The sequence below is a fragment of the Clostridium sp. E02 genome, assembly GCF_003833015.1.
GTDB lineage: Bacteria > Bacillota > Clostridia > Lachnospirales > Lachnospiraceae > Lacrimispora.
Genome location: NZ_RJLQ01000026.1, coordinates 1 through 57,671, shown reverse-complemented (window position 1 = coordinate 57,671; position 57,671 = coordinate 1). Strand labels below are relative to the sequence as shown.

The following is a 57,671-nucleotide window of genomic DNA, read 5'->3' as shown; positions in this document are numbered from 1 at the left end:
AAAAGGGTCTGGACCCAAATAATGCGGAAGATGCCATTAATCGTGCCTGTCAGCTAATTGAAGAATTAGGAGCAGGAGAAGTTGTAGGTGGTATGATTGATGTTTATCCAGAAAAAAGAGAAGCAAAGAGGATCCCGTTTGAACCAGAGAAAATGAATCGTCTGCTGGGAACAAACATTCAACCAGAGACTATGCTTGAATATTATAAAAAGCTGGATTTAAGCTATGATCCAGAGAAAAAAGAGGTGGTAATCCCCACATTCCGACAAGATTTGGCCTGTATGGCAGATATGGCAGAAGAAGTTGCCAGATTCTTTGGATATGATAAGATTCCAGTTACACTTCCAACTGGGGAAGCGACTACGGGTAAAATATCTTATAAATTAAGAATTGAGGAACTGGCTGGAGAAGTAGCAGAATTCTGTGGATTTTCGCAAGGAATGACCTATTCCTTTGAAAGCCCCAAAGTATTTGACCGACTGTTAATTCCAGCTGACAGCCCTCTTCGTAAGACAGTCAATATTTTGAATCCGCTTGGGGAAGATTTCAGTATTATGAGGACATTACCCCTTCACGGGATGTTAAATTCCTTATCTACGAACTACAACCGGAGGAATAAGAATGTACGCCTTTATGAACTCGCAAACATTTATCTTCCCAAGGCGCTTCCGATGACTGAACTTCCAGATGAAAGAATGCAATTTACTCTAGGATTTTATGGGGATGGAGATTTCTTTGACATGAAGGGAGTTGTTGAAGAATTTTTTGAAAAAGCCGGAATGCGAAAGAAACATCATTATGATCCCAATGGGGGAAAACCGTTTCTTCATCCAGGAAGACAGTCCAATATCATTTATGAAGGAACTACGGTAGGATATTTGGGTGAGGTTCATCCGGATGTGGCGGATCAATATAAAATAGGGGAACGTGCCTATATTGCCGTAATTGATATGCCGTCTGTAATTCCTTATACCGGGTTTGACCGCAAATATACGGAAATTGCCAAGTATCCGGCGGTAACAAGGGATATAAGCATGGTAGTACCCAAGGAGATCCTAGTTGGCCAGATCGAAGAAATCATTGAGCAACGTGGTGGAAAGATTTTAGAAGATTACCAGTTGTTTGATCTTTACGAAGGCTCACAAATCAAAAAGGGATTTAAATCAGTTGCTTATACTATAAGCTTCCGGTCGGCTGATCATACATTGGAAGAACAGGAAATTGTTACAGTTATGAATAAGATTCTCAATGGGCTGCAGGGTCTAGACATTGAATTGAGAGCATAACTAGTATTTTATATCGTGTATTTGATGTCAGGAGTGAAATGGACTCCTGGCATCTTTTTTTGAAATTCTGAATGGAACGTAACATTCTCGTCAATCCTTTTATAAGATAATGTAACAAGGGAGGCTTTTTAATGTTAGGAGATCTTGATATTATAGAAGTGTATGGGCGGTTGGTTTATGATTCCTGTGCCAATCTGGCGGTAGAAGCGGAAGTGATTTTGGAAAATGGAGCCCATGGAAGAGCTTCGGTTTCGTTATGGGGAGCAAAACAGCCGGAAAAATCAGCTGAATTAATTAATAACTGGTATTCAGAAGCTGTTTTACTAGAGGATGCTGCGGATCAAAATGCCGTGGATAGAATGCTTATAAAAGCCAAAAAGATATTAAACGATCCGACTGGTGATTTTGGGATTTCGGCACTTTCTATGGCAATTGCCAGAGCAGCAGGAGCCGGACTTTTTCTCCCGCTTTATCGTTATCTAGGAGGAACCTCAACACCCGTGATGCCAGTCCCTATGATGAGTTTGTTGTGTGGAGAAAACATAGAAAAAGGAATTGGATTTTGTGAGATATTAGTCGTTCCAGAAAACAATAAAAGCTTTTCCCAGGGGTTATTAATGGGAACGGAAATTTATCAAACATTAAAACGTTTGCTTACGCTACATGGATATGAAACGGCTGTTGGAAGAAACGGCGGCTTTACAACGGACATGAAAAATATAAAGGAAGTACTTCACTGCACCATAGATGCTTTTTCATTGACGGGTTATAAGCTAGGGGTGGATGCAAGGATTGCCATTGATGCAGATGCAGAGGAACTATATGTAGATGCAGAGAAACTATATGCAGATGGGATGTATCTTTTTTCAAAAGAATTTGGCACATCCAAAGCTATGGTGATTGAGTTAGAGCGTGCTGAAACGGTTTCTAATGCACTAGAAATGGTCCGGAAAGCGAAAAAATCAGGTTGTAAAGTGATCTTTTCAAATGGGATTGCGGCAACAGAAGAAACGTTCCTAAGTGATATTGCAGCTGCATCAGGAGCGGATTATATCAGAGGTGGTGCTCCGTGCAGAGGGGAATGTACCGCAAAATACAATCAACTGATTCGAATTGAGGAACATTTCAATCAGGTTAAGTAGAAAATGGAAAAAAACATTGTATTTTAGTGAAAAACATGATATGATAAGTGTTGTTTGACTATAGGAGGTGGAAACATGATCAGGATTATATTATCAATCATATTTGTTATTATATGCATTGCTTTATCAGCGATTATTCTTTTGCAAGAAGGAAAGAGTCAGGGACTTGGTGCAATCGGTGGTATGGCAGATACTTACTGGGGCAAGAATAAAGGGCGTTCCATGGAAGGAAAACTGGAGAGATTTACAAAGTACGGAGCTATCCTGTTTTTTGTTCTAGCGTTGGTATTGAATCTGAATATACTGTAACGAAAAAACACTCTTGTGGAATCGGAACAAGGGTGTTTTTTCAATTTTTAAAAATATTGTAATACAGTACTGTAAAATGCAGATAATAGAAACAAAGATACCTATGAATAAATTGAAAGAAAAATAGAAAAAGTTAAGAGAGGAAAACGATGACACAAGAACAATTAAAACAGCGAAAAGTTATGTTCCTGGAACTGTTCGGCGATCCGACTTATGTTCCCATGAAATTAAAGGAGCTGGCGATTCTTTTTAATATTCCAAAAAGTGAGAGAGAGGAATTAAAAGAAGTACTGGATTCGCTTTTGGCAGAAGGAAAGATAGGGATTACACAGAAGGGCAAATATGGAAAACCTGATTTGGGGTCCATAGCAGGCTCGTTTTTTGGACATCCCAAAGGTTTTGGTTTTGTTGCGGTGGAAGGCATGGATCAGGATGTTTTTATCCCGGAAGATAAGACAAAAGGTGCATTGCACGGAGATATGGTTCTTATCTCTGTAGATGCGGCGCAATCAAAAGGGAAAAGGCAGGAAGGGCAAGTACAAAAAATAATTCAGCATGCCAATGAACATATAATTGGCTTTTATCAGAAAAATAAAAATTTTGGATTTGTTATTCCAGATAATCAAAAGATATCAAAAGATGTTTTTGTACCACAGGGCAAAGATATGGGAGCGGTTACGGGCCATAAGGTAGTGGTGAAGGTAACCGATTTTGGTGGAGCAGATAAAAAACCAGAAGGAGCAATCACAGAAATCATAGGACATGTAAATGATCCTGGCACGGACATTTTATCAATTGTACGTGCCTATGGTCTCCCGGAAGAGTTTCCGGATGGGGTGATGAAACAGGTGTCTGAGATGCCGGATACTGTAACAGGAAAAGATATCAACGGGCGTTTGGATTTGAGGGACAGCTTAACTGTCACTATAGATGGAGAAGATGCCAAAGATCTTGATGATGCCATTACCATTACTAAAAAAGATGGAATTTACACATTGGGAGTTCATATTGCAGATGTAACAAATTACGTGACAGAGCATAGTCCTTTAGATGAGGAAGCGTTAAAGAGAGGAACCAGTGTTTATCTGGTGGATCGGGTAATTCCCATGCTTCCTCATAAACTATCAAATGGGATCTGCTCGTTAAATCAAGGAGAAGACCGTCTTGCACTGAGCTGTATCATGGATATTGATGAAACCGGTTCGGTTCAGGGGCACAGGATAGCGGAAACTGTAATCAATGTAAATCGTAGAATGACTTACACCGCAGTGAATGCAATCGTAACAGATCGGGACGAATCCGTGATGAAAGAATATGAAGAATTAGTCTTAATGTTTGATCAGATGAAAGAACTTGCGGATATTCTTAGGGAAAAGAGAAAAATTCGAGGATCCATTGATTTTGATTTCCCAGAAACAAAAGTGATTCTTGATGAACGGGGAAAACCTCTGGAAATCAAGCCTTATGATCGAAATGCTGCCACTAAGATTATAGAAGATTTTATGTTACTAGCCAATGAAACAGTGGCTGAGGATTATTTCTGGCAGGAAATCCCCTTTCTTTATCGAACCCATGACAATCCGGACCCAGAAAAGATGAAAAGTCTAGCGATGTTAATTAATAATTTTGGATATTCCATTCGATTTCATCATGGAGAAGTTTATCCCAAGGAAGTTCAAAAGCTACTTGTTAGTGTGGAGGATAAACCGGAAGAGGCATTAATCAGCCGTCTGGCACTCCGATCCATGAAACGGGCAAAATATACAGTTGAAAATACAGGGCATTTTGGTCTGGCTGCCAAGTACTATTCCCATTTTACCTCTCCAATCCGCCGTTACCCAGATCTCCAGATCCATCGGATCATTAAGGAAAACCTACGGTCTGGTCTGAATGATAAAAGAATCAGTCATTACGATAAGATTTTGATGCAAGTTTCGGTTCAGTCATCGGCAACGGAACGGAGAGCGGATGAGGCGGAGCGAGAGACCATTAAATTAAAAAAATGTGAATATATGAGCGGATTTATTGGAAGTGAATTTGAGGGTGTTATTTCCGGAGTAACCAACTGGGGGCTGTATGTAGAGCTTCCCAATACGGTGGAAGGGTTGATTCGTGTCAGCGATCTTCAAGATGATTATTATTCCTTTGATGAAGAACATTATGAATTAGTCGGTGAAATGTCGAAAAAAACTTATAAGCTAGGCCAGCCAATTAAAGTGATTGTGTCAGGGACGGACAAACTGCTTCGTACCATTGACTTTATACCGGCAAAAGACTCTATAGAGGAATAAAAACCAGGGATTTGGTCTTTTTTCGAAGGATCAGATCCCTTTTATTAATTGTAAGAAAATTCCTTTACTTAGAATTAACATTGTAGTATCATAATTGAAAACCATAGTGGGAGGTTTATAAAATTGGGAGAGACGAAAAGACTGATCGCCAACAATAAAAAGGCGTATCATGAATATTTTATTGATGAAAAATATGAGGCAGGCATCGCACTTGCTGGTACTGAAGTTAAATCCATTCGCATGGGTAAATGCAGCATAAAAGAATCGTTTGTTAAAATTGAAAAAGGTGAGATTTATGTATATGGAATGAATATCAATCCATATGAAAAGGGAAATATATTTAATAAGGATCCATTGCGTGTTAGAAAGCTGCTTTTGCATAAGTCTGAGATTGAAAAGCTAGATGAGAAAATAGCACAAAAAGGTTATACTTTGGTGCCTCTTCAAGTATATTTGAAAGGCAGTCTGGTAAAAGCAGAGATTGGACTGGCAAGGGGAAAGAAATTATACGATAAGAGGCAAGAGTTAGCGAAGAAAGATCAGAAACGAGAAATAGATCGAGCGTTCAAGGTGAAAAATCTATAAGTTAAAGAAGAGGAAGGAGGTCACTGATGGCACTATATGATTATGTGGGGGCTTTAAGAAAAGGAAGAAGGCAGTATCAGTCTTCCGTATCCAAGGGGGAGTATCCATACCTCCCAGTTCTTGATGATATATTGTCTTACTCTGATATTGTATCTGAGGTGAATTTGGGGATTATGGATATTCCTTTGGAAAAGGTAATTGGTACCAAGACAGAAGGACGTACCAATGCCTTTGCCAACAACTTTATGCCTTTATTATCCGAAAAATCAGAATTCGGTGCAAAGTGGGCATATTTGTACGATCATCAAATTCAGGAGGGGATTCATGATCCCATCGTTGTTTACGAATTTATGAATCAATATTATGTACAGGAAGGGAATAAAAGAGTCAGTGTATTAAAGTATGTGGATGCGTTTAGTATTGCTTCTTCTGTGACTCGTCTGATCCCCAAACGGACTGATGATTTAAATAACAAACTCTATTATGAATTCCTGGATTTTTATCAGGTGTCTTTTAACTGCGATATATGGTTTAGCAAAGAAGGCAGCTATGAAAAATTAATTAAAGTCTTGAACAAAACCCCAGGAGAGCCATGGAGTGAAGAAGACAGGGTCATATTCAAATCTGCTTATGATCGTTTTTCCAAGTCATTTCATTCATTTGGTGGGGATGACTATGATATGACCTGTTCCGATGCCTTTCTTATCTATGTGGAACTATTTGGCTATTCCGTAGTCAAGGACCGAGTAGATAAACAGATTAAGAAGGATTTGATCAAGATAAAAGATGAATTATTGCTTGCGTCTAGAGGCAATAAGATCGCTTTGGTAGAACAGCCAGAGGATGTAGAGGAAACTTCTGAAAACAAGCCACTTAAATTGATTAACTGGCTGATTCCCTTCCAGTTTGTAGAACCACAGATGCTAAAGATTGCTTTTATCCATGCAAAGACGGAAGAGACCTCTAGTTGGACTTATGGGCATGAACTGGGTAGAATGTATCTGGAAGAGGCGTTTGACGATACCATAGAAACAGTGGCTTATTTTAATGCAGATTCCGAAGATAAGACGGCAAAGGCATTTGAACAGGCGATAGAAGCTGGTTGCAATATGATCTTCACTACTTCCTCCCAGATGATTAATCAAAGCGTGAAGACTGCCTTAGATCATCCGGAGGTGAAGGTATTTAACTGTTCCGTGAATATGTCCTATTCATCCGTTTGTACCTATTATGGAAGGATGTACGAATCTAAATTTTTAATGGGTGCTCTGGCCGCTTCTATGTCAAGGGATGACAAACTAGGCTACATTGCAGAATATCCGATTTATGGCACGATTGCAAATATCAATGCTTTTGCTTTGGGGGCAAAAATGATCAATCCTTATGCGAAAGTACATTTGGAATGGTCTAAATTAAAGAACCGAGATGCCCATTTGGAATTAGAAAAAGAAGGAATCACTTTTATTTCTGGAGATGATATGATCACTCCTCAGACACCAACCAGGGAGTATGGGCTGTATGAGAAAAAATCAGAAGGACGTCTTAAAAACTTGGCAACTCCAATCTGGCATTGGGGTAAATTCTATGAGAAGATCATTAATATTACGTGCCATGGTGCGGCAGAACGCAAAGAGATGAGAGGAAAAGAAGCCGTGAATTATTGGTGGGGGATGTCGGCCGATGTAATAGATGTGATTTGTTCCCAAAACCTACCCAATGGTACCAACCGGCTAATTACGTTTTTAAAACATTCCATCCGGGCTGGCAGCTTTCAGCCATTTGTGGGAACCATATTTTCCCAGGATGGAACCATACAGTGTGAGGAGGGACATAGCCTAACACCGGAAGAGATTACGACAATGAACTGGCTGACAGAGAATGTAGTGGGACAGATCCCTACATTTGAAGAACTGACGAATGAGGCGAAATCTCTGGTTCGATTACAGGGAAGAGCAATTTACGAGAACATAAAGATGGAGGAGTTATAGTGTGAAGATTCTGGTACTGGCAGATCATGAGTCAAAGTCACTCTATGAATATTATACGCCAGAAAAATTAAATGACATTGACTTAATTATTTCCTGTGGAGATCTTCGGGCAAATTATCTTTCGTTTTTTGCTACCTGTTCTCACGCACCCGTTTATTATGTTCGGGGAAACCACGACAATAAATACAAAAACAGCCCGCCTGAGGGTTGTACCTGTATTGAAGATGACATTGTAACATTCCATGGAATCCGAATTCTTGGACTGGGTGGGTCTATGGAATATATTCCAGGATCTCCCGATCAGTATACAGAAAACAAGATGGATCACAGGATCAAAAAGCTTTGGTGGAAATTAAGGAAGCATAAAGGGTTTGATATCTTGGTGACTCATGCACCTGCCTATCAGCTAAATGATTTACCCGACTTGCCACATAGGGGGTTTTTCTGTTTCAAAACTTTAATGGAAAAGTATTCTCCAAAGTATTTTTTTCATGGTCATATTCATGCCAATTATGGAGAAGTATTTAAAAGAGAAGATACTTATGGGAAAACAACTGTGATCAATGCCTATGAATATTATATTTTAGAATATCCAGTCAGTTTGTAACATATAGGTAATAACGTTACATAGTATACGTTAAGCCCGATCGGTTTTATCTTTAAAAGAGGATTAACAGTCCGGCTCTATTTTGCATTATGCATATTTTTGCGCTGCATACTCGTCTACAGTACAAACTGAACAGGCGATAGCTTTTAGCTATAGGGCCGGGTCGTCAAGTGCGACAGCGGATGATAACTGCATCTGCGGGACAGTGAGTTGTTTGTATGTTCCGCAGGTGCAGTTTCTTTATAATCGCGGAGGTGTTAAGTATGGAACAACCGAATCAAATCGCAATGCGGGTATCTGTGGTCAGCATTGGAATTAATCTTCTTTTATCGTTATTTAAACTGACAGCTGGGATCTTTGGACATTCTGGTGCTATGATTTCTGACGCAGTGCATTCCGCTTCGGATGTTTTTAGTTCATTTGTTGTAATTATCGGTGTACGGGTTGCCGGAAAAACCTCCGACAAAGAGCATCCTTATGGTCATGACCGTATGGAATGTGTGGCGTCCATCATTCTTGCAGTAACTTTAATGGCAACTGGGGTGCTCATTGGTATAACTGGAATAAAGAAAATTGTCTTAGGTAACATAAATACGGAACTTCTCCCCAATGGGTTTGCTTTTTTTGCGGCAGTACTTTCTATCGGTGTGAAGGAATGGATGTACTGGTATACAAAAGCTGCGGCAAAGAAGATTCATTCTGGAGCACTTTTGGCAGATGCCTGGCATCATCGGTCGGATGCGCTTTCATCGGTAGGGGCAATGGTTGGGATTGCTGGGGCAAGATTGGGGATTCCGGTATTGGATTCAATTGCAAGTCTGGTTATCTGCGGGTTCGTAGTAAAAGCAGCCGTAGATATATTTTTAGATGCCACAGATAAAATGGTAGATAAATCTTGTGATGACGAAACCGTAAAGAAAATGCAGAATTTGGTTATATCCATTATGGGAGTGAAACGAATTGATGATATAAGAACCCGGATGTTTGGAACGAAAATCTATGTTGATATCGAAATTTCTGCGGAAGGCAATCTAGAACTGATAAAATCCCATGAGATTGCAGAAAATGTCCATCTTTCTATAGAACAGATGTTTCCAGCGGTAAAGCATTGCATGGTTCATGTAAATCCGCTTTTAGAAACGTTAGAAAAGGAAGAAATGTACTTGTAGGATTTTCTCACTGTGCTATAATAAAGGAAATGGATCGGTTCCATAACCACAAGTTATGATACACATTCCTTTTATTTAGTTGACAAATAGAAGGGAGATTGTTATCATTTAAATATTATAAAAAAAGGCGGGGATAAGGATGGAGAGAATCGTATTATCATTGTTGGTTGACAACACTTCTGGCGTGTTAAGCCGTATAGCCGGACTATTTAGCCGCCGGGGCTATAACATCGAAAGCCTAACGGTTGGAGTCACTGCAGATGAGAGGTATTCCAGAATGACAGTGGTATCTGTTGGGGAACAAGAGATTCTAGATCAGATTGAAAAGCAGTTGCGGAAACTTGAGGATGTTAGGGATATTAAAGAATTAAAGCCGGGATCTTCCGTATACCGGGAACTGATATTGATTAAAGTCCGTGCCAATGCAAGTGAGAGGCAGGCGGTCAGTGCCATTTCCGATATATTTAGAGCAACCATTGTTGATGTGGGAAAAGATTCTTTAACCGTTATGCTCACAGGAGATCAGTTGAAGCTTGATGCACTGATAAACCTGTTAGAAGATTATGAGATCCTGGAACTTGCCAGAACTGGTTTGACAGGACTTTCCAGAGGGTCTAAGGATATCCGGTATCTGCCTTAGGCAGTCGTAAGCTAGCTAGAGGTATTGCCAAAGGCGGACAGTGAGTCGTCGGCATGGTTCCTTTAACAATAATATATCATGATTTTATATATGAGGAGGAAATGAAAGATGGCAAAGATTTACTATCAGGAAGACTGTAATTTATCCCTATTAGAGGATAAAACCATTGCGGTTATTGGATACGGAAGCCAGGGACATGCCCATGCGCTTAATTTAAAGGAGTCAGGCTGCAACGTAATCGTTGGACTTTATGAGGGAAGCAGTTCTTGGGCAAAAGCTGAAGCACAGGGATTGGCGGTATATACCGCAGCAGAAGCAGCAAAGAAAGCCAATGTCATTATGATCCTTATTAATGATGAAAAGCAGGCTGCTCTTTACAAGGAATCGGTGGAGCCTAATTTGAATGAAGGTGACATGCTGATGTTCGCACATGGATTTGCCATTCATTTTGGACAAATCCTTCCTCCTAAGAATGTGGATGTTACGATGATCGCACCAAAAGCACCAGGCCATACGGTTCGCAATGAATATAAAGTGGGCAGAGGAACACCTTGTTTGGTGGCTGTGCATCAAGATTACACAGGAAAGGCAAAGGAAAAAGCACTGGCTTATGCGCTGGCATTAGGCGGAGCTAGAGCGGGCGTTTTAGAAACAACCTTTAAAGATGAAACAGAGACAGATCTTTTTGGAGAACAGGCTGTTTTATGCGGCGGAGTTTGTGCACTTATGAAGGCTGGGTTTGAAACTTTGGTTGAAGCCGGATACGCACCAGAGAATGCATATTTTGAATGCATTCATGAATTGAAGCTGATTGTAGATCTGATTTTCGAGAGTGGATTTGCAGGCATGAGATATTCTATTTCCAATACAGCAGAGTATGGTGATTACATTACAGGTCCAAAGATTATTACAGATGAGACGAAAAAAGCGATGAAACAAGTTCTTACAGACATTCAAGATGGAACGTTTGCAAAAGACTGGCTTCTTGAGAATCAGGTAGGTGGAACTCATTTCAAAGCAATAAGAAACAAAGAAGCTTCTCACCAATTAGAAAAGGTTGGAGCAGAGCTTCGTAAACTTTACAGTTGGAACGATGGCGGAAAATTAATCGATAATTAATCCATATATATAGAAGGAAGGGGCTGTCCCGCGAATTTTTTCGTGCGACAGCCCCTTCTTTTTACGAATTTCTTCGTTAAAAATGTCAAAAGTTACATACAAACGGTTATTATGTACATGATTGACACTTTTGTACCATTATGATGTATAATAAGTCAGTACAAATAAAAATGGAGGATAGTGAAATGGAAAAACACAAATGGAATCAAAGGAAAAGGAAATTAATCACGATATGTCTGACACTTGGAATGGTGATAAGTTCTATGCTCACCCCAGTTACTGCTTTTGCAAGTGATGCTGCAACGCAGCTTGATGGGAAATTGAGCACCTTTCATCAAGGGAGTGCCGGTGATTGTGGTGCTGTTTCTGCAATACAGGCTTTGGATAATAGTTCTTATGGTAAATATTTATTAAGTGTATTGATTCAAAAAAACAATTATGGATATACGCTTCGTTTTGGTGCTGGGGAACAAACGGTATCTCAAAGAGATGTTGCGAATGCGTATATTACAGGTGACCTTGATGCACGGGTAATAGAAGCTGGTTTGCAAAAGGCCATGAATGTTTATAACGGTTGTTTTGCCTGTGATGTGTTTACTACAATGACTGGATACAAACAACAAACCTATCGAGGGACTTACGCTAAAAATAATATTATGAATACGCTAAAAACAAAATGCGATGCACAGGAAGGCATTACAGCTGCCTGTGATTTTAATATTGCAGATCCAAGCAAAGGGATTATTGGAGACGGTGGACATTCTTACTCGATCAGATGGGTAACAGATGATACGGTGATTGTAATTAATCCTTGGGATACTTCTAAATTAATCTATATGCCAAGAAGTCAATTCGAAAGATCCATCCGGTATATGACCTATGTTGACTGGTCCAAAAACAAAGTTTCAGTATACTGGGAATAATATTTTGTGCAGGAATGGGAGCCATTTATGGGTGTCCCATTCCTGCGTCTTTCATAGCAGAAAAGAAACTTTGCATTGCGGTTGATACCCCCCCTGGATTAAACGCAAATCCAATGGTTCGTTTCTTAATCGTAGATTGCATCGGGATCTCAATCAAAGTGCCGCGGTCCAGTTCAACTTGTACAAACTCTTTTATGACGCAGCCGATGCCCATACCGATTTTTGCAAATTCAATGAGCAAATCCATGGTAGTGACTTCCAAAAGCTGCTTCGGTACAATCTGATTTTGAGTTAAATACTCGTCAATGTATTTTCTTGTCATATTATTTTGATCTAAAAGAAGAATATTACCAGCTTGGAAAATATCAATATTTCGACCTTCTCTTAAGTGTAAATTGTCCAGATAAGATTTCGTGGCAACAAAAGTATCCTGAATTTCCATAATAGGAGTAAAGGAAAGAGGACGACGATTGGAGGGGGCTGCAATCAATCCCAAATCAAGGTTTTGTTGTTCTAGCATATGAACCGTATGAGAGGTAGATTGACTTTCAATTGTTACTTTAATATGAGGGTACTTCTCAATGAAACCTTTAAGATAAGGAAGTAGAACATATTTGCAAAGTGTGTTACTGACACCGATTCTTAGGTATCCGATGTTAAACTCTTTTACTCTTTTTAATTCTTGCTCTCCTCGGTTGATTGCCTCAAAAGCTTCTCTTGTATGTTGAAACAATAATTTACCTTCTTCTGTCATCTGAACGCCTCTGGAATTTCTGGTAAACAATGCAACGTTTAAATTATCTTCGAGTTTACGAATGGATTTGCTGATGGCAGGTTGACTGATAAAAAGTTCCTTGGCTGCCTTAGAGATATTCCCCGCTTTTGCAACCTCGTAAAAAATCTTATATTGGGATAGATTTAGATCCATATTAATATTCCTCTCGTTCTATAACTTGTTTTTATATTAAACATTCGTATTATGTATTTCAATTATACCAACAAGTATGCTAAAATGTAAAGCAGTAAAGTAGAAACGCTTCATATATTGAATCATTAGGAGGGTGCGGACGATGGGAATGACAATGACTCAGAAGATATTAGCTGCTCATGCGGATCTTTTAGAGGTAAAAGCAGGACAGCTCATTGAGGCAGATCTTGATATGGTGCTTGGGAATGACATCACATCTCCAGTAGCAATCAAGGAGATGGAAAAATTCAACAAGGATACGATTTTTAATAAGGATAAGATTGCATTAGTCATGGATCATTTTATCCCAAATAAGGATATTAAATCAGCTGAGAATTGTAAGTGCTGCCGTGATTTTGCTGGGAAACACGAAATATCCAATTATTTTGATGTGGGGCAGATGGGAATTGAACATGCTCTTCTTCCAGAAAAAGGATTGGTGGTTGCTGGAAATGTGGTGATTGGTGCAGATTCTCATACTTGTACATACGGAGCACTAGGAGCATTTTCCACAGGTGTGGGAAGTACGGATATGGCAGCCGGTATGGTTACCGGAAAAGCTTGGTTTAAAGTTCCGTCTGCAATTAAATTTGAATTGACTGGTAAACCCTCCCAGTGGGTCAGTGGTAAGGATGTGATTCTGCATATTATAGGTGAAATCGGTGTAGACGGAGCGCTATATCAGTCGATGGAGTTTTGTGGGGATGGAATTCAGTATTTAACAATGGATGACCGCTTTACGATTTGTAATATGGCCATAGAAGCAGGTGGAAAGAATGGAATTTTTCCGGTCGATGACCTTGCAATACAATATATAAAAGAACATTCCAAACGAGAATATAAAGTTTATGAAGCGGATGCAGATGCAGAATATACAGCCGTTTATTCCATTGATTTATCTCAATTAAAACCTACGATATCATTCCCTCATCTTCCAGAGAATACGAGAACGATTGGGACTTTTGATGAAATTAAGATCGATCAGGCAGTAATCGGGTCTTGTACCAACGGGAGATTGGAAGATATGCGAATTGCGGCATCTGTGATGGAAGGGAAGAAAGTTGCAAAGAATGTCCGTTGTATTGTAATACCTGCTACCCAGGAGATTTATCTGCAGTCTATGAAAGAAGGCCTTTTGGAAATTTTTATTAAAGCAGGTGCAGTTGTAAGTACTCCTACCTGTGGTCCATGTCTGGGAGGTTACATGGGGATACTTGCGGCAGGTGAGCGATGCATCTCTACTACAAACCGTAATTTTGTAGGAAGAATGGGGCACGTGGAGTCGGAAGTATATCTTGCAAACCCTGCAATTGCTGCAGCGAGTGCCATTACTGGAAAAATTTCTTCACCGGAAGAAATTCTTTGATAGGAGGGAGCCCAATGAAGGCAAAAGGATCTGTTTTTAAATATGGAGATAATGTAGATACGGATGTAATTATACCAGCAAGGTATTTAAACATTACCGATGGAGATGAGCTGGCAAAGCACTGCATGGAAGACTTGGATAAGAATTTTGTCAGAGAAGTGAAAAAAGGGGACATTATCGTAGCTGATAAAAATTTTGGCTGTGGTTCTTCCAGAGAGCATGCACCTCTGGTGATCAAATGTGCTGGGATCAGTTGCGTCATAGCAGAAACGTTTGCAAGAATTTTTTATCGGAATGCGATTAACATCGGACTTCCTATTATAGAGTGTCCGGAAGCGGCCAGAAGAATTAAAGCTGGTGACGAGGTGGAAGTTGATTTTGATACAGGGAATATAACGAATCATACCACTGGTGAGTGTTTTACTGGGCAGGCATTTCCTCCCTTTATGCAAGAAATAATTTCAGCGGGGGGCTTGTTTCCTTATATAAATAAGAAAAAGTAACCGTTATATTTTCCTAGAAAATGATCCGTGATTGTCAGATATTGTATCTGGAAATCACGGATATTTTGTTTCCTATTGTTGTTAACTGGAGAAAATCGTATAATAGGAAGAAAAAAGGAGTAGATGATATGGTAAAGACAAATGCAATGCGTATTCTTGATAAGGCAGGAATTTCATATGTCACAAAAGAGTATGAGGTGGATGAAAAAGACTTATCAGGCAGCCATGCTGCTGATGCCATGGGGGTTGACCATGGCAGTGTTTTCAAGACACTTGTCTTAAAAGGAGAAAAAATAGGATATCTTGTCTGCTGCGTTCCAGTGGATGAAGAATTAGATTTAAAAAGAACAGCAAAGGCTGCTGGCGATAAAAAAGTCGAAATGATACCAATGAAAGATTTACAACGCATAACTGGTTATATCCGAGGTGGGTGTTCCCCAATTGGCATGAAGAAGCAGTTTCCAACCTTAATTGAGGAATCTGCACACCTATTTTCACAAATAACAATCAGTGGTGGATTAAGAGGACACCAAATTATTCTTGATCCAGATGCTTTGGTTGGGTTCGTTCAAGGGGATTTTGCCTCTATTATCCAAGAATAGTTTACATAACTATTAAAATAGGGATTGTTAAAATTTTGAGAAAAAGAATAGTTAACAGAAATGTAACATTATTGTAAAATGTGAATATATAAATAGCATAAAAAAAGAAAGAATAAACCCCGAATAATAGTGCATACTACACATAAAAATGAGAGGAAGTAAAAAATAAAAAGATAAAATATCACAAAAATGTTAAATTGGCATTGACTTTTTTAACAGGATTCTTCTATAATTACGGTCGACACATGGAAACGGTTGTAGAAGATTCACAACCAAGGCAATTGAGTGAATAGAAAGAGGAGTATTTATGCTTACACTACGCTCTATCCTTCAGCGGATTAGTCAATTCTTCAGAGGGATGACCATTAAGGTCACGAAGCGAATGTATCGTTCATCTGCAATTTTTATGGTAGGTGCAGCGGTAATTACAGTTATCGCATTTACGTCTGCGGGTTTTGGAAGCAGCGGAAAGAATGCTTTAACGGCGTTTGCAGAAACAAGGTCGTCTCATGATGTTACGGAAGAGGATGCAGTTCTTGAAGAAGATGCAGTTGCTCAAGCAAAAGTACAAGATAATCTTACCGATACCACGATGCAGGCACAGCTATTAGCCGGTAACCTTTTAGAAAAAGAAGTAAAACAAAAACAACAACTAGAAGAAGAGGTTATTCTCCAGACACAGCGAATCAATGCACAGATTGCTTCTGAGGAAGAAGCAAAAAGACTGGAAGAAGAGGCAGCGAAAAAAGCAGAGGAAGAAGCGAAAGAAGCGGCGAAAAAAGCAGCGGAAGAAATGTCTGCTCATGCCATGTCCGTATCGCAGGAAGATTATAACGTATTGTTGCATATCGTACAGGCAGAAGCAGGGATCTGTGATGAAACAGGCAAAATTTTAGTAGCAAATGTTATTTTAAACCGCGTCAGAAGTGGTCAATTTCCAAGCTCAGTGAGAGGCGTTGTTTATGAGCCCTCCCAATTTTCACCAGTATCTAACGGAAGTATACATTCCGCGAAGGTAACGAGCGATACAATACAGTGTGTAAATCGTGCACTTTCTGGTGAAGATTATTCCAATGGAGCCTTGTATTTTATGTATCGGAGAGGTTCAAAGAGGGGAGCGGTAAGCTGGTTCGACTCCCATTTGACTTATTTATTCCAACACGGAAACCATGAATTTTTTAAATAAAAACTGTTCTTTATTCTACTTTCAGTGTATACTATATTTGTCTGGCAGTGAAACGAATCTGCTGTAATTATATTTTATACATAAAAGGAGAACACGATTATGATTTTTGACTCATTAAAAAACCTTGATTTTTACAAAAGCCTTGGAGTAGAAGGAAGATATGCAAAGGCAGTGGATTTTCTTAAAAATACAGATTTAGAGAACCTGGAACCAGGTAAATATGAGATTGATGGCAAAAATGTATTTGCTAATGTAGTAGAATATACAACCATACCATGGGAAGAGGCGAAATTCGAAGCCCACCATAATTATTCAGATATCCAATATGTTATTTCTGGATCAGAGACTATGACCTATGCCAGATTGGATGAGCTGGTAGAGAAAGTACCATATAACGAAGAAAAAGATGTTGTATTTTACAACAATGAAAATCCAGGCTTAAAGGTAGTGGTAAAGGCTGGGGAATATATGATTTTCAATCCATGGGATGGTCACAAGCCTAAAGCGGTTAATATAAAACCGGAACCCATCAAAAAAGTAATCGTTAAAATCAAAGAAAATTAATTGGTAAACGGGATTCGTTTCTTAGTCATTAAGAACAGAGTCCCGTTTTTTGTTAAGATAGACCAATCAGAGGCGCACTTATGGAGCCCAGTTATCCTGGCCGGATAAGACGGCTTCTTTTGAGTAAGAGGTAAGATCGCTTTCTTCCAGCTTATGTATCCAGTCTGGACGATGTTCCATTCCACTTCCTGGGCCGTAACTACCATACTCTCCATAAAAGGTATGTATATGGGCGGCTTCTTTGTTCCAGTCATGCCATCCCTCTTTGCAGATATGCGAATCCATAAAGCAGTTGATTAAAACCGTTTTTGCATACTCTCTCCAAGGACGGCCAAGGTATGCATTCTCTGCCGGGCAGTTGCTTTCAAAGCGGCAGTTCACCATAACATAACCGTAATCCTGGCCTTCTGGAGTTGAGGCGGCAGACACATAACTACTAATTTCTTTACCTGTATATTTGGAGTAAAAGGTACAACCTTCAAAGTACGCAGTGGCACTTCCGAAAATAAAGTCTACATCACCTTCTAAATAACAGTTTTTATAGTAATGCCTTCCGTTTATGCGTGGGGCATTTTGTTTCGGTCCGATAAAACCGTTAGGTTCGATCTCTTTTGGTGGGAGAGGACCGGTAAATAGAGTATCCTGATTCCCTAAGAAACGACAGTTTTCAAATGACAAGCGGTCTCCGTCTGCATAAACGGCCAGCGCCTGTCCAACGTCAATCCCTTTTCCCGAACTGTTTTCAAATGTAATATTCCTAGCTGTAAAATCATAGGTATCTATTAGACAAGAATAGGTTCGAAAGGTTCCCCGCTTCATGCCGTCGTCCATTGACATGTGGGCATAAAGACCGAATGAGAGAATTGTATGGTCGACATCTTCTCCGACAAAGGTGACATGAGGGATTGCAATTGTAATTTGTTCCTCGTAAATTCCTTTGTGGATAAATAGGACTTGCTCAGAAGCATTGTCCTTTGGCAATGAATGAAGAGCTTCCATAATACTTCTGAAATCTCCAGATCCGTCTTTTGAAATGTGAATCATATTGAGCCTTCTTTCTGTTTTGTATACAAGATGCAAATAACATACTTAATATACCTAATTTTTGTAGAAATTGCAATAGAGATTATTGACTTTTTCACAAAACGGTGAGATAATAACGGTAAATTTGGATTTTATAAGGAGGATTTTATATGTCAACTAAAGCTTATTACCCAATTCATGAAATTGGAAAAGGTAAACCTGGATTTGCAACAACACGTTCCATTATTGAAGCACCGTTTTATGGCAACAACGTTATTAAAATCAATACGCTACGTGAAGCATATGAATTAGCAAAAAATTCACCTGGAACGATCGTAACGGATATGCCAGTATATAGAGGCGAAGAATTTGGTTTGGAAAAGGATGCAAAAGTACTTTTATTCAATGATGGTGCAATCATTGGCCGATATGCTACGGCTAGAAGGATTGCTGGAGAACCTGGAGTAGATTGCAAGGCTCTTGATAAAGTTGTTATGGATGCTGTTTATGAGACACGATGGAAGACCATGTACCACGCAGAAGTATTTGTAGGTCTGGATCCGGAGTATATGGTGAAAGCGCATCTTCTCATTCCTGAGGGAGAAGAGAATGTTTTATATAACTGGATGTTGAATTTCCAGTATATGTCAGATCAGTATATCAAAATGTATAAGGCTTCCAAACCAGTAGGGGATGGAAAAGAGCCTGACATCTATATTTTCTCAGATCCTCAGTGGAACGGTTCAGACCGGCCAGGTGTTGATTTGTCTTGTTTAAACGATCCTAAATGTTTGTGTTATTTTAATACAGAGCAAAATTGTGCAGCAATCCTTGGTATGAGATACTTCGGGGAGCATAAAAAAGGTACTCTTACGATGGCATGGGCACTTGCCAGCCGGAATGGTTATGCCAGCTGTCATGGAGGTCAGAAAGAATATACATTATCAGATGGTTCCAAGTATGTTGCATCTGTATTTGGTTTATCTGGATCAGGTAAATCAACCATTACCCATGCGAAACACGGAGGCAAATACGGTGTTACGGTTCTTCACGATGATGCCTTTATTATCAATACCGACACCTGTTCTTCTGTCGCACTGGAGCCTACATATTTTGATAAAACTCAGGATTATCCCACTGGCTGTGATGACAACAAATATTTGTTGACTGCACAAAACTGTTCCTGTACCTTTGATGAGGATGGAAAAATTCAGTTGGTGACAGAAGATATCAGAAACGGCAATGGACGTGCAATTAAATCAAAGCTGTGGTCCCCGAACCGTGTTGATAAGATTGATTCACCAGTAAATGCTATTTTCTGGATTATGAAGGATCCTACCATTCCCCCGGTAGTTAAATTAAAAGGTGCGTCTCTGGCATCCGTAATGGGTGCAACTTTGGCAACCAAGAGATCTTCCGCAGAAAGACTTGCACCAGGTGCAGATCCCAATGCACTGGTAGTTGTACCATATGCCAACCCATTCCGTACGTATCCTTTGGCAACGGATTATGAGAAATTTAAAATATTGGTAGAAAAGAAGAACGTTGATTGCTATATTATTAACACGGGTGATTTTATGGGCAAAAAGGTTCAACCAAAAGATACACTTGGTATTTTGGAAGCAATCGTTGATAAGAAAGCACAGTTTAAACAGTGGGGTCCATTTAGTGACATTGAAATCTTTGAGTGGGAGGGATTCGTTCCAGATCTCAATGATTCTGATTATGTAGATCAGTTAAAAGCACGTATGAAGGATCGTGTTAAATTCGTTGCAGATACTGCAGTGCTGAAAGAGGGCTATGATAAATTGCCTGATGATGCGCTAGAAGCCATTCAGAAAGTGGTTGATGCATTGAAATGATTTGATAGAGGCGAGAGGGGATTTCCTTTTCGTCTCTGTTTTTGTATCGGCCTCTATTTTTTATTTGCAGAATTTGTCATCGTGTGCTATACTATGGCTTTAACAGGAGAGAGTCCTTTTGATATCGGGAAATGAAAGACGATGCACGAGCGGAAGGAGGATTATTATGATTGAACTGGAAAAAGAAAAAAGACACATCATTAGGCAACTATGCAGTACGGCTGAGGGGGTATTGCCTCGAGGAGCTGCAGAAGGGAGAATGGGTAGGGTCTGGGTTCCGGAACTATATAATCCCACCTTTTGTTTGATTGTTATTGGCAATTTTGCATATGTGTTTGGTATATGTCCAAAAGGGGAACAGGTTCTGGAATTAAAGGAATTATTGATAAAGCAGTGCAGACACAGTCTGATAACACCTGCTGACGAGCGGTGGTCCGAGTGGTTGGAAGAAACATTTGCTGGCGAATTCCGGATACTGTCCCGTTATGCCATGAGAAAGGATCGGAATCATTTCTCAGAAAAAACACTGACAAGCCATACGAAAACTCTTCCAGAGGGGATTCAGATTAGGAAGATGGATCATCAGTTATACGATTTAGCTTTGAAAGAAGAATGGAGCAGTGATTTTTGCTCTAATTTTGAGACTCCGGAAGATTTTATAAAAGATGGATTTGGATTTGCAGCTTTGGATGGAACCAAACTTGTATCTGCCTGTTCTGCTTATGGAATCAGTCAGGGTATGATTCAAGTGAAGGTAGCAACAAGAAGAGAGTATCAACGCCAGGGGCTGGCATTGGCATGCAGTTCCTGTTTTCTACTGTTCTGTTTGGAAAAGGGTGTTTTCCCAAGCTGGGATGGAGATAATATCCCTTCCTCTGGTCTGGCAGAAAAACTAGGATATATTTTTGAAAAAGAATATCAGGTATACACACTGATTTAGATGCATAAGAAATCTGGAGGAATACGAGAGATGAAAAAGGTGGAAATCGGATTTTGGGGTATGGACTCCATCCTTGATTTTGTTTTGATTGCCGGAAGGTGCGAAGAAAAAATGGAACTGTCTTGTGGAGACAGCATGGTAAATGCAAAATCTCTTTTATCCGTGCTATCGATGGCAACTGCGCAAGTGGTGGAATTAATTATCCAGGAAGATTCCTGCGATTCACTTTTAAACCGCATCGATTTATACGTAGAACAAGGAAGACTTCTTAGCGGGAAAAATATAGCAGTCTGATTCCAATCGGGAAAAACTGTCAAGAAAATGATCTTGAAATAATTTGTGATGTGGTGTATACTGAAAACCATAAGAAAGTAATTCCTGAGATGTGCGACACTCTTACCTTTTTGAACCTACATTATGACATAAGGGATTCCAATATATTCAGATGGATGTCAAGCCTCCTTAGCAGTGGAAGGCAGAAATTTGATTGAGGTCGCCCACCTAGCAAAGCTAGGCGTCAATAAGTAAGAAACGGCATTTTGGGGTTGCCAAAGATAAAAAGCAGCGAGTAATCGCTGCTTTAACTTTATGAAAAAGTATGGTAAAGTATATAAAACTTGTTAGATTAATATTAACATAGGAGAATGATATGAAGGACATTAAATTCAAAAATTACATCTGCTGGGGGATTACTGCTTTGTCCGTTATTGCACTCAGCATTGCGTTCGCGTTTTTCCTTTCCAGATTAGAAGAAATAAAAAAAACGGTTCAATTAATCGTAGAAATTTTAATGCCTGTCATTTATGGGGCTGTACTTGCATATCTTTTATTGCCGGTATATAACAAGTCCAGAGATTTTGCCGCTCGATGGCTGCCACGGTTTGTAAAAAAGAAGAAGACAGTGAGATCCTTATCAAGGGCACTGGGAACTTTAGTAAGTCTTACATTTATATTTGTATTTGTCATAGGAGTTTTTTCTATGATCATACCTCAGATATACACCAGCATTATGGGACTTCAGGATTCTCTTGGAGAGAATATCAATGAATTTTCCATTGGACTGCAAAAGATGTTTGAGGATAATCCTGCAGTAGAACGGGCAGTCATTCCGATGTATAAACAGTTGACAAGCCGGTTGGAAGTATGGCTTACATCTGATTTGGTACCGAATATGTCAACACTAATTGGAAGTTTGTCTAGTGGATTGTTAAGCGTTGTTCTCGTTTTCAAAAACATTTTAATCGGCATCATTGTTATGGTTTACATCTTAAACATCAAGGAGGTTTTTTCGGCACAAGGGAAAAAGATCATATATAGCATTCTGCCGTTAAAAACAGCCAATCATGTGATTGAGGAAGTGCGTTTTGTACATCGGGTTTTTGGGGGATTTATTACTGGAAAGCTATTGGATTCTCTTTTGATTGGACTCTTGTGTTTTGTTGTGTTAAATACAATGAACATGCCATATGCATTGCTGATCAGTGTGATCATTGCATTAACCAATGTGATCCCATTTTTTGGCCCATTTATCGGAGCTGTACCAAGTGCATTTCTAATTCTTTTGGTAAGTCCTTTGAAATGTCTTTATTTCCTGATTTTCATTCTTCTCCTTCAGCAATTTGATGGAAATATACTGGGACCCAAAATACTTGGTCAGTCAACTGGACTTCCCAGCTTCTGGGTTCTGTTTTCTATCCTGTTTTTTGGAGGACTGTTTGGCTTTGTAGGAATGATCGTTGCAGTCCCTGCATTTGCAGTCATTTACAGTTTGATCACCAGGCTGGTAAACCGTTCTCTACAAAAGAAAGAGTTATCTTTAAATACATCGGATTACATGAATTTAGAACGAATTGATGAAGATAAAAAAACATTTAAGAGATAAGAGGAGCGCATGAATAAGAAGACATTTATCGGGTTTGTTCTCGGTATTCCTCTATTGGTTTTGGTCCTTATTGTAATTGTTCTATTAAGTGAACCGAAACCAGCAGGAATATCAAGAGGGGTAGCTTATAAATCGGCTGCTCTCTTGTTAACGGACAGAGAAAGCTGCGAAAAAATGCTTGCGAATCAAAAGCAAAAATATTTTCCGGAGAATGAACCGGTAGGTTGGTATGAGAAATACATGAACTTTCTATATGAAAAAGGATACTTAGATTCAAAACAAGTATCCCCTGATCGAAGATTGGCAGAGGGGTTTTTAACTTATGAGGATGCAGAGAATCTTGCAGAGGCATTGGCTCCAGAAGCAGGCAGACAGATTCAGGTGGGAAAGAAAAAAAGCAAAAAACAGATACCCGCGGATGAATGGTGGTTTCTTTATGATGATCTAAGAAAGAGTTTAGATAAGGACGGTCAGATCAAAGATCTTGACGTTTTGTTATATGGAACCCCAGCTAATGTAAATTCCTCCGAAGCCTGGACTGCTTATACAAGCAAAGGAAATTATCAATTTGAAGGGATTAGCTTAGATTCTTATATCGATAGTAAGATTACAATATTGGTGAAAGGAAATGAGATTATTTCTATAAAGGGAATTGGATCTGATTCAGTTACTTATAAAAATGTGTGGATTACGGCAGGGGATGGAACCTCATTTCATGTACACTTAGGATCTGTGGAACGATCCTTTCCTTTCGATGAATCCATGGGAAAAAATGAGAAATTTGTAAACCAGCTTGCAGATATCACCATAAGAAAAGGAAACCTTCAAAAGGTAACATTAAAGAAGAAAAAAATATCAGGTAAAGTCTTGGCTGTTACGGATTCAACCATTGAAATCGAAGGTTACGGAACTTTAAAAATGGACGAGAATTTTAAAGTATATAGACTTTATGGACGATTTGAAGAACGTTCCGTTTCCGATATTATTGTGGGGTATGACAATCAGGAATTTATAGTGGCGCATGGTAAGCTATGTGCAGCTTTGTTAATCCGAGAATTTGATGCGAAAACCATACGCGTTCTATTGATGAATTCAAATTTCCAGTCAATTTTCCATCCATCGGTAACCCTGTCTGCAAAAAGTGGTATGACGCTTACCTTTGGGAGCAGAGTTGTGAAAGTACCTCCTAAGGCTGAAGTAATCATAGATACCGGAGATGAGAGATTAAAAGACGGGAGAATTGTGGCAGCTCCGTTAGAAAATGAAGACTCTATTTTGATTAATTCCATCAAACGTTCGTATGGAGTCCCTTCTTATGAAGGAACCATAGAAATACGAAAGAATGCGGAAGGACTGCTGTTGGTGAATGAATTGTATTTGGAAGATTATTTGACAAAAGTTGTGCCCAGTGAAATGCCAAATAGTTATGAGAAAGAAGCGTTAAAAGCGCAGGCAGTCTGCGCCAGAACGTATGCTTACCGCCAGATTCAAAGTAATACTTATAGCAAATATGGGGCGCATGTGGATGACAGCACCAGATTCCAAGTATATAACAATCTTCCCACTTCTGCAAAGACTGAGAATGCGGTGAAAGAAACCTATGGCAAACTGTTATTTTACAACGACACTCCCATAGAAGCTTTTTATTTTTCCACCTCCTGTGGGCATACTACAGATGGAAGTGTTTGGGGTGGAAACCCGGTGGATTTTCCATATCTGGATGGGTGTTTGCTTCAGGATGGAGGTGGAGTCTTGAATCTTTCTACAAATGGTGATTTTGAAGATTTTATTAAGAACAAAGAGTATCCAGCTTATGATGTGCAATTTCCTATGTATCGATGGGAAACTTCGGTTACCAATCGTCAATTAGAAGAAGAGATCACAGAAGTTGGTTCTATCTTAAATATTACGGTAACAGAGCGTGGCGTGGGGGGGATCGTAAAAAAACTCAGAGTTGAAGGTTCTGAAGGAGTTATGACCATAAGCGGAGAAGGTCAGGTGAGAGCGAAACTGGGAAATAAATATATGACCATACAAAAAAAAGATGGCTCGAACATGAAAAACGTCAACTCGCTTCCCAGTGCATACATAGCCATTGAAAACCAGGGAGTGGATGAGAATAATATTACCACTTTTCACATATACGGAGGAGGTTATGGGCATGGGGTTGGTATGAGTCAGAACGGAGCACAGACCATGGCAAAGGAAGGAAAAACCTCTGAGGATATTTTGAAATTCTTCTATCATGGGGTTGATATTAGAGAAGCTGATAACACAAAGGAATGAGAATGGTAAGTTCTGCGTAGAATAATAAAAAAGCAGGAATGTCATATGCAAGATCAGAAATTAGAAAATCTTCTTAATCTGGCTCTCAGTTCTACTCCTGAGGAACGGGCGAAATCCGTCAATCTTAATGTGGGCTATGACCCAGTGGATAAGACTTGGGATGTGATTGTAAAGCATTCTGGGGATATAAGTGGACTGGAACAAGTTGGGATTAAGGTTGAGCAGATGGTAAATGAATATGCGATACTAAGAGTACCAGAGTCCTATATTGATACATTAAGTGAGCTGGCGCAAATTGAATTTGTAGAAAAACCAAAGGGGCTGAATTTTGCAATTAACCAGGCAAAGGCGGCCTCTTGTGTTAACATTGTACAGCAAGGGAATAATGTACTGACTGGAAAAGGTGTGATTGTGGCAATTATTGATTCGGGAATTGATTATTATCATCCTGATTTTAGGAATGCGGATGGAACCACCAGGATTTTAAAATTATGGGATCAGAATCTGGACCGTGTTTTCACGGAGGAGGAGATTAATACAGCACTGGCTACGGGAAGCAGAGAAGAAGCACTAAAGTTAGTTCCTTCTATAGATGTTAGCGGGCATGGTACAGCAGTTGCCTCTATTGCAGCGGGGAATGGAAGGGAAAACAGAGGGCAGTACCGTGGAGTGGCTTATGAAAGCCCTCTCTTAGTGGTGAAACTTGGTGTTCCACAGAAAGATGGTTTTCCAAGAACTACAGAATTGATGCGGGCGGTGAATGTTGTGGTAAAAGAAGCCGTTGAACGGCAAATGCCTCTTGCAATTAACTTGAGTTTTGGTAATACATATGGGTCTCATGATGGAACCAGTTTGCTTGAGACATTTCTTGATGATATTTCCAACTATGGAAAAAATGTAATTGTCGTGGGAACGGGCAATGAGGGGGTTGGGGGCGGACATATCTCCGGTGTGTTAACAACTGCAAGTCCACAGGACATTGAACTAAGCGTGGGACAGTTTCAACAGGGATTTAGTGTACAATTATGGAAATCTTATGCTGATATATTTGACATAAGTATTATTACTCCTTCTGGAGAAGTGATTGGACCCATCAGCAGCCGGTTGGGTCCGCAGTCCATTAATATTGGAGACACCAAAGTTCTTTTGTATTATGGAAAACCGGGTCCATACAGCGTCGCTCAGGAAATATATTTGGAATTTATCCCCCAGGAAACTTATGTGGGCAGTGGAATTTGGAAGTTTCGGTTAACACCAAGAAAGATTGTGGAAGGTGACTTTAATATGTGGCTCCCCTCTTCTGGTGTTCTCAATCAATCCACTCGTTTCTTGCGAGCAACGCCAGAAACTACGCTAACCATACCGTCGACTGCAGCCAAAGTGATTTCTGTAGGAGCCTATGATGATACCTATCAGTCCTACGCTGATTTTTCGGGAAGAGGATATACGAGAAGAACCAATCAGGTAAAACCGGATTTGGCAGCTCCAGGTGTAGGTATTATTGCAGCGAGAGAGGGTGGTGGATATGAAGCCGTGACGGGAACTTCCTTTGCCACACCTTTTGTTACTGGAAGTTCAGCTCTTCTTATGCAGTGGGGGGTTATAGATGGCAGAGATCCTTTTTTGTTTGGGGAAAAAATCAAGGCATACTTGATCCGGGGAACTAGAAAACTGCCTGGAATCAGTCAGTACCCCAATCCCCAGCTGGGGTATGGAGTTTTGTGCGTCAGTGATAGCCTTCCAGTTTAAGGATCTTTGAAAACCATTGGAAAATAAATCAAAATGATTTATAATGGTAGAAGATCGATTCGGGAGGTATGCAATGGACGTCAGACATGAACTGGTTATCCCCAACACAGATCTGCCTTTTCGGTTATTTATATTTGAGGGCAGAGAAGGAAACTATAAAGTAACAAAACACTGGCATCATTCTGTGGAGATTTTCCTTGTTCTGGAGGGAGAGATTGGCTTTTTTATTAACGATCAGCATCTCTCTCTTTCGGAACAGGATTTTGTTCTGGTTAATTCCAATGAAGTTCATTCCATCGAATGCCAGAATCCTAATATTACGATTGTATTGCAGATCCCAGGGGAGATGTTTGAAGGGTTTATGGGAGATGAAAGTTATGTAGATTTTGAGAAGAAGGGGGAGGCACAGAATAAGAAGCTAACGAATCTAGTTATTTCAATGTGGTCAATCTATGAAAAGCAGGAGTATGGATGCAGCCTGAAGGTAAAAAGTCAGTTCTATGAGTTCTTGTATTTACTGGTGACTGAATTCAAGACAGAGAACATGGATAAAGAAGTGATTCGTCAAAAAATACAATTGGATAAATTGTCTCATGTTACACAGTATATGAGGGAAAATTATGATCAAGAGTTAAATCTGAATGAAGTGGCCTTACGGTTTGGATTTAGTCCAACGTATTTGTCTAGAATCTTTCGAAAGTACGCACAGATTAATTACCGTACTTATTTGATTGATCTACGTGTAAAATATGCAGTAAGAGAACTGGTGGGGTCGGATCATGAGATCGGTATGATTGCCATGAACCATGGATTTCCAGACAGCAGGGCTTTTTCCAAAGCCTTTAAAAAGCGCTATGGGTGCTTACCCAGTGTATACAGAAAACGGTTCGATGAAAGGAAATAAGGGCACATACAAATAATTGAATATAGGGTATTAAAGTTTCTGGAAATATGATATAATGTACCTTAACTTTGGGCAAAGGATGTGATCGAATGAATATCAGAGAATCCACAGAGCAATGGGAGGAAGCATATTTAAGTCCTTATGCCGCCTTCAGCAAAAATAGCAAAGGAAGAGAACGAGAAGAGAAACCGTGTGATATCCGAACTGCCTATCAGAGGGACCGGGATCGGATTATACATTGCAAGGCATTTCGTAGATTAAAACATAAGACACAGGTATTTCTTGCACCGGAAGGAGATCATTACCGGACAAGACTGACTCATACCCTAGAAGTATCTCAGATCGCCAGAACAATTGCCAAGTCCTTGCGTATGAACGAGGATATGACGGAAGCAATTGCTTTGGGGCATGATCTTGGTCATACTCCATTTGGTCATTCTGGAGAGACAGTTCTGAATCAGATCTGCTCCGAAGGATTTGCCCATTATCGGCAAAGCGTTCGTGTGGTGGAGGTGTTGGAAAAAGACGGGCAGGGATTAAATCTCACCTGGGAAGTACGAGATGGAATCTTAAATCATCGGACCAGTGGACACCCAAGTACATTGGAAGGTGCCATCGTTCGTCTCTCTGATAAGATTGCATATATTAATCATGACATTGATGATGCAATCCGTGCGAAGATGTTTGTTGAGACGGATCTGCCAGAATGCTATACAGATGTACTTGGACATAGCGTTAGAGAACGCCTGAATAATTTAATCCATGACATTATCGGAAATAGTTTTGAAAAACAAGAGATTATCATGTCGCCGGATATGGAAAAGGCGATGCGAGGGCTTCGGACCTGGATGTTTGAGAATGTGTACAAAAACGACATTCCCAAGGCTGAGGAAGGAAAAGCCCAGAATTTAATTGTCATGCTCTTTCATTATTATATGGATAATCCGGACAAGCTTGCGAAAGAATATCTCGATTTAATGGAAATTCGGAAAGAAACCAAGGAGCGAGCAGTCTGTGATTATATTGCTGGGATGAGCGATAGCTATGCCATCGATAAATTCGAACAGCTTTTTGTTCCAAAAGCGTGGAAAGCCATATAAAGAATAATTAGTGGAAGGAGGTATCATGCTTCATGCGCTATTCGGAGGATTTGATTGAAGAAGTCCGGATGAAGAATGATATCGTGGATATCATTTCCGGATATGTCAAGTTACAGAAAAAGGGAAGCAATTATTTTGGATTGTGCCCTTTTCACAATGAGAAATCACCTTCCTTTTCTGTTTCGCCGGCGAAACAGATGTATTACTGTTTTGGATGCGGAGCCGGAGGCAACGCCATTTCCTTCGTCATGGAATATGAAAACTATTCCTTTACAGAAGCACTGAAGATGCTGGCTGACAAAGCTGGTGTTGAACTTCCCGCTTTGGAATATAGTAAAGAGGCGAGGGAACAGGAAGATTTAAAGTCCACTCTTTTGGAGATCAATAAGCTGGCAGCGGGTTATTTTTACTATCAGCTTAAAAATCAGCAGGGTGAAGTGGGATATCGGTATTTGAAAGACCGGGAATTGACAGACGATACCATGGTCCGGTTTGGTCTTGGATATTCAAACAAGACAAGCGATGACTTATACCGGTATTTAAAAGGAAAAGGATTTGATGATGAGATTTTAAAACAGTCTGGGCTTGTATCCATTGAGGAACGGGGCACTCACGATAAATTTTGGAATCGAGTCATGTTCCCGATTATGGATGTGAATAACCGGGTTATTGGGTTCGGTGGACGAGTGATGGGAGACGGGGAACCCAAGTACTTAAATTCTCCGGAGACGAAATTGTTTGACAAAAGCCGGAATTTGTATGGGTTAAATTATGCAAGACTTTCCAGAGAGAAATACATATTAATTTGTGAAGGGTATATTGACGTAATTTCGTTGCACCAGGCTGGTTTCACCAATGCGGTGGCTTCACTGGGGACTGCTTTTACGGTTCAACATGCTCAGTTGTTAAAACGATACACGGATAAAGTGGTATTGACGTATGACAGCGATGGACCTGGACAGAAGGCAGCACTTCGGGCAATTCCCATATTAAAAGAGGTTGGTTTTGCAATTCGTGTCTTGAATATGGAGCCATATAAAGATCCAGATGAATTTATAAAAAATATGGATGCCGATGCATTTCGTTTGAGAATTGATGAGGCACGCAACAGTTTCCTATATGAAATTGATGTATTGAAAAAAAACTATAAAATGGATGATCCGGAACAGAAAACAGAATTTTACAATCAGACGGCAAGAAAACTTTTGGGATTTCCAGAAGCACTTGAACGAGAGAACTATATAGAGGCAGTATCCAGAGAATTTTTTATTTCTCATGATGACCTGAAACGGCTGGTCAATCGTCTGGGTGCCACTTTAGGACCGGTTCGGTCCATGCCCCGAGATGAAGCGGAAGGAAAAGGGAAAAATCAACGAAAAAAGGAAAAAGAAGACGGAGTTTTGCGATCGCAAAGACTTATGCTAACCTGGTTGATTGAGAATCCTGAACTATTTGATAAAATTAAAGGAGTCATTACTCCCGATGATTTTATAGAAGAACTGTATCATAAGGTGGCACAGATGGTTTTTGACGGACACGCTGCCGGAACATTGAATCCGGCTGAGATTTTAAATCATTTCATTCATGATGAATCAAAGTATCGGGAAGTCGCTGGTCTTTTCCATGCGAGTTTAAAAGAATCCCTGAATAATGAAGAACAGAAAAAGGCGTTTTCGGAAACGATTTTGAAAGTGAAAAAAAACAGTCTGGATTATGCAAGCCGACATGCGGCAGGAATTGTAGAACTGCAAAGAATCATAAAGGAACAGGCTGCATTAAAGGATTTGAATATTTCGCTGGATTAGGGTGTACACTATAGGCAGGCTGTGGAAGGATGGAAGAACATGGACGAAAATGTTAAGAAGACAGCAGATAAGATGGTGACTACAGAAAAAACAAAAGAAAAACAAGCTGTAGCGAAAAACAAAGCAGCAGAATCAGCCGCCGAATTTGAAGAGAAATTGAATCGGCTTCTTTTATTAGCTCAGAATAAGAAGAATGTTCTGGAAAATCAGGAGGTTCTTGATTTTTTTCATGGTGAAAATCTGGATTCAGACCGGATGGATCAGATCTTTGATTTTCTGGAGAATAATAAGGTAGATGTTCTGCCTATAGACGATGTAGAACTGGAACTTGATGAAGACCTTTTTGTGGAAGAAGAGATCGAAGAAGAGGAAATCGATATGGAAAGCATTGATCTTTCTGTACCGGAAGGGATCAGTGTGGAAGATCCGGTTCGCATGTATTTAAAAGAGATTGGAAAGGTTCCCCTGCTTACCAGTGAGGAGGAGATTGAACTAGCCAAGCGGATCGAATTAGGGGAAGAGGAAGCCAAACAACGGCTGACAGAGGCGAATCTACGTCTTGTCGTCAGCATTGCCAAGCGTTATGTGGGACGTGGGATGCAGTTTCTGGATCTCATCCAAGAGGGAAATCTAGGACTAATCAAAGCAGTTGAAAAGTTTGAATATCGGAAAGGGTATAAGTTCAGCACCTATGCCACATGGTGGATCAGACAAGCCATTACAAGATCGATTGCAGATCAGGCACGTACCATACGAATACCGGTTCATATGGTAGAAACCATCAATCGTTTGGTTCGGGTCTCCAGGCAACTTCTTCAGGAATTGGGTCGTGAACCGGTTGCTGAGGAAGTTGCAAAAAGAGCAGATATGCAAGTAGAACGAGTGAGGGAGATTATGAAAGTCTCTCAGGAACCGGTTTCCCTTGAAACTCCCATTGGAGAAGAAGAAGACAGTCATTTAGGTGATTTTATTCAGGATGATCAGGTGGCCGTCCCTGCCGATGTAGCAACATTTACTATGCTGCATGAACAGCTGATGGAAGTACTTGATACCCTAACGGAAAGAGAACAGAAAGTTCTGAAATTAAGATTTGGCTTAAGTGACGGTCGACCTAGAACTTTGGAAGAAGTTGGAAAAGAGTTTAATGTAACAAGAGAAAGAATTCGCCAGATAGAAGCTAAGGCATTGCGTAAACTGCGCCATCCCAGCAGAAGCAAAAAGCTAAAGGATTATCTGGATGACTAAGTATAACGGAGTTTAGAATGAAATTATCAAAACGTTTGGAGACAATTGCCTCCTTTGTACCAGAAGGAAGCACTGTAGCTGATATTGGGACTGATCATGGCTATATACCAATTTATCTGGTGCAGGAAAATAAGGTAAAACACGCCATTGCTATGGATGTGAGGAAGGGCCCGCTTTTTAGGGCCCAGACTCATATTAAAGAGGCTGGTTTAGAAGATAGGATTGAAGTCCGTTTAAGTGACGGACTTTTAAAATTAGAAAAAGGTGAGGCTGACTGTGTGGTAATTGCAGGTATGGGCGGTGAGCTGATGATACATATATTAGAAGAGGGTCGTCATTTATGGGATTCTATTTCATCCTGGGTTCTTTCTCCTCAGTCCGATGTTTATAAAGTTCGTAAATTCCTTCATCAAGAGTCATTTTTTATGGAACAGGAATGTATGATGAAAGAAGATGGAAAATACTATCTTGTTATGAGAGTTGGAAGAATCGAAAAGAAGGAAGAGAAAGAGCTGCCAGATTTCCATTACCGATATGGTGTTCATTTATTAAAAAATGGAGATCCGCTTTTAACGGAGTATCTGGAAAAGGAAAAAGAACAAATTGAGAGAATCTTAAAGGACCTTCATTCTGGGAATACAGAATCAGCGAAGCAGAGAATAATAGAACTGAACATGGAACTGGAATGGATCAGGGAGGCACAAGATGCAATGCAGAGAACTCATTGAAATATTGGAAAAACTAGCACCACCGGACTGCGCATGCGAATGGGATAATATTGGTCTGCTAGCTGGTAGAAGTGAGAAGAAAATAAAAAAGGTCTTGATCGCATTGGATGCCGATGACATTGCAATTGATCATGCAATTAAGTGGGGGGCTGATATGCTTTTGACTCATCACCCACTGATCTTTACTGCTTTAAAAAAAATCAATGACACGGACTTTATTACGAGAAGACTGATGAAGTTGATTCAAAATGATATCTCCTACTATGCAATGCATACTAATTTTGATGCGGCACCAGGAGGTATGGCCGCTACAGCGGCAGCAAAGTTGGGTCTAAGTGAATTAAAGGTTTTAGATCCCCAAGGCATGGTTTTGATCAAGAATGAAGAGGGAGAAGCAGAGATTCCCTATGGAATTGGGATGGCGGGCAGCTTAGATCACCCGATGACGGTAAGAGAGCTTGGAAAGCGGGTAAAAGATGCATTTCAACTTCCTTTTTTATTCATTTATGGTGAGGAAGTACAGGATAAGCCAGTTCAGTGGATTGGAATTAGCCCTGGTTCTGGTTCCAGCGTCATAAAACCTGGGCTGAAAGCCGGAATTCAGGTTCTGATTACGGGGGATATTGGCTACCACAATGGAATCGATGCGGCGGCCAATGGAATGACTATAATGGATGCAGGGCATTATGGTTTGGAATATTTGTTCCTGGATTATATGGAGAAGTATATAAAGAAAGAAACAGGGGAGAAACTTGAAATCTGCAAAGTAGATGTGAGGTTCCCTGTAACTTTGGTTTAAAGGAGGGATTTAATGGCAATTGTAACAATCAATGGATTGGAAAAAGAATATCCCATAGGCACCACCTATCAGGAAATTGCGAGGGAGCATCAAGAGCAATATGAGAATGATATTTTGCTAGTCAGTGTCAATGGTAAATTAAGAGAACTTCATAAATCGGTTCAATTTGACTGCGGTCTTCGTTTTTTTACAGGAAAAGATAAACCAGGAATTCAGACGTACCATAGAAGTGCAATTTTTCTTATGATGAAGGCGTTTTATGATGTGGTTGGTACGGAAAATATTGAAAAAGTTACGGTTCACTTTACACTTGGGAAAGGATTTTATATTGAACCCCATGGGACCATGGATTTGACACAAGAGTTGTTAACCAGAGTGAAAGCTCGGATGCAAGAATATGTGAATCAGAAAATCCCGATTATGAAGCGGAGTGTCAATACGGATGATGCCATAGAATTATTTCATAAGCATAAGATGTTTGATAAAGAGCGGCTGTTTCGTTATCGTAGAGTTTCTCGTGTGAATCTATATAGTATAGGTGGATTTGAGGATTATTATTACGGATATATGGTTCAGAATACAGGGTATATTAAGTATTTTGACCTGATTTCATTTGATGATGGATTTATGCTTATGCTTCCCCAAAAAGGAAACCCAAAAGAAATTCCACCATTTCAAGCGGATCAGAAGCAGAAGTTGTTTCAAGTTTTGAAAGAAAGTGTAAAATGGGGAGAACGTCTGAATGTATCTCACGTTGGCGCACTGAATGAGGAAATATCTGCTGGGAGGATCAATGAACTGATTCTGATTCAAGAAGCACTGCAGGAAAAGAAAATAGCAGAGATAGCAGCACGAATCGGAAGGGACAGAAGCAAGAAGTTCGTCATGATTGCCGGTCCTTCCTCATCGGGTAAGACTACATTTTCTCATCGGTTGTCAATTCAGTTAAAGGCTCAGGGAATGATTCCTCATCCGATTGCGGTTGATGATTACTTTGTCAACCGGGTAGACAGTCCGAGAAATGCAGATGGCAGTTATAATTATGAGGCATTGGAATGTCTGGATATGAAACAATTCAATCAGGATATGACAGACCTTCTGGCTGGAAAAGTAGTTGAGATGCCTAAATATCAATTTAAAACAGGGGAGAGGGAATACCGGGGAGATTATTTACAATTGGGTGACGATGATATTTTGGTCATTGAAGGGATTCACTGTTTGAATGACAAACTATCCTATTCTCTTCCAAAAGACAGTAAATTCCGTATTTATGTAAGTGCATTAACCCAGTTAAACATTGATGAACATAACCGGATCCCCACAACAGACTGCCGGTTGATTCGCCGTATGGTGCGGGATGCAAGAACCAGGGGAGCGTCTGCCCAGACAACTATAAACATGTGGCCTACCGTTAGAAAGGGTGAAGAATCTTATATATTCCCATTCCAGGAATCGGCTGACATGATGTTTAATTCTGCTACTGTTTATGAACTCGCTGTACTCAAACAGTATGCGGAACCGTTGCTGTTTGGGATTCCTAGGGAATCCCCAGAATATATGGAAGCCAAACGGCTGCTGAAATTTCTGGATTATTTTTTGGGAGTTCCTAGTGAAAATATTCCAAAGAATTCAATTGTACGAGAATTTACAGGAAATAGTTGTTTTAAAGTATGATTTCCTTTACAAATGGATTGGTTTATGATAGAATATTGTAGTTTTGAGTAAGACAAATGGTCGCAGCTGCTAAGCCGAAAGGCTGCAGGTGAGGAAAGTCCGGGCTTCAAAGGGCAGGATGCCAGATAACGTCTGGCGGAGGCGACTCTAGGGATAGTGCAACAGAAATAAACCGCCGCATATGCGGTAAGGGTGGAAAGGTGGTGTAAGAGACCACCGCTCTTCTGGTAACAGGAGGGGTCCATGTAAACCCCATCCGAAGCAAGACCGAACAGGAAGCATAAGGCGGCCCGTCTGCTTCCGGGTAGGTCGCTTGAGCCTGCTGGCGACGGCAGGCCTAGATAGATGACCATTCAATGACATAACCCGGCTTATCGTCTTGCTCAAAACTTATGAGAAATTATAATTTAATATGGTATAAAAGTAGAGTCTGTTCTTATGAAAGAGCAGACTCTACTTTGTTATCCAATATTGTATCTAGTTTTAACTTAGAGGATTGCAGCGAGAATCAGATTAAAAACACATGCTGATAGTACGCTAATTGGAACTGCTATGAATAGCAAACGTGGAAACATGTGATTTCTTTCTTCTTCTGATGTACAAGATCCAAGCACGAGACTACCTCCAGAGGAGAATGGAGAAATGGCAGAACTCTGGGCTCCAATGATGATACAGCAGAAAATAATTAATGGATTCATTCCTGTAGTTGCAGCCAAATCTGGTACCAGAGGGAATAGTGCCGGACAAACAACTCCTAAAGTACTGGAAAAGAAACTCATTATAGCTCCTACGATACTAAATGCAATGGGGATCATCCAATTAGGAAGACTGGATCCAACCCAGGAAGCAAGTAACTGAAGCGTGCCGGCTTCAATGGCAACATGGATCAGCATTCCAACACCACAAATCATAATAATCGTGTTCCAAGGCACTTTTTTAATGACTTCACTTTGAGGTGCCAAATTTAACAGCAAAGCGATTGCAGAAAAACCAATAGAAACAAGTCCAACATCCATTTTGCTGTTGATATAACTAATTGTAGAAGATCCAGGTAAAAAAATGTGAAGCACAGGGAAAATTAGTACCACTAAGATCATAAGTAAAATCAGTGACAAATTTAAACGTTGTGTTGGCGTATATGCCTCTGGCTTTTCATAAACCATAGTGTTTGTCTGCTTCTTGTGCCGGGTAAGATAACGAAATCCTGTAATCAGAAGCAGGGAAAAAATAACACTTCCCAAGAAAATGACAGTCGTATAATGGAAGGAAGATTCGGCATAGCCATTTTCAGTCATTAGTCCCCGGAACACGATTCCACTGCCGCTTGTCATAAAATTAGCACCAGATAAAGCACCGCAGTTAACGGCAGTGGCTCCAATCATTTTATCCATATTCGCTTCTTCACAAATTAATAATGCGATCGGCGCCATAAATGCCATGACGGTAAAAAAACCAGCTCCCAGTGCGGCTATTCCTGCACTAGCAAAATAAAGTGCAAATGGGAGGAGGGCAGGATAATGGCGGCATGCATATAGCAAATTTCTGGCTGTTTTTTCCAATGTACCATTAACAAGTGCAAAGTTATAAAACAGGGAGACAGAAAAAATTACGAACATGGTACCGATTGGCCAGCCTCCGATAACTTGTTTCGGTTTTAATCCTAATACAAAACAACCTAAAATATAGGAAAATATAATAGCGAAAAACCCAGTATTGATTTTCGTCCGATACCCAATGATAATGGATATTGCAATGGCTGCTACGATTAATATGTTTATCATAGTATAAACCCCTCTTATATAGTTAGTCTAGTGTGACAAATCTAACAGTTCGTCCTGAATGCCGTGTGTCATATGGTACAATTCTTTCTGTGTAATTCCGTTGTCAACCAAGTATTGCATATATTCTTCCATGGCAATTTCCCAGTTGGGATTTTCTACTTGACCACCATCTGTACTCACCATTACATTTTTGTATCCGCATGTTTGAATGGCTTCTAGATTCATTGCTAGATTACTCTTATACTTTCCTCCGCCTAACGGTTGGGCAAAGCAGTGTTCTAAAATAACATCATAGTCCTTTACCAGGCGAACCTGATCATCAAGACTCATTCCAACAAGCCACCATTCTGGATGGGTTATTACAATTTTTTTGACACCAGCATCTCTGGCGGCCTCCGTTACCCGAAGGCACTCCAAAGGAGAGATATGGCCGGTACCAAGGACCGCATTGTGGTCTTTGATTAACCGAAAGACATCCTTTAACTCAGGTGCGATTTGATTGTCATTGATTACCTCAACACAGTCATTTGTAGACTGGTTCAATTTTTCTTTGTGGTTTCTTGCAGATTGGGTAGGGAGCCAGATTACTTTAGCACCAAGTTTCAAACCACTTTCCACAGCGTAGGGATTGATTCCACCCACTTGCTTATTTAATGTAACGCTTCCAAACATAGTAAAATCATTGTCACCATGATGCATAAGCTGATTATGCAGATTGCATAAAAAAGCTCTGTCCATGGTAGTGCCTTGATGAGTCTTAAGAACAATTGCTCTGGCTTGAACCCGAATGGCAGCTTCCATCAACTCAAAATCGTTGTAAGCACGTTGACGGATGTCCGGATTTGAATGGACATGCATATCAATAATGCCTTTTAATGAAACTTTACTCATATCACTTCTCCTTTCTTTAATCAGGCAACATATTTATAGATAAAATAATTGGATCATCTATTTGTTATGGGAATTATGTATTACTTGGCAAAAATAGGTGATTATTTTTTATGTATTTTGTTGCTTGATTCGCAATTAGATTTTATAATGAAAGAGTTATCGGAGCAATGCAAAATAATCTATATCAATTATCGGAAAAACCGATATGGAGGTTTTGATGGAGTTAAAAGAACTAAGATACATTGTAGCATTAGCAGAAGAAGGAAGTATTTCAAGAGCTGCAGATCGTTTGTTTATGGCGCAATCAAGCTTAAGTCAATTTTTACAGCAATACGAAAAGGAATTGGGAACTCCACTGTTTATCAGAACCACAAAAGGGATTCGTCCAACCACGGGTGGAGCCGTATTTGTAGAGAATGCAAAACAGATCCTACTTCAATATAGAAGGGCAGAAAATGAACTCTGGGACAGTGCCAATCTGGAAGGGGGACGGATTGAATTCGGAATCAGTTCCTATCGTGGAAGATATATGATCCCCCCTATATTGGCAGATTTTTATAAAAGATATCCTAAGATCAAAATAGATATTGTGGAAGCAAACAGCATGAAGTTAGTAGAGGAGCTAACGGCAGGGAAAGTGGATTTGGCAGTAGTCGCCCTCCCGGTGCAGTTAAAGGGAAAAGTTGATCCATTCTACAAGGATGAGATCTTAATGGTATGCAACAGTTCTCACCCGGCGATGGAATTTGTCCATCTGGATCAGAGAACGGGAAAGAGATACATGGAACTAAAAGATGCGGCACAGTTTCCTTTTATTTTAAGTGACTATAATACTATGCTTGGAAGTATCAGTCGCCAGATGTTTGAAAAGGAACATTTAAAAGTCCAATCAGACAACAATAATATAACAGCTGATTTTTCTGTTGAAATGGCCAGGGCAGGGCTTGGACTTGCATTTTCGTATCGGTCTTGTGTGGTTTGCTACAATGATACGGTTGCAATATCTGTGGGGAGAGAGGGAGTATACTTACAGCTTGCCCTGGCATATTCTGCTTCGGAATATCAATCAAGAGCTGCGTTTGCACTTGGCAGCATGATTAAGGAAAGATACAAAGAGCAAAAATAAATCTCATTTAATGCTTAAAAATATTTTCTTACCAATGAAATCAGATACCGGTCTGCACGGGAAAGAAAACCTCCGTTTAATGTAGTAATACACAAATCCCAGTTTGGGCTGTATTCTTCATCAATGGATAAGAGGACGGGAGGTGTTGTTAAATGGGTGATTCTGGCGTAATCATCTGGAAGGAGAGTCACGCCGATTCCCTGACCTGCCATTCCCAAAGCAGTTTCGTAATTTTTTAGAGTTAAAACGATATTAGGGCGCCTAATACCGGCTTTGCTTAAGATATAATCGGATACATGACGGATTCTCTGCTGTTTATGAACCATAATAAACGGTTCGTTTTTTAATAATTTTAATTCCAGTACAGGATGAGGATATCCTTCTTTTTTTATGGCACGTTCCAGTAAAGGGTGTTCGGTGCTTAAAGCAGCGATAAACGGGTCCTTTGCCAAGAATTCATTTACAAGGAGTGGGTTTGGATCCTCTTTTGGGGCGTGGAGAATGGCAAAATCAAGTTTTCCAGCTAAAAGTTGGGATTCTAAATTAGCGGTTGTTTCTTCACAGATATGGAGTTCAATATGGGGACAACGGGCTTTGAATTCCGGCATAATTTCAGGAAGTATGATAGTGCTTAAATGATTGGTGATTCCCATTTGGATTCTTCCAGTTTTAAGATTATTAATATCACTGATCTCATCTTCAAAATCCTCAAAAATTTTTAGGATTTTACATGCAGTCTGGTAGTAGCGTTCTCCGGCAAACGTCAGGGTTAGTCCCGCTGAGGTTCGGTTAAATAGTTTGGTTGCCAGGGATTCCTCGATCCGTTGCAAGGATTGACTGAGGGAAGGTTGCGCGATAAAAAGCTTTTTTGCGGCTTTGGATATGCTTTTTTCTTCCGTTACCGTTTTCACGTATAAGAGCTCTCGACTTGTCATAATAACTCCTTTCTCTAAATGCTAAAAATGATGAAATCAGTATAACAAAGATCCAGAAAAAAAGATAGCATTAAATAGGAAAAACCTATGAGTGTTATAATATATATAGTATTTGCCTATATTGCTAAACCGTTTTATAGTAAGAGTATGACAAGATGAAAGTTATAAGGAGGATATTCGAATGGTCAAGCTGTATGAGGGCGGAGTTTATCTCGTGAATGGAACCGAAGTGGTATCGGAACATGAGTATGGGAAACAATCTCGTTTAGAAGTAAAAACAAAAGAAGAAGCGAAAAAAGGTACAATCGCTTATTCCGTGTTAAAGGATCATAACACTTCAGAGGATATGATCAATTTAAGATTAAAGTTTGATGCGATGACTTCCCATGATATTACCTTTGTAGGAATTGTACAAACTGCAAAGGCATCAGGAATGGAACGTTTCCCTATTCCTTATGTTTTAACCAACTGTCACAATACTCTTTGTGCGGTAGGAGGAACCATCAATGAAGATGATCATATGTTTGGTCTTTCTGCTGCAAAAAAATATGGTGGAATCTATGTACCTCCTCATATTGCAGTCATTCATCAGTATATGAGAGAAATGTATGCAGGTTGTGGAAAGATGATATTAGGTTCGGATTCCCATACACGTTATGGTGCTCTTGGTACTATGGCGATTGGAGAAGGTGGTGGTGAACTTGTAAAGCAGCTTCTATGTAGTACCTACGATGTTACTTTTCCAGATGTAGTAGCCGTTTATTTAACTGGAAAACCTCAGCCAGGAGTTGGCCCTCAAGATATTGCCCTTGCAATTATTGGTGAGGTCTTTAAAAAAGGGTATGTTAAGAATAAGGTAATGGAATTCGTGGGACCGGGTATCTCTTCTATGACAACGGATTACAGAAATGGAATCGATGTCATGACGACAGAAACAACTTGCTTAAGTTCCATTTGGAAGACCGATGAGGATACCAGACAATTCCTTTCTTTACACGGAAGAGGTCAGGATTATAAAGAATTAAACCCAGATAATACGGCTTATTACAATGGCTGCATTTACGTAGATTTAAGTACAGTAAAACCTATGATTGCGCTTCCATTTCATCCCAGCAATACCTATGAAATTGATCAGTTGAATGAAAACCTTTCTGATATTTTGAGAGAAGTAGAAAAAGAAGGAACTCGCATAAGTGATGGACGTGCTTCTTTAACGCTTACGGATAAAATTGAGAATGGCAAATTAAAGATTCAGCAGGGAATCATTGCAGGATGTGCAGGTGGTAATTATACCAATGTGGTTGAAGCTGCCAACGCATTAAAAAATAAGTCTTGCGGCAACGGAGCTTTTTCTCTTGCTGTTTATCCATCTTCTCAGCCAGTCTATATGGATCTGGTAAGAAAGGGAATGATCGAAAGCTTGATGGAAACAGGAGCAATCATCCGTACGGCTTTCTGTGGTCCATGTTTTGGAGCGGGAGATACTCCTTGTAACAATGGCTTAAGTATTCGTCATACGACAAGAAACTTCCCCAATCGAGAAGGCTCAAAACCAGGAGAAGGGCAGATGTCAGCAGTTGCCTTAATGGATGCTCGTTCGATTGCAGCAACTGCAGCAAATGGGGGGATATTAACGTCAGCTGCGGAATATGATTGCTGGGGCCAGATTCCAGAATATAATTTTGACAAAACGGTTTATGACAGACGAGTTTACTACGGATTTGAGAAAGCCGAAACAGAAAAAGAATTGGCCTATGGCCCTAATATTAAGGATTGGCCAGAGCTTAGCGCGTTAACGGATCACATTGTGTTAAAAGTATGTTCTAAGATTATGGATGAAGTGACCACCACGGATGAACTGATTCCTTCTGGCGAGACATCATCTTATCGTTCCAATCCACTTGGATTGGCTGAATTTACGCTTTCAAGAAGAGATCCTTCCTATGTTGACAAATCAAAAGAAGTGGCAAAACTGGAAAAAGCAAGAATTACAGGAGAAAATATTTATACGGTAGAACCAGGATTAAAAGAAATCTTTGATACCATACATACACTTCCTGGCTATGCCGATATAAAAGATGATGCAACTGAAATTGGAAGTATTATTTATGCAGTGAAACCAGGAGACGGTTCCGCAAGGGAACAGGCAGCAAGTTGCCAGAGAGTCATTGGTGGTCTAGCGAATATTACTAGAGAGTATGCGACCAAACGTTACCGTTCCAATGTGATGAACTGGGGTATGATTCCGTTTCAGATGGAAGAGGAACCAAACTTTTCTGTAGGCGACTATATCTTTGTACCTAACATTAGAACAGCACTAGATGGAGATTTGAAAAATATAGATGCTTACGTGATTAAAAATGGAGCCTATGAGAAAATCAACCTTTACATTGAAGATATGACAGATAAAGAACGTGAGATTGTAAAAGCAGGATGTTTGATTAACTACAATAGAAATACGAAATAAGGAAATTGATTATCGTGGAGTGGAACGGGTGGTTCGTATCAATGGTTTGGATACGGACTTATGGAAGGAGGACATCCGCGCGTCAGTAGCGGGCGGCTGTGATACCATCCGCATTCCGAAGACAGAATCTGCAGAGCAGGTTAAAATAGTGGTACAAGCGATTGAGGAAGCGGAGATTGAGTATAACCGTCTCAAAGGATCAATTCTTGTTATGGCTGCCTTGGAATCTGCAAAAGGAGTAATGAAAGCACTGGACATCTGTGAATCTTCGGAACGTATGATTGGAGTGGCACTTTCTGGTGGGGATTATACCAAGGATCTACAGACACATATCACAGGAACAGGCCTTGAACTAATGGGGGCCAGACAACATATGCTGATAGCAGCGAGAGCGGCAAAGGTACAATGCTTTGATACGGTATATACTAACTTAGATGATATGGAGGGATTCCAAAAAGATGTAGAAACCGTACATCTGATGGGATTTGACGTAAGAGAAATTGAAGATAAAAAAGAAAAAGGCATCGGAGTGTTTACCGTAGATGGGAAGATGATTGACATTGCATTCTACGATGGAGCAAAGCGCACCATTTTACTTGCAAAAGCCTCTGGTGTATATAAGGGGGATTTATAATATGGTAAATGCAGTTGGAAGAGAAATTCCGCAAAAAATCCTTACATCCACTGGAAAAGAAGTATTTCAGGGCGTTCACTATAAAGATGGATCTGTCTATAAAAAGCATGGGGCACAGACAAAATGTGTGATCAACAATTCAGGAAGTAAATTAGTAAAATCCATTCACGATGTTTTGGTTCGATGTGAGATTAAGGATGGAATGACCCTTGGCTTTCATCATCATTTTCGGGAAGGCGACTATATCATCAATATGGTGATGGAAGAGATTTATAAGATGGGAATAAAAGATATTACCATCTGTGCCAGTTCTTTGGGAAAGGCTCATGATCCGATTGTATCGTACATAGAAGAAGGGGTCATAACCGGTATACAGTCTTCTGGAGTAAGAGGGAAGATAGGAGAAGCCATTTCCAAAGGGAAGCTAAAGGGTCTTGCTGTGATGCGTTCTCATGGAGGACGTGTTAGAGCCATCGAATCAGGAGAAGTGAAAATTGATATTGCATTTATTGGAACTCCGACTTGCGATGACTATGGAAATTGTCGCGGTATTGGCGGCAAGAATGACTGTGGTGTACTTTCATATGCTATTGCCGATGCCGATTATGCCGATCAAGTGGTTGCGATTACGGACACACTTGTACCCTTTCCTAATTTTCCTGCCCATATCAGCATGACTAAGGTTGATTATGTAGTAGTTGTTGATGAAATTGGTAATTCTGATAAAATTGCAACAGGAGCAGCCAAACCGACGACAGATATGAGAAAACGAATGATGGCGGATTACTGTACTCAGTTTGTAGTGAACACCTCTTATTTTAAAGATGGATTTTCTTATCAAACAGGAGTGGGTGGTGCTTCCATAGCTTCTACTATTTATTTGTCTAAAATAATGAAAGAAAGAAACATTCGCATGGGATTTGGAGTGGGTGGATTAACGAAACCGATGTGTGATTTGCTGGTTAATGATCAGGTGGATTATCTTCTAGATACTCAGGATTTTGACTTATCGGCTGTTGAATCGGTCAAAGAATTGAAGCATTTTCGAATATCAGCAGGAGAATATGCGAATCCCTTTAACAAAGGTGCTGTGGTAAATAAATTAGATTTTGTAATCCTTGCTTCTTTGGAGGTAGACGTTAATTTTAACTGTAATGTAGTGGTAGACTCTAGTGGTATGATAACTGGGGCACAGGGGGGGCATCCGGATACGGCGGCAGGTGCGAAATGCAGCATTGTAATTGTTCCTCTGTTACAGGGAAGAACACCGGCAGTCTGCAGTGAAGTAACTACAGTTACTACTCCAGGTGAAAGTATTGATGTAGTGGTAACTGATTATGGAATCGCAATCAATCCCAGAAGAACGGATCTCATCGAGCAAATGAAAGATGTGGAACTGCCTTTTAAAACGATAGAGGAATTGAGAGATATTGCTTACTCAATTTCAGGAGAACCTGAAAAAGTGAAATTTGGAGAACGGGTGGTAGGAATCATTGAAAGTCGTGATGGTACCATCATTGATGTGGTACGTCAAGTGAATGAGGATAGACACCCTGACGTAAGAAAAGGAGGGAACATTATGGTAGAATTACAAAGAAGAAGTTTAGGTAATCTTTTTGGACCTTATATTAAGAATGCTGGACAGGATGTAGAGGAAAAAGAAGAAGAGAAAGAAAAAGAGAAAGAATTGTTTGAAATGGTAGATGATTATGTAGAACAGGCATAAAAAAAGTAAAAAAGAGCTGGGCATTAGCTGATCTAAATCAGTGGATGCCCAGTTCTTTTTGTTATCTGCTGTATTTTTCTTCGCAGTACATACAGCGATAAATTTCATTCTCTTCATCCGATAGTTGAAAGATATGTGGAAGCCCCTGCTCAATGGAGGTGATGCACCGTGGATTTTTACAGCGAATCACATTGGTGATTTTTCTTGGAAGGCTGAGTGCTTTCTTTTCAATAATTGCATTGTCCCGGATAATATTAACGGTTATTGTGTGGTCAATAAACCCTAGTATATCTAGGTCAATGCGGTTGAGCCCACCTTCAATTTTAATAATGTCCTTTTTCCCCATTTTACTGCTTTTTGCATTCTTTATAATAGCTATCTGACAATCCAGTTGATCCAATCCCAGGTTATAGTATATATCTAAGCTCTTTCCTGCTTCGATATGATCCAATACAATTCCTTCTTTTAAGCCGCTGATGTTTAGCATGGTTTTTCTACCTCCAGTAAAGTCATAATAAGAGCCATACGCACGTAGACACCGTACTGTGCCTGCTTAAAATAAGCGGCTCTTGGATCCTCATCTATTTCCACAGAGATTTCATTAACACGGGGAAGTGGATGAAGGACATACATGTCCTCTTTGGCGAGTTTCATTTTCTTTTTATCCAGAATATAACAGTCTTTTAAACGGATGTAATCTTCTTCGTTAAAGAACCGTTCTTTCTGCACTCGAGTCATATAAAGGATATCAAGAGAAGGCATTGCTTCATCAAGGTTATCCATCTCTACAAAATCGATATGATTTGCTGTTAATACATCTTCTCGTATATATTCAGGAATTCTTAGTTCGGGAGGGGAGATTAAGACAAAACGGATATTGGGATATCGGACAAGAGCATTGATCAGAGAGTGAACCGTACGACCGAATTTTAAATCACCGCAAAGACCAATGGTTAGATCATTGATACGGCCTTTTAAAGATTGAATGGAAAGTAGATCAGTTAAGGTTTGGGTTGGGTGTTGATGCCCTCCGTCGCCGGCATTGATCACGGGAATATTGGAAAATTTAGAGGCGACTAGAGGTGCCCCCTCTTTGGGGTGACGCATGGCACAAATGTCTGCATAACAGGAGATGACTCGAATGGTATCTGCTACGCTTTCTCCTTTTGAAGCGGAGCTTGAATCGGCAGAAGAAAAGCCCAGTACACTACCTCCCAAATTTAACATGGCAGATTCAAAACTCAATCGAGTTCTTGTACTTGGCTCATAGAATAATGTGGCTAATTTTTTCCCATTGCACACTTGAGAATATTTAGGAAGGTTAATTTCAATGTCTCTTGCTAGATCTAAGAGTTGTCCAGTTTCTTCCACACTAAAGTCTAAGGGGTTAAGTAAATGTCTCATAAGAATCTCCTTTGTCAACTATTATGGTTTAAATCTATCCTATTATAAGGCATACCTCTTAAAATTACCACACTTATTTTAAAAATATGATATAATATTTTTTAATGACATTTTTTTCTTTTAAGGAATATGTAAGGATATTTAAGGAAATAGAGTAAGATTGATTTTATACATCTGCGGTATAATGTGTGTGAATCTTGAAAATAGGAGGAGACTGCTTTGGCAGAAGATAAAAAACCGATTATTCAGGTTAAGAATCTTTATAAAGTGTATAAAGTCGGGAATACAAAGGTTAATGCATTAAATGGTCTGGACTTTACCATATATAAAGGTGAGTTCTGTGCGATTGTTGGACCATCTGGATCTGGAAAATCGACCCTTCTTAATATGATGGCAGGTCTTGAGAAGCCGTCTAGAGGGCAGATTGTAATTGCCGGAAATCACATTGAGAAACTATCGGAAGGTAAATTGGTATCATTTCGTAAGAAACATGTTGGATTTATCTTTCAGTCTTACAATTTGCTGCAAACTATGAATGCGGTGGAGAATGTGGCACTTCCGCTGTCCTTCCGGGGCATATCTAAGAAGGTTAGAATTGAGAAGGCAAAGAAGTACATAAAGCTGGTAGGACTGGAAAAACAGATGAAGCATATGGCATATGAGATGTCAGGGGGGCAGCAGCAACGAATCGGAATTGCAAGAGCATTAGCGGTTGATCCAAAGATTATTTTTGCGGATGAACCGACCGGGAATCTAGATTCCAAGACGACAAAAGAAATCCTTGGATTGATGCAGAGGATCGTAAAAGAGCAAAACCAGACACTAATCATGGTTACTCATGATAATTATATAGCCCAGTTTGCAGACAGACAATTCCATATCGTCGATGGAAAGATTTTTAAGATTGAAGAGAAGCATCATGATGATACGAAGGAGGAAACGGTTGATGAATGAGATAAGGAAGGGGATCGTGTGGCTGCTTGCTGTACTAATGGTATTATCCTCGGTTCCCATAACGGCGCTTGCACAGTATGATCTGGGGGCAAACCAATTTATAGATGTGAAGAAAACCCCTTCAGGCAAGACAGGGGAAAAGGTCACAATTAGAATGGAATTTCTTAATACAGAAGATAAAGATATGAAAGGGGTATCCATCGGATTTAATGATTATACGGCTAAGTCAGAGTATGAAGCGAAAGAAGATGAAGACGAAGATATCAAGTACACAGGTGATATCTTTCCATTTGAAATCACATCAACTACGTTTGATAAAAAAGTTTTAGGGACAGTAAAGGCCGGTAGTTCAAAAAGTTTTTCATTAACTGCAAGAGTCCGTAGGGATATTGCAGAAGGGTATTATACGGTACCACTGGTTGTAAAAACCAGAGATAAAGAATATCCAAATGAAAAAGTAAACATTTGGATTACAAAATCTACAGAGACAAAAAAAGATGATAAATCAGAAGGAACCATTCAATTTGAACTTGGAAAAGGTCAGAACACTCCTTTTGGTACCTATCCTAATGTGATGAATTATGATATGAATGTTCAGAATACTTCTGACATTACGGCATTTGATGTGAATATTCGTATGGGACTTAGTGAGGATCAAACGAAATTTCCTTTTGATATCAATGACGGGAACTATGTCAGACATTATGATAGGATCGGTGGTGGGGAAACAATATCGGTTCCTTACAGCATGATGATCCAGGAAGATGTATACAGTGGATACTACCCCATTACTTATAGCATTGAGTATCGGGATAGTTCAGATGGAGACATCCAAAAGGTAGATAAAGTCTTTTACGTCAAGGTAAAGAACAAAGACAAAGAAGAAAAGAACGGTGATTTTAACGCCAATGATAGAACGAAGGCAAGGATTATTGTTGATAGTTTTCAAACCATTCCTGAAACTGTTTATGCTGGGGAGGAGTTTGAATTGATTCTTCATATGAAGAATGCGTCTCAAAACGTTGAGGCAAGTAATATTCTTTTAAACTTAGAATCTGAAAAAGTATCAGATAATATTATTTTTACTATGGATTCGGGATCTTCTTCTATTGTATTGAATTCCTTAGGGGCAGGACAGGGCAAAGAGGTAAGGGTAAAACTTCGTTCAGGAGCAAGTGTGGATCAGAAAACATATGGTTTGACTATAAATGAGAAATACGATAGTCCCGAATTTAAAAACGCAGAAGAAAAGGTGACGGTAAATATACCGATCAAGCAGTTACCACGTTTAAATACTGGAAACATTGACGTGATGCCAGAATCCATACCGGTTGGAACAGAAACCAATATTATGTTTCCTATTAACAATACAGGAAAGGTGCTTCTATATAATGTAACGGTATCATTTAAAGCAGATTCCATTCAGCCAATCGATACTTATGTTGGGAATATTAAGCCTGGAGAAACTGCAAATGTGGATGCAATGGTTACTGGAGCAAATCCAACCGCGGATGATGGAAAAATACTTGCCTTAATTACCTATGAAGATGAGAACGGGGTGGTCAGCGACCCGATTCAAAAAGAAATCTCCGTTATGGTAACGGATGCAGAAGATATGACTGATATGGGCGATATGGATTTATCACCAGATGCAGTACCTGTAGAAAGTTCGAAGGGAATTAAAATTATTGTTCCTTCTGTAATTGGAATTTTGGTTGTGGGAACGATAGTAATTATTCTAATCCGAAAGAAACGCAAAAAGAAAAAACAAGAACTGGAAGAGGAAATAGACGATGAAATTTAGTGATTTGCTTTCCATGAGTATCAATAATTTAAGACGAAGAAAACTGAGGACATTTTTAACCGTTTTGGGAGTTGTGATCGGCACAGCTTCTATCGTTGTTATGCTGTCACTGGGGATCGGTTTTAATGAATTAACGATGGAACAAATTGCTTCTTATGGAAGTTTGACAGAAATTAATGTATATCAGGCATCCCGATATGACGAGGGTGACAGCAGTAGTGATTCAAACTATATAACGGATGATGTAATTAAAAAGTTCGAACAACTGGATCATGTTACTGTGGCTTCCCCCCTTTTGGAGACGAATGTGTTAATGAAGCAGGGTGCTTATGAGGCAAATATCAGTTTAATCGGAGTAAAACCAGAATATATGGAAAACATTACTCTAAAAGCAGGACACCTGCCAGATCCTAGGGAAAGAGGACTACAAATGATTGTCGGTAATATGGTGGCAAGGCAGTTTAATAATCCCAAAGGCAGAGGAAGGAATCGTAGAGATCCTTCCGATGTCCCTGATATTGATTTTATGAATCGTCCCATGTTTGTTATCTTTGATACAGATGCCTATTATCAGGCACAAAGTGGTGGCTCTTCGGAAGACGGTACGAAGATGAAACCCCCTAAGAAGTATTTGATTCCTACGGCAGGTCTTGTGGAAGGAGAGATACAAGATTATAACAATTACAGTTATAGTATTTATGTAGATCTGGAAACATTAAAATCTCAACTGAAACAGATCTTTAAGAAAAAACCGATCCCAAATCAACCCACGAATAAAAAGGGGAAACCTTTTAACTACTTTATCTACAATCAGGCAGTGGTTGAGGTAGATGATATGGCAAATGTAGCCCAAATACAAAAAGCGATATCAGATATGGGATATCAAGCGGAAAGCAATATGGATTGGCTAAAACAATCCCAAAAACAGGCGAAGATGGTCCAGGCACTGTTAGGGGGAATTGGAGCTGTCTCTCTCTTTGTTGCTGCAATCGGTATAGCCAATACCATGATGATGTCCATATATGAACGGACGAAGGAAATAGGAATATTGAAAGTTCTAGGATGTGATATTATAAATATCCGCAATATGTTTCTTTTAGAATCTGGTTTTATTGGCTTTTTAGGAGGAGTTAGCGGGATTATATTCAGCTACGCAGTTTCGTTTATCATTAATAAATTTGTCTCGGGACGATTTATGCCAGATATGCCGGGAAACCTATCAAGAATTCCCTTGTGGCTGACGTTTACTTCCGTTGCTTTTGCTGTTTTTGTTGGGATGTCCGCAGGCTTTTTCCCAGCGTTAAGGGCAATGAAGCTGAGTCCTCTAGCTGCGATTCGAAACGAATAGCGGATTGGAAAAAGTGCTTGCATTTTTATATGGAATATAATATGATGATAGACAAGGTACGTGCAACTGGCGGATAAGTGGAATGTAAACCACGGGGAGCACGATACAATTTATAGCCGACCGCCTGGGCACCGTATGGGATGTCTAGGCGGTTTTTTATATTTTATAAGAGGAGGATTGAGACTGATGCAAGTAATTTCTTTAAAAGAAGATTTAAAGAATAATTCCTATCCGGGAAGAGGAATCATTTTAGGAAAAACTCCAGATGGAACTAAAGCAGTAACCGCTTATTTTATCATGGGAAGAAGCGAAAACAGCCGAAATCGTATCTTTGTTGAGGAAGGGGATGGAATTCGTACACAGGCATATGATCCTTCTAAATTGACGGATCCAAGTTTGATTATTTATACTCCAGTACGGGTTATGGGCAATAAAATTATTATTACCAACGGAGATCAGACGGAAACCATTTTTCAAGGGATGGATCATCAATTAACATTTGAACAGTCACTTCGGTGCAGGGAATTCGAACCAGACAGTCCCAATTATACCCCTCGTATTTCAGGGATCCTCCATGTGAAGCCAGATGGATTTAATTATGCCATGTCTATCCTAAAAAGCTGCAATGGCAATCCAGAATCTTGCAACCGTTTTACATTCGCCTATGAGAATCCGGTGGCTGGTCAAGCTCATTTTCTTCACACCTATAAACAGGATGGGAATCCTCTGCCTAGTTTTGAAGGAGAACCCAAACGAGTGGAAACGGTCGATGGAATCGATGATTTCACTTCTATCTTATGGGATAATTTAAATGAAGAAAACAAAATTTCACTTTTTGTACGATACATTGAGATTGAGACTGGTGATTTTGAAACTCGAATCATCAATAAGAATATGAAATAGGGGTACGGACGATGAATGAGTTAGAATTAAAATATGGTTGTAATCCTAACCAGAAGCCTTCAAAAATCTTTATGGAGAATGGGATGGCTCTTCCGATTGAAGTGTTATGTGGTAGACCAGGATATATTAATTTTCTAGATGCATTTAATGGATGGCAGCTAGTGAAGGAATTAAAAGAAGCAACTGGATTACCTGCAGCTGCGTCTTTTAAACACGTTTCTCCTGCTGGTGTGGCAGTTGGGATTCCTCTTGATGAGACACTGAAAAAAATATACTGGGTTGATGATATGGGAGAGCTGTCTCCATTGGCATGTGCGTACGCAAGAGCCAGAGGTGCGGATCGAATGTCTTCCTTTGGAGATTTTATTGCTTTGTCAGATCCATGTGATGCAGATACTGCAAGGATGATTAAAAGAGAAGTCTCTGATGGTGTGATCGCTCCTGGATATGAGCCGGAGGCACTTGAGATTTTAAAATCAAAGAAAAATGGCAATTATAATGTCATTCGTATTGATAAAAATTATATCCCAGATTCCCTAGAGAAGAAACAGGTGTTTGGGATTACCTTTGAACAAGGAAGAAACGAAATAAAGATTGATAAAGAAGTGTTAAAAAAAATCGTTACAAAGAATCAAGTTATACCAGATTCTGCTAAAATAGATTTGATCCTATCTTTGATTGCGTTAAAATATACCCAATCAAATTCTGTCTGTTATGCAAAGGGAGGACAGGCGATCGGAATCGGAGCTGGACAGCAATCTCGTGTCCACTGCACCAGGTTAGCAGGCAATAAGGCAGATAACTGGTTTCTTCGCCAGGCACCAAAGGTTCTAGAATTGCCGTTCCTTTCTAATATTCGACGAGCGGATCGGGACAATGCCATTGATGTTTACATTGGAGAAGATTCGATGGATGTTTTGGCGGATGGAAAGTGGGAATCTATATTTAAAGAAAAACCAGCTTTATTCACGACAGAGGAAAAAAGAGAGTGGCTGAATCAGTTAAAAGGGGTGTCTTTGGGTTCGGATGCGTTTTTCCCATTTGGTGATAACATTGACCGTGCGTTCAAAAGTGGAGTTGAGTATATCACACAGCCAGGTGGATCTGTTCGAGATGATCAGGTGATAGAGACCTGCGACCAGTATGGAATGGCGATGGCATTTACAGGTGTAAGACTGTTCCATCATTAAAAAAGATGAATTGCTTATTTTATTGTAGTGTAAGTTTACGTAATATAATTATGTAGACTTGCACTATTTTTATACGATTAAAATAGTACCTGCTTATATTTTTTGTAAAAGCACTTTCGTAGAAAGGCCGGCATAAAATAAGAGTAAGTAAGATAAAGGTGGCTTTCTTTGAAAACGTTTCCCAAACCTTTAAATGCGCGAGAGGAACGAGAGTGTTTGGAACGATACCAGGAAGGGGATCAGGAGGCGAGAGCCACACTCATTGAGCGGAATATGCGCCTTGTGGCGCATGTGGCAAAGAAATATCAGAATACAGATTATGATATGGAAGATCTTCTTTCGGTGGGAACGATTGGCCTGATTAAGGCAGTTAACACGTTTCATATGGACAGAGGTTCAAGACTTGCCACTTATGCGGCGAAATGTGTGGAAAATGATATCCTATCATAGCGGCTTTTTATTTAGTAATTTTGGATGTTTCATTGATAGACTGCGAATATTAACGGGACCTTATCATATATATAAAGAAACAGGAAGGATAAGCAGTTGATTCTATTAAAATAACAGGGGGCCGAAATGGATTTAAATTTGTTTGTGACATATCTTGGCAATAGTCTAAAGAAAATTAATTCCGATGTGGAAAAACTACATTCGAACCAATACAATAATAGTGATGTTTTGGATCATTTAAGCAGTGAAGTTATCATGCTCCAGAATCATCTTCAATACTTTGCACAGTTCAATCAGCAACAGACCATCAACGAAACAGAGTCATATGATATGAATGTCAATCAGTTGAATGGAGACACAGAAACCCCGGAAGAGGAGCCTTCGGAAGAAGAGGAACCTCCCAGATATTTTACCTTGACAGAGCTGGCACAGTATAATGGAAAAGATGGAAATCCAGCCTATGTGGCAGTAAATGGTGTGGTATATAATGTGTCCAACAACCGTCTGTGGTCAGGAGGAAGTCACTTTTGGGGGCTAACAGCGGGAAAAGATTTAACCACGGAGTTTGCAGCTTGTCATCCGGGCGCTATGGTTCTTAATGTTTTGCCGATTGTAGGTTATATGAGGGAGGAACCAATTCAGGAAATGCCTATGATAGGATATGGGATAGATCAGTAGTCAATGTGTGAGTGGATCAGTTTGACTGCTGTGATTGATGATTCGAATGAATTGCATTGATAAGAGCTTGTTTTTGATCAGCGGGACAGGATAATTCTTTTAAAAATTGAAATAGAGTCTGGTTGTATATAACGGCGGCTTTTATGCCTAATTCTTTTTTATCTTCTTTTGTCTGAGGGTGATATACGGTTATTTTCATAGAAACTGCCTTTGAGAAGTGCTGTTTTTATAATATATGACATCTGGCGTGTCCCGTATGTTTCAGGACTTTGTATTGTTAGATAAAGGGGGAAAAAGTTTTGGAAATCATGAAAAAACCGTTTGCCATTTACTCTAGAAAATCTAGATTCACTGGAAAGGGTGAAAGCATTGACAATCAGATTGAATTATGCAGACAGTACATAATCAGTCATTATGGAGAAATGAATGGAAAGAGTGCTTGTATCTTTGAAGATGAAGGCTTTTCAGGTGGGAATTTAGAACGCCCTCAATTTAAGCTTATGATGCAGGAGGCAAAGAAAAGGGAGTTTTCCGCGATTGTCTGCTACCGTCTTGACCGGATCAGCAGGAATATCGGAGATTTTGCCAATCTGATCGAACAGCTGAATGAACTTGAAATTTCATTTATTTCGATTAAGGAACAGTTTGACACTTCTTCACCAATGGGCAGGGCTATGATGTATATAGCTTCTGTTTTTTCCCAGTTAGAGCGAGAGACGATTGCAGAAAGAATCAGGGATAATATGCATGAATTATCGAAAACAGGGAGATGGCTAGGAGGAAATACCCCCACCGGATATCAGTCAATCAGTGTAACATCAGTAACGATAGAGGGGAAGCAAAAGAAAGCATGTCAATTAGAACGAATTCCAGAGGAGGAAAAACTGGTTCGTAAAATATTTGATCTGTTTCTTGATACAGGGTCTCTGACAAAGACTGAAACTTTCTTAATACAGAACGGTTATAAGACTAGAAAGGGACACTTGTTTAGTCGATTTGCAATCAAAGGAATTCTGGCTAATCCAGTTTACTCGATCGCAGATATGGACGCATATGACTATTTGATTGAGAAAAAGGTGGATCTATTTGCAGAGAAAAAAGATTTTGATGGCATTCATGGGATTATGGCTTATAACCGAACCCTTCAAAAGCAAGGGAAAACCCATGAGATGAAAGAGATGGAAGAATGGATTGTATCCGTTGGAAAGCACGAAGGGATCATCTCAGGCTCCGTATGGGTATCGGTGCAACGACTGCTGGAACGAAATAAATCTAAAAACTACCGAAAGCCAAGGAGTAACATTGCCCTTCTTTCCGGGCTTTTATTTTGTGCAGACTGTGGATCCTATATGCGTCCTAAGGTATCGGGTCGTATAAATGAGAATGGAGAACAAATTTATTCTTATCTATGTTCCATGAAAGAAAAAAGCCGGATGAAATGTTGCAGCATGAAGAATGCAAACGGAAATTGTATGGATGAGATGGTATGGAGAGAAATTAAAAAATTAAGAGAAGACGGGAGTGAATTTGAAAAAAGACTGGTACAGGGTGAAAAATCACTATTCCTTGAAAAACGAGACAATGAAACTGCAATCGGACAGATAGAAGAGGAATTGGAAAAAACGGAATCCGAAATTGAGTCTCTTGTGGCATCTCTTTCAAAAGCAGGAGGGACAAAAGCAGAAGTTTATATTGTAAACAGAATTGATACGCTGCATCAGTACAAAGAAGAAAAAATTGCACAGTTGGAATGCATTAAAAAATCAACAGTAACCAATACGTTAAAGAAATTGGAATTTGATCTGTTGGCAAAATCCTTTTCATCCTTTGAAGGAACAATGGAACAGATGAATGTATATCAAAAGCGGACAGCCATTGGAATATTGGTGGAAAAAGTTGTATGGGATGGTGAAACCATCCATTTGCATTTATTTGGATCGAAACAAGAACCCTTTGAGCCGCAGGGTGAGGATAGCAAATGAGATCCTAATGCTTCTTCGTGCCAATAAAAAATATTCGAAAGAAGTTTCCTTATTTGAACCCATTGGTGTAGACAAGGATGGAGAGACAGTCAGTCTTGTGGATGTTATTGAAATGGAAAATAAGGAAACGCTGGAAACAATCATTTTAAAACAGGATATAAAAGAACTATATCAAGCATTTGATTCCTGTCTAAAAGAGAATGAAAAAACCATCATCGGAATGCGTTATGGTTTATGTTGCGGCAAGGAATATACGCAAAGAGAAATTGCTGACTTAATGGGGATTTCCAGATCTTACGTGTCACGTCTGGAAAAAAAGGCTTTGGAGCGGTTGAGAGCAGAATTAAAGAAGAATGGGGGGTGATTTGTCCCATATGCAAACGGGTAATACTGGTTGTAGTGTTTTGATTTATTTGATATAATGAAGGGCAGATCGGAATTTAAACAAATCAAGTAGTAAGAAAAAGGTGCAAATCCAGAAGGATAGGAATATATTAAACTAAAAAAGGTAGTTTGATGAGGCATGCGTGATATTTTCATTCTGGTACTGGCGCTTAGCATGGATACGTTTGTAGCCAGTATCGCATATGGGGCAGACAGGTTGCATATATCTTGGCGAAAGGTAATTGCGATTAATGGTATTTGTAGCAGTTGTCTTGGCACTGCATTGATTTTTGGGAGCCTGTTGAATGGGTTGATACCTGAAAATCTTGCGAAAGGTACTGCCTTTTTCTGCCTATTCTTCCTAGGTATCATTAAACTTATGGATTACACAATAAAAAAGTACATTAATAGTCATGTAAATGTTCACAAAGATTTGACCCTGTCTTTTTCTGGGTTAAGTATAATCATCAATATATATGGCAATCCACTAGCTGCAGATTGGGATCATTCCAAAACATTGTCATGGAAGGAGACGGTCATGTTCTCTTTTGCCATGTCACTTGACAGTCTGGTAGCTGGTACTTTGTCGGGGTTTTTGCAGATATCACCGGCAATTACGACGTTTATATCTTTGATGGTAGGAATCGGAGTTATGTATATTGGACTGTTTCTGGGGCACAGGCTGGCTAGATTAAAAGGCTGGGATTTGTCATGGATCAGCGGAATCCTTTTTATGTTTCTTGCTTTTGGAAAACTTTAAGTATTTACAAAGAATCTCGCTTGCGGGATTCTCCGCCTTTGGCGGAATTAAAACCTTTTGAATAAAAGGTAAGATACCCCAGGAGGCAATGTGAAAAGAAAGAATAAACTTAAATATGGAGGAATCATAATATTTTATATCGTATTATTTCTTCTATACGGCATCTCTATGATCGATATGACTGGTGGGCTCTGTCCCTTCCAAGGAGTGTTAGGCATACCGTGTCCGGCGTGCGGAAGTACTAGAGCCATCATTCTTTTGACCAAAGGAGATTTGGTGGGTAGTTTAAACATGAATCCCATGGCACTTTTATTTTTGCTTTGTCTTATGAATGAAATCCGAGTTTGTTACTTTAAGCGGGGAGATCCGAAAAAAGCAATGATATTACTACTTGTGACAGTTGGGATTTCCGTGCTTGTATACTTTGTGAGAATGAAACTATATTTTCCATACAGAGAACCATACCTAATTGAAAAACGTTCTCTTCTTTTTCGTCTATTACAAATTTTTCGCCATTTTGATTAATTCTTGAAATAATATACCATTTTTTGTCGAATTATGGTATAATGATTTCTGCTTTAAATATAATTCGTATACCAAGGAGGAAAGTATGGAAAATAACAATGATGTAAACATTCAGGGGAGCTATAATGACCCCAACAAGCAGGTTATGACAATGGGAGAATGGCTCATAACTCTTATCGTTATGGTCATCCCATGTGTGAATCTTATTATGATGTTTGTTTGGGGATTCGGTAATGGGAATGAGAACCGTAAAAATTACTGCAGAGCGAATCTTATTTATACTGCAATTACAACTGTACTTGGATTCATTGCTTACATGACAATTTTTGCAGGCATTATAGCAAGTTACAGTTAAGGGAATCATAACCACCCGTTGAACGGGTGGTTTGCTCTACCCCTATAAGGGGTTATTACCGACGTTGGAGCCTAAAGGCTCTTTGAAAAAAATCCACAGCCGCACAAACATTTATCTACTGAGCCCAACA

Annotated in this window: 51 protein-coding genes, 2 other RNA genes, 2 pseudogenes and 2 riboswitches (1 of these 57 running past the window's edge); of the genes and pseudogenes, 47 read left to right on the top strand and 8 right to left on the bottom strand. The window is 39.7% G+C overall.

The features are described 5' to 3' along the window. The 11 genes from pheT to EFT72_RS16975 all read left to right on the top strand — a co-directional run. Window positions 1-1,286 carry the 3' portion of a phenylalanine--tRNA ligase subunit beta gene (gene pheT, locus EFT72_RS17025; RefSeq protein ID WP_124068112.1) on the top strand. Its footprint begins 1,135 nt before the window's first position, so 1,286 of the gene's 2,421 nt are visible here — the last part of the coding sequence; its start codon lies off the left edge, out of view; its stop codon occupies window positions 1,284-1,286. 131 nt (window positions 1,287-1,417) lie between these two features. Further along, window positions 1,418-2,428, top strand: a complete 1,011-nt coding sequence (locus EFT72_RS17020; RefSeq protein ID WP_124068111.1) for a hypothetical protein — start codon at window positions 1,418-1,420, stop codon at window positions 2,426-2,428. A 75-nt stretch (window positions 2,429-2,503) separates the two neighbouring features. Continuing rightward, complete coding sequence (secG, locus tag EFT72_RS17015; RefSeq protein ID WP_124068110.1) at window positions 2,504-2,737, top strand: preprotein translocase subunit SecG; 234 nt, start codon at window positions 2,504-2,506, stop codon at window positions 2,735-2,737. Between the two features lie 149 nt (window positions 2,738-2,886). Then, window positions 2,887-5,028 (top strand): ribonuclease R, encoded by a 2,142-nt coding sequence (rnr, locus tag EFT72_RS17010; protein ID WP_124068109.1) that lies wholly within the window; start codon window positions 2,887-2,889, stop codon window positions 5,026-5,028. Window positions 5,029-5,151: 123 nt separating this feature from the next. Continuing rightward, complete coding sequence (gene smpB, locus EFT72_RS17005) at window positions 5,152-5,613, top strand: SsrA-binding protein SmpB (protein WP_124068108.1); 462 nt, start codon at window positions 5,152-5,154, stop codon at window positions 5,611-5,613. Window positions 5,614-5,639: 26 nt separating this feature from the next. Then, entirely contained in the window at window positions 5,640-7,601 is a 1,962-nt protein-coding gene (locus EFT72_RS17000; RefSeq protein ID WP_124068107.1) for a BMP family ABC transporter substrate-binding protein, read from the top strand. Between the two features lies 1 nt (window position 7,602). Next, entirely contained in the window at window positions 7,603-8,208 is a 606-nt protein-coding gene (locus EFT72_RS16995) for a metallophosphoesterase (protein WP_124068106.1), read from the top strand. A 118-nt stretch (window positions 8,209-8,326) separates the two neighbouring features. Next, window positions 8,327-8,416: riboswitch (NiCo riboswitch) on the top strand. A 55-nt stretch (window positions 8,417-8,471) separates the two neighbouring features. Beyond that, window positions 8,472-9,377: a cation diffusion facilitator family transporter gene (locus EFT72_RS16990; RefSeq protein ID WP_124068105.1), complete on the top strand. Its 906-nt coding sequence runs from the start codon at window positions 8,472-8,474 to the stop codon at window positions 9,375-9,377. Between the two features lie 139 nt (window positions 9,378-9,516). Further along, window positions 9,517-10,017: an acetolactate synthase small subunit gene (gene ilvN / locus EFT72_RS16985; RefSeq protein ID WP_124068104.1), complete on the top strand. Its 501-nt coding sequence runs from the start codon at window positions 9,517-9,519 to the stop codon at window positions 10,015-10,017. A gap of 108 nt (window positions 10,018-10,125) precedes the next feature. Continuing rightward, window positions 10,126-11,136, top strand: coding sequence for a ketol-acid reductoisomerase (gene ilvC, locus EFT72_RS16980; protein WP_124068103.1), 1,011 nt, complete (start codon window positions 10,126-10,128; stop codon window positions 11,134-11,136). Window positions 11,137-11,321: 185 nt separating this feature from the next. Next, a complete protein-coding gene (locus EFT72_RS16975; RefSeq protein ID WP_124068102.1) occupies window positions 11,322-12,059 on the top strand; it encodes a hypothetical protein in 738 nt (245 codons plus the stop codon). Window positions 12,060-12,084: 25 nt separating this feature from the next. On the opposite strand, the gene EFT72_RS16970 is transcribed toward EFT72_RS16975, so the two are convergent. Next, window positions 12,085-12,987 carry a LysR family transcriptional regulator gene (locus EFT72_RS16970; protein WP_124068101.1) on the bottom strand — a complete coding sequence of 301 codons (903 nt, stop codon included), beginning with the start codon at window positions 12,985-12,987 and terminating at the stop codon, window positions 12,085-12,087. Between the two features lie 142 nt (window positions 12,988-13,129). Between EFT72_RS16970 and leuC the strand changes: the two genes are divergently transcribed. The 5 genes from leuC to EFT72_RS16945 all read left to right on the top strand — a co-directional run bounded on the left by leuC (window position 13,130) and on the right by EFT72_RS16945 (window position 17,247). Next, window positions 13,130-14,392: a 3-isopropylmalate dehydratase large subunit gene (leuC, locus tag EFT72_RS16965; RefSeq protein ID WP_124068100.1), complete on the top strand. Its 1,263-nt coding sequence runs from the start codon at window positions 13,130-13,132 to the stop codon at window positions 14,390-14,392. Between the two features lie 14 nt (window positions 14,393-14,406). Continuing rightward, entirely contained in the window at window positions 14,407-14,895 is a 489-nt protein-coding gene (leuD, locus tag EFT72_RS16960; RefSeq protein ID WP_124068099.1) for a 3-isopropylmalate dehydratase small subunit, read from the top strand. A 128-nt stretch (window positions 14,896-15,023) separates the two neighbouring features. Beyond that, complete coding sequence (ybaK, locus tag EFT72_RS16955) at window positions 15,024-15,497, top strand: Cys-tRNA(Pro) deacylase (protein WP_124068098.1); 474 nt, start codon at window positions 15,024-15,026, stop codon at window positions 15,495-15,497. Between the two features lie 307 nt (window positions 15,498-15,804). Beyond that, window positions 15,805-16,683 (top strand): cell wall hydrolase, encoded by an 879-nt coding sequence (locus EFT72_RS16950; protein ID WP_124068097.1) that lies wholly within the window; start codon window positions 15,805-15,807, stop codon window positions 16,681-16,683. A 99-nt stretch (window positions 16,684-16,782) separates the two neighbouring features. After that, window positions 16,783-17,247, top strand: a complete 465-nt coding sequence (locus EFT72_RS16945) for a YhcH/YjgK/YiaL family protein (protein WP_124068096.1) — start codon at window positions 16,783-16,785, stop codon at window positions 17,245-17,247. Window positions 17,248-17,325: 78 nt separating this feature from the next. On the opposite strand, the gene EFT72_RS16940 is transcribed toward EFT72_RS16945, so the two are convergent. Continuing rightward, complete coding sequence (locus tag EFT72_RS16940; protein ID WP_124068095.1) at window positions 17,326-18,291, bottom strand: pectinesterase family protein; 966 nt, start codon at window positions 18,289-18,291, stop codon at window positions 17,326-17,328. 149 nt (window positions 18,292-18,440) lie between these two features. On the opposite strand from EFT72_RS16940, the gene EFT72_RS16935 reads away from it, so the two are divergent. The 15 genes from EFT72_RS16935 (at window position 18,441) to rnpB (ending at window position 35,634) form a co-directional block, all read left to right on the top strand. Beyond that, window positions 18,441-20,132: a phosphoenolpyruvate carboxykinase (ATP) gene (locus EFT72_RS16935; protein WP_124068094.1), complete on the top strand. Its 1,692-nt coding sequence runs from the start codon at window positions 18,441-18,443 to the stop codon at window positions 20,130-20,132. Between the two features lie 166 nt (window positions 20,133-20,298). Next, the gene (locus tag EFT72_RS16930) at window positions 20,299-21,072 is read left to right on the top strand and encodes a GNAT family N-acetyltransferase (RefSeq protein WP_124068093.1); all 774 of its coding nucleotides are present in this window, start codon (window positions 20,299-20,301) and stop codon (window positions 21,070-21,072) included. 30 nt (window positions 21,073-21,102) lie between these two features. After that, the gene (locus EFT72_RS16925; RefSeq protein WP_124068092.1) at window positions 21,103-21,366 is read left to right on the top strand and encodes an HPr family phosphocarrier protein; all 264 of its coding nucleotides are present in this window, start codon (window positions 21,103-21,105) and stop codon (window positions 21,364-21,366) included. A 78-nt stretch (window positions 21,367-21,444) separates the two neighbouring features. Further along, window positions 21,445-21,622, top strand: a non-coding RNA gene (gene ssrS / locus EFT72_RS16920) — 6S RNA. Window positions 21,623-21,721: 99 nt separating this feature from the next. Beyond that, on the top strand, window positions 21,722-22,954 hold the full coding sequence (locus tag EFT72_RS16915) for an AI-2E family transporter (RefSeq protein ID WP_124068091.1): 1,233 nt from the start codon (window positions 21,722-21,724) through the stop codon (window positions 22,952-22,954). Window positions 22,955-22,963: 9 nt separating this feature from the next. Beyond that, window positions 22,964-25,240 carry a SpoIID/LytB domain-containing protein gene (locus EFT72_RS16910; protein WP_124068090.1) on the top strand — a complete coding sequence of 759 codons (2,277 nt, stop codon included), beginning with the start codon at window positions 22,964-22,966 and terminating at the stop codon, window positions 25,238-25,240. Window positions 25,241-25,285: 45 nt separating this feature from the next. Continuing rightward, on the top strand, window positions 25,286-26,989 hold the full coding sequence (locus EFT72_RS16905) for a S8 family peptidase (RefSeq protein ID WP_124068089.1): 1,704 nt from the start codon (window positions 25,286-25,288) through the stop codon (window positions 26,987-26,989). A 73-nt stretch (window positions 26,990-27,062) separates the two neighbouring features. Next, window positions 27,063-27,893 (top strand): AraC family transcriptional regulator, encoded by an 831-nt coding sequence (locus EFT72_RS16900; protein WP_124068088.1) that lies wholly within the window; start codon window positions 27,063-27,065, stop codon window positions 27,891-27,893. 89 nt (window positions 27,894-27,982) lie between these two features. Continuing rightward, on the top strand, window positions 27,983-28,993 hold the full coding sequence (locus tag EFT72_RS16895) for a deoxyguanosinetriphosphate triphosphohydrolase (RefSeq protein ID WP_124068087.1): 1,011 nt from the start codon (window positions 27,983-27,985) through the stop codon (window positions 28,991-28,993). Window positions 28,994-29,025: 32 nt separating this feature from the next. Next, window positions 29,026-30,798: a DNA primase gene (gene dnaG, locus EFT72_RS16890; protein ID WP_124068086.1), complete on the top strand. Its 1,773-nt coding sequence runs from the start codon at window positions 29,026-29,028 to the stop codon at window positions 30,796-30,798. A gap of 39 nt (window positions 30,799-30,837) precedes the next feature. Then, the gene (gene rpoD, locus EFT72_RS16885; protein WP_124068085.1) at window positions 30,838-32,043 is read left to right on the top strand and encodes an RNA polymerase sigma factor RpoD; all 1,206 of its coding nucleotides are present in this window, start codon (window positions 30,838-30,840) and stop codon (window positions 32,041-32,043) included. Between the two features lie 17 nt (window positions 32,044-32,060). Next, on the top strand, window positions 32,061-32,771 hold the full coding sequence (locus EFT72_RS16880) for a class I SAM-dependent methyltransferase (protein WP_124068084.1): 711 nt from the start codon (window positions 32,061-32,063) through the stop codon (window positions 32,769-32,771). Beyond that, window positions 32,749-33,570 (top strand): Nif3-like dinuclear metal center hexameric protein, encoded by an 822-nt coding sequence (locus EFT72_RS16875; protein ID WP_124068083.1) that lies wholly within the window; start codon window positions 32,749-32,751, stop codon window positions 33,568-33,570. The genes EFT72_RS16880 and EFT72_RS16875 overlap by 23 nt, the downstream gene beginning before the upstream one ends. 12 nt (window positions 33,571-33,582) lie before the next feature. After that, window positions 33,583-35,244 carry a nucleoside kinase gene (locus tag EFT72_RS16870; RefSeq protein WP_124068082.1) on the top strand — a complete coding sequence of 554 codons (1,662 nt, stop codon included), beginning with the start codon at window positions 33,583-33,585 and terminating at the stop codon, window positions 35,242-35,244. 44 nt (window positions 35,245-35,288) lie between these two features. Further along, window positions 35,289-35,634: RNase P RNA component class A (gene rnpB, locus EFT72_RS16865), an RNA gene on the top strand. A gap of 98 nt (window positions 35,635-35,732) precedes the next feature. Here rnpB and EFT72_RS16860 read toward each other — a convergent pair. Both EFT72_RS16860 and EFT72_RS16855 read right to left on the bottom strand, forming a co-directional pair. Further along, window positions 35,733-37,025 carry an SLC13 family permease gene (locus tag EFT72_RS16860; protein ID WP_124068081.1) on the bottom strand — a complete coding sequence of 431 codons (1,293 nt, stop codon included), beginning with the start codon at window positions 37,023-37,025 and terminating at the stop codon, window positions 35,733-35,735. A gap of 27 nt (window positions 37,026-37,052) precedes the next feature. Next, window positions 37,053-37,916 carry a DUF6282 family protein gene (locus EFT72_RS16855; RefSeq protein ID WP_124068080.1) on the bottom strand — a complete coding sequence of 288 codons (864 nt, stop codon included), beginning with the start codon at window positions 37,914-37,916 and terminating at the stop codon, window positions 37,053-37,055. 217 nt (window positions 37,917-38,133) lie between these two features. Between EFT72_RS16855 and EFT72_RS16850 the strand changes: the two genes are divergently transcribed. Beyond that, window positions 38,134-39,042 (top strand): LysR family transcriptional regulator, encoded by a 909-nt coding sequence (locus tag EFT72_RS16850; RefSeq protein ID WP_164473204.1) that lies wholly within the window; start codon window positions 38,134-38,136, stop codon window positions 39,040-39,042. Window positions 39,043-39,056: 14 nt separating this feature from the next. On the opposite strand, the gene EFT72_RS16845 is transcribed toward EFT72_RS16850, so the two are convergent. Next, on the bottom strand, window positions 39,057-39,977 hold the full coding sequence (locus tag EFT72_RS16845) for a LysR family transcriptional regulator (RefSeq protein WP_124068078.1): 921 nt from the start codon (window positions 39,975-39,977) through the stop codon (window positions 39,057-39,059). A 181-nt stretch (window positions 39,978-40,158) separates the two neighbouring features. Here EFT72_RS16845 and EFT72_RS16840 point away from each other — a divergent pair, with 181 nt between their 5' ends. From EFT72_RS16840 to citF, 3 genes are read left to right on the top strand one after another with little or no spacing between them, the layout of a single operon-like run. Continuing rightward, entirely contained in the window at window positions 40,159-42,444 is a 2,286-nt protein-coding gene (locus EFT72_RS16840; RefSeq protein WP_124068077.1) for a hydratase, read from the top strand. Beyond that, window positions 42,428-43,078 carry an aldolase/citrate lyase family protein gene (locus EFT72_RS16835; RefSeq protein WP_124068076.1) on the top strand — a complete coding sequence of 217 codons (651 nt, stop codon included), beginning with the start codon at window positions 42,428-42,430 and terminating at the stop codon, window positions 43,076-43,078. The genes EFT72_RS16840 and EFT72_RS16835 overlap by 17 nt, the downstream gene beginning before the upstream one ends. 1 nt (window position 43,079) lies before the next feature. Then, entirely contained in the window at window positions 43,080-44,804 is a 1,725-nt protein-coding gene (citF, locus tag EFT72_RS16830) for a citrate lyase subunit alpha (RefSeq protein ID WP_243110049.1), read from the top strand. A 61-nt stretch (window positions 44,805-44,865) separates the two neighbouring features. Here citF and EFT72_RS16825 read toward each other — a convergent pair whose 3' ends face one another. Then, the gene (locus tag EFT72_RS16825; RefSeq protein ID WP_124068075.1) at window positions 44,866-45,291 is read right to left on the bottom strand and encodes an aspartate carbamoyltransferase regulatory subunit; all 426 of its coding nucleotides are present in this window, start codon (window positions 45,289-45,291) and stop codon (window positions 44,866-44,868) included. Then, the gene (pyrB, locus tag EFT72_RS16820; protein WP_124068074.1) at window positions 45,285-46,208 is read right to left on the bottom strand and encodes an aspartate carbamoyltransferase; all 924 of its coding nucleotides are present in this window, start codon (window positions 46,206-46,208) and stop codon (window positions 45,285-45,287) included. Before pyrB ends, EFT72_RS16825 begins: the two co-directional genes overlap by 7 nt. 219 nt (window positions 46,209-46,427) lie before the next feature. Between pyrB and EFT72_RS16815 the strand changes: the two genes are divergently transcribed. From EFT72_RS16815 to EFT72_RS16785, 7 genes and pseudogenes are all read left to right on the top strand, one after another. Beyond that, window positions 46,428-47,162, top strand: a complete 735-nt coding sequence (locus EFT72_RS16815; protein WP_124068073.1) for an ABC transporter ATP-binding protein — start codon at window positions 46,428-46,430, stop codon at window positions 47,160-47,162. Then, complete coding sequence (locus EFT72_RS16810; protein ID WP_124068072.1) at window positions 47,155-48,966, top strand: hypothetical protein; 1,812 nt, start codon at window positions 47,155-47,157, stop codon at window positions 48,964-48,966. Before EFT72_RS16815 ends, EFT72_RS16810 begins: the two co-directional genes overlap by 8 nt. Further along, window positions 48,956-50,314: an FtsX-like permease family protein gene (locus EFT72_RS16805; protein WP_124068071.1), complete on the top strand. Its 1,359-nt coding sequence runs from the start codon at window positions 48,956-48,958 to the stop codon at window positions 50,312-50,314. The genes EFT72_RS16810 and EFT72_RS16805 overlap by 11 nt, the downstream gene beginning before the upstream one ends. A 52-nt stretch (window positions 50,315-50,366) precedes the next feature. Continuing rightward, a riboswitch (ZMP/ZTP riboswitch) is annotated at window positions 50,367-50,451 on the top strand. 49 nt (window positions 50,452-50,500) lie between these two features. Then, window positions 50,501-51,217, top strand: coding sequence for an IMP cyclohydrolase (locus tag EFT72_RS16800; protein ID WP_124068070.1), 717 nt, complete (start codon window positions 50,501-50,503; stop codon window positions 51,215-51,217). Window positions 51,218-51,228: 11 nt separating this feature from the next. Continuing rightward, window positions 51,229-52,407, top strand: coding sequence for a phosphoribosylaminoimidazolecarboxamide formyltransferase (locus EFT72_RS16795; RefSeq protein WP_124068069.1), 1,179 nt, complete (start codon window positions 51,229-51,231; stop codon window positions 52,405-52,407). 168 nt (window positions 52,408-52,575) lie between these two features. Then, window positions 52,576-52,851: pseudogene (locus tag EFT72_RS16790) on the top strand (sigma-70 family RNA polymerase sigma factor); the annotation flags it as partial. 132 nt (window positions 52,852-52,983) lie between these two features. Next, window positions 52,984-53,535: a cytochrome b5 domain-containing protein gene (locus EFT72_RS16785; RefSeq protein WP_243110048.1), complete on the top strand. Its 552-nt coding sequence runs from the start codon at window positions 52,984-52,986 to the stop codon at window positions 53,533-53,535. 16 nt (window positions 53,536-53,551) lie between these two features. Here the strand turns inward: EFT72_RS16785 and EFT72_RS16780 are convergent, their stop codons facing one another. Continuing rightward, entirely contained in the window at window positions 53,552-53,734 is a 183-nt protein-coding gene (locus EFT72_RS16780) for a hypothetical protein (RefSeq protein WP_124068068.1), read from the bottom strand. Window positions 53,735-53,843: 109 nt separating this feature from the next. On the opposite strand from EFT72_RS16780, the gene EFT72_RS16775 reads away from it, so the two are divergent. From EFT72_RS16775 to EFT72_RS16750, 5 genes and pseudogenes are all read left to right on the top strand, one after another. After that, on the top strand, window positions 53,844-55,517 hold the full coding sequence (locus tag EFT72_RS16775) for a recombinase family protein (protein ID WP_243110050.1): 1,674 nt from the start codon (window positions 53,844-53,846) through the stop codon (window positions 55,515-55,517). Further along, a pseudogene (locus EFT72_RS16770) lies at window positions 55,513-55,881 on the top strand (sigma-70 family RNA polymerase sigma factor); the annotation flags it as partial. The gene EFT72_RS16775 and the pseudogene EFT72_RS16770, both read left to right, overlap by 5 nt. 159 nt (window positions 55,882-56,040) lie before the next feature. Continuing rightward, on the top strand, window positions 56,041-56,661 hold the full coding sequence (locus EFT72_RS16765; RefSeq protein ID WP_124068066.1) for a manganese efflux pump: 621 nt from the start codon (window positions 56,041-56,043) through the stop codon (window positions 56,659-56,661). 90 nt (window positions 56,662-56,751) lie between these two features. Next, a complete protein-coding gene (locus EFT72_RS16755; RefSeq protein ID WP_124068065.1) occupies window positions 56,752-57,186 on the top strand; it encodes a DUF2752 domain-containing protein in 435 nt (144 codons plus the stop codon). 85 nt (window positions 57,187-57,271) lie between these two features. Next, window positions 57,272-57,541, top strand: a complete 270-nt coding sequence (locus EFT72_RS16750; RefSeq protein ID WP_124068064.1) for a hypothetical protein — start codon at window positions 57,272-57,274, stop codon at window positions 57,539-57,541. Window positions 57,542-57,671: the final 130 nt, after the last annotated feature.

Bases quoted from the DNA above. Each gene is read 5' to 3' on its own strand.
- EFT72_RS16875 (WP_124068083.1), top strand. From the start codon at position 32,749: ATGCAATGCAGAGAACTCATTGAAATATTGGAAAAACTAGCACCACCG.
- EFT72_RS16940 (WP_124068095.1), bottom strand. From the start codon at position 18,291: ATGATTCACATTTCAAAAGACGGATCTGGAGATTTCAGAAGTATTATG.
- EFT72_RS16925 (WP_124068092.1), top strand. From the start codon at position 21,103: ATGAAAAAGGTGGAAATCGGATTTTGGGGTATGGACTCCATCCTTGAT.
- EFT72_RS16870 (WP_124068082.1), top strand. From the start codon at position 33,583: ATGGCAATTGTAACAATCAATGGATTGGAAAAAGAATATCCCATAGGC.
- EFT72_RS16910 (WP_124068090.1), top strand. From the start codon at position 22,964: ATGAATAAGAAGACATTTATCGGGTTTGTTCTCGGTATTCCTCTATTG.
- pyrB (WP_124068074.1), bottom strand. From the start codon at position 46,208: ATGAGACATTTACTTAACCCCTTAGACTTTAGTGTGGAAGAAACTGGA.
- EFT72_RS16935 (WP_124068094.1), top strand. From the start codon at position 18,441: ATGTCAACTAAAGCTTATTACCCAATTCATGAAATTGGAAAAGGTAAA.
- EFT72_RS16845 (WP_124068078.1), bottom strand. From the start codon at position 39,977: ATGACAAGTCGAGAGCTCTTATACGTGAAAACGGTAACGGAAGAAAAA.
- EFT72_RS16930 (WP_124068093.1), top strand. From the start codon at position 20,299: ATGATTGAACTGGAAAAAGAAAAAAGACACATCATTAGGCAACTATGC.
- EFT72_RS16945 (WP_124068096.1), top strand. From the start codon at position 16,783: ATGATTTTTGACTCATTAAAAAACCTTGATTTTTACAAAAGCCTTGGA.
- EFT72_RS16800 (WP_124068070.1), top strand. From the start codon at position 50,501: ATGCAAGTAATTTCTTTAAAAGAAGATTTAAAGAATAATTCCTATCCG.
- ybaK (WP_124068098.1), top strand. From the start codon at position 15,024: ATGGTAAAGACAAATGCAATGCGTATTCTTGATAAGGCAGGAATTTCA.
- EFT72_RS16825 (WP_124068075.1), bottom strand. From the start codon at position 45,291: ATGCTAAACATCAGCGGCTTAAAAGAAGGAATTGTATTGGATCATATC.
- EFT72_RS16915 (WP_124068091.1), top strand. From the start codon at position 21,722: ATGAAGGACATTAAATTCAAAAATTACATCTGCTGGGGGATTACTGCT.
- EFT72_RS16810 (WP_124068072.1), top strand. From the start codon at position 47,155: ATGAATGAGATAAGGAAGGGGATCGTGTGGCTGCTTGCTGTACTAATG.
- EFT72_RS16860 (WP_124068081.1), bottom strand. From the start codon at position 37,025: ATGATAAACATATTAATCGTAGCAGCCATTGCAATATCCATTATCATT.
- EFT72_RS16840 (WP_124068077.1), top strand. From the start codon at position 40,159: ATGGTCAAGCTGTATGAGGGCGGAGTTTATCTCGTGAATGGAACCGAA.
- leuC (WP_124068100.1), top strand. From the start codon at position 13,130: ATGGGAATGACAATGACTCAGAAGATATTAGCTGCTCATGCGGATCTT.
- EFT72_RS16975 (WP_124068102.1), top strand. From the start codon at position 11,322: ATGGAAAAACACAAATGGAATCAAAGGAAAAGGAAATTAATCACGATA.
- leuD (WP_124068099.1), top strand. From the start codon at position 14,407: ATGAAGGCAAAAGGATCTGTTTTTAAATATGGAGATAATGTAGATACG.
- dnaG (WP_124068086.1), top strand. From the start codon at position 29,026: ATGCGCTATTCGGAGGATTTGATTGAAGAAGTCCGGATGAAGAATGAT.
- EFT72_RS16850 (WP_164473204.1), top strand. From the start codon at position 38,134: ATGGAGTTAAAAGAACTAAGATACATTGTAGCATTAGCAGAAGAAGGA.
- EFT72_RS16900 (WP_124068088.1), top strand. From the start codon at position 27,063: ATGGACGTCAGACATGAACTGGTTATCCCCAACACAGATCTGCCTTTT.
- EFT72_RS16805 (WP_124068071.1), top strand. From the start codon at position 48,956: ATGAAATTTAGTGATTTGCTTTCCATGAGTATCAATAATTTAAGACGA.
- ilvN (WP_124068104.1), top strand. From the start codon at position 9,517: ATGGAGAGAATCGTATTATCATTGTTGGTTGACAACACTTCTGGCGTG.
- EFT72_RS16895 (WP_124068087.1), top strand. From the start codon at position 27,983: ATGAATATCAGAGAATCCACAGAGCAATGGGAGGAAGCATATTTAAGT.
- EFT72_RS16880 (WP_124068084.1), top strand. From the start codon at position 32,061: ATGAAATTATCAAAACGTTTGGAGACAATTGCCTCCTTTGTACCAGAA.
- EFT72_RS16765 (WP_124068066.1), top strand. From the start codon at position 56,041: ATGCGTGATATTTTCATTCTGGTACTGGCGCTTAGCATGGATACGTTT.
- secG (WP_124068110.1), top strand. From the start codon at position 2,504: ATGATCAGGATTATATTATCAATCATATTTGTTATTATATGCATTGCT.
- EFT72_RS16785 (WP_243110048.1), top strand. From the start codon at position 52,984: ATGGATTTAAATTTGTTTGTGACATATCTTGGCAATAGTCTAAAGAAA.
- EFT72_RS17000 (WP_124068107.1), top strand. From the start codon at position 5,640: ATGGCACTATATGATTATGTGGGGGCTTTAAGAAAAGGAAGAAGGCAG.
- EFT72_RS16950 (WP_124068097.1), top strand. From the start codon at position 15,805: ATGCTTACACTACGCTCTATCCTTCAGCGGATTAGTCAATTCTTCAGA.
- EFT72_RS17020 (WP_124068111.1), top strand. From the start codon at position 1,418: ATGTTAGGAGATCTTGATATTATAGAAGTGTATGGGCGGTTGGTTTAT.
- EFT72_RS16775 (WP_243110050.1), top strand. From the start codon at position 53,844: ATGAAAAAACCGTTTGCCATTTACTCTAGAAAATCTAGATTCACTGGA.
- rnr (WP_124068109.1), top strand. From the start codon at position 2,887: ATGACACAAGAACAATTAAAACAGCGAAAAGTTATGTTCCTGGAACTG.
- EFT72_RS16855 (WP_124068080.1), bottom strand. From the start codon at position 37,916: ATGAGTAAAGTTTCATTAAAAGGCATTATTGATATGCATGTCCATTCA.
- EFT72_RS16990 (WP_124068105.1), top strand. From the start codon at position 8,472: ATGGAACAACCGAATCAAATCGCAATGCGGGTATCTGTGGTCAGCATT.
- EFT72_RS16750 (WP_124068064.1), top strand. From the start codon at position 57,272: ATGGAAAATAACAATGATGTAAACATTCAGGGGAGCTATAATGACCCC.
- EFT72_RS16905 (WP_124068089.1), top strand. From the start codon at position 25,286: ATGCAAGATCAGAAATTAGAAAATCTTCTTAATCTGGCTCTCAGTTCT.
- EFT72_RS16795 (WP_124068069.1), top strand. From the start codon at position 51,229: ATGAATGAGTTAGAATTAAAATATGGTTGTAATCCTAACCAGAAGCCT.
- EFT72_RS16970 (WP_124068101.1), bottom strand. From the start codon at position 12,987: ATGGATCTAAATCTATCCCAATATAAGATTTTTTACGAGGTTGCAAAA.
- rpoD (WP_124068085.1), top strand. From the start codon at position 30,838: ATGGACGAAAATGTTAAGAAGACAGCAGATAAGATGGTGACTACAGAA.
- EFT72_RS16780 (WP_124068068.1), bottom strand. From the start codon at position 53,734: ATGAAAATAACCGTATATCACCCTCAGACAAAAGAAGATAAAAAAGAA.
- ilvC (WP_124068103.1), top strand. From the start codon at position 10,126: ATGGCAAAGATTTACTATCAGGAAGACTGTAATTTATCCCTATTAGAG.
- citF (WP_243110049.1), top strand. From the start codon at position 43,080: ATGGTAAATGCAGTTGGAAGAGAAATTCCGCAAAAAATCCTTACATCC.